The following is a 56970-nucleotide window of genomic DNA, read 5'->3' as shown; positions in this document are numbered from 1 at the left end:
GGCTCATTCGGCACGTTCAGGGTGTTGTCGGCGTTGACGGTGATCTTCTGGCCGCCTTCAGGGACGACGATTTTCTGGAACCCCATTGAGAACTCCCCTGTCTGGTCTGTTCAGTGGAGCGCGGAGTATAGCATTCACCCGATCGATCGGAGTAGGCTTGGAGCCATATTTGTCGACAATCCATGGTAGCAAGACCTTGGTCGAATGAGCGCACTCTACCTGCTGCACAAGCCCTACCGCATGCTTTCCCAGTTCACCGATCGCCAAGCCGACGATGACGATGGAGAGCGACGCGCGACGCTGGCCGACGTGATCGCGGTGCCCGGCATCTATGCCGCCGGACGCCTCGATTATGATTCCGAAGGCCTGCTGCTGCTCTCCGACGACGGTGAGCTGATCCATCGCATCAGCGACCCGCGCCACAAGCAGCCCAAGACCTATCGGGTGCAGGTGGAAGGCCGCCCCAGTGATGCCGCCCTGCAGGCGCTGCGCGACGGCGTACGACTGACGGATGGCCGCACCCGGCCGGCGAAGGTCCGGCGCCTGGCGACGAGCGGACTGCCCGAGCGAGACCCGCCGCTGGACCCGAAGCGCCACCCGCTCACCACCTGGCTGGAGCTGACCATCAGCGAAGGGCGCAATCGCCAGGTGCGGCGCATGACCGCCCATGTAGGCCACCCCACCCTGCGCCTGGTACGCGTGGCCATCGGCTCCTGGCGCCTCGACGGTCTGGCGCCGGGACAGTGGCGCCGCGAGACCCTGCATGCGCCGCGTCCCGCCGCGTCGCCATCGCACCGGCAACGTCCGACCCGTTACAAAGGAGGCCGCCGATGAACCGCTGGCACCCCCATGTCACCGTGGCCTGCGTGGTTGAACGCGCCGGCCGCTTCCTGATGGTCGAGGAGGATCGCGGCGGCCCCCATACGCTGTTCAACCAGCCGGCCGGCCATCTCGAGCCGGGCGAGCGTATCAAGGAGGCCGCCCTGCGCGAGGTCGGCGAGGAGACCGCCTGGCAGGTGGGCATCACCGACTACCTGGGCATCTACGTCTACCAGGCACCGGATGGCCACACCTTCCACAGCCACGGCTTCTTCGGCATGGCACTGGCCCACCTGGGCAACGACCTCGACCCGACGATCCTCGCCGTGCACTGGCTGACCCTGGAGGAGCTGGAGGAGCTCGAGCGCCAGGGGCGACTGCTCAGCCCCCTGGTGATGCGCCGCATCCGCGACGCCCTCGCCGGCAAGTTTTATCCCATGGATGTGATCCACGAGCGCTGAGCCTCCCCTCACCACCTCATGGCCAGCCGATAGAGCGCAGGGATCACGACCAGGGTGAGCAGGGTCGAGGCGACGAGCCCCGAGATGATCGCCCAGGCCATCGGCGGCCAGAGCGTCGACTGGGTGAGGGTCAAGGGCACCAGACCGGCGACGGTGGTCGCCGTGGTGAGCAGCACCGGCCGCGTGCGCCGGGCGACCGCAGCTGTCACCGCCTCCGCCAGGCCCATGCCCTGACGGCGATTGGCGTTCATCACATCGATCAGCACGATCGCATTGTTGACCACGATGCCGACCAGGGCCACGACGCCCAGCATGGCGGTGAAGCCGAACGGCTGCCCGGTCAGCCACAGCCCAGGGATCACGCCGATCACGGCCAGCGGCACGGTGACCAGCACGATGCCCAACTGGCGGAAGGAGTTGAACTGCGCCAGCAGGAATACGACCAGCAGCAACCCGCCGGCCGGCAGGGTGCGGAACAGCGCCGTGTTGGCGTCGCCGGCCGACTCGGCCGCGCCGCCGACGCTGTAGGTGACGCCCTCCGGCAGCTCGAGCTCGGCCAGGCGCGGCAGGATCACATCCAGCACGCCGGCATAGGTGTGGCCGTCCGCCACCTCGGCCAGCACCGTGGTCATGCGCCGCAGGCTGCGGTGCTGGATCACCGCGGGCCGCCAGACCGGGGACAGGGTGGCGATCTCGCCGAGCGGCACCGCCTGGCCGTTGCCGGTGGCCAGGCGGAGGCCCTCGAGACCGGCGGTGGGGAAGCGCTCGCCCTCCGGCGAACGGATCAGCAGCGGGGCAGGGTCACGCCCGGCGCGCCAGGTACTGACCTCGATACCGCGGCTGGCCCCCGCCGCGGCCGTCGCGACGTCCCGGCGCGACAGTCCGAACTCGGCCGCGCGCGCATCGTCCACCGTCAGTCGTAGCGTCGCCAGCCCCTCGCCGAGGCGGTGCCGGGCGTCGCGGGCTCCCTCGGCGGAACGCACCACCGTCAGGATGCGTTGGGCGGCGTCGGCGAGCCTCGCCCGGTCCTCGCCGAACACCCGGATCTCGACAGGTGCCTCCACGGGCGGCCCCTGCCCCAGCCGCCGTGCCACCACCTGGGCCTCGGGCAGGCGCCGTGGCGCAATGGCCCGCACCCAGGTCATCAGCGCGGCTAGGTCATCGGCACTCTCCGCCTCGACCACCAGCCGCGCGAGATGCGGCTGCCGCGGCTGTTCGACCAGGTTGTAGTAGAAGCGCGGGCCACTGAAACCGACGAACCGGTGAACGCCCTGCACCGCGGGCCGCTCGCGCAGATCCGCGGCCAGCACCCCGGCCTGGTGGGCGGTGGTGTCCAGGTGGGTGCCCTCGGGGAAGTGCAGGTCCACGACCAACTGGTTGCGGTCGGTATCGGGAAAGAAGTCGTGATCGAGCAGCGGCAGCATGGCCAGCGCCCCGACCAGCAGTCCCCCGGCACCGACCAGTATCCAGGTCGGCCAGCGAACCGCGAATCGCCCGATGCACGCCCCCGCCTGCGACAGGCCAGGTCGTCCCGCCGAGGGTCGCGGCTTCAGGAGGGGGGCGGCGAAGACGGGCGTGACGAACACGGCATAGAGATAACTGACCGCCAGGGTCAGCATCACCATCACCGGAATCGCGCGCGTGAAGTCGGCGGTATTGCCACTGGACAGCAGCAACGGCACGAAGGCCGCGAGGGTCGTGCCGGTCGCCGCCAGCAGCGGCGCGGCGAGCTCTCTCACCGAGCGCGTCACGGCCTCCGCGGCCGACAGCCCCCGGTCGCGGTGCCACTGGAGGTTCTCGACCATGACGATGGCGTTGTCCACCAGCATGCCCAGCGCGATCACCATGCCGGCCACGGCGATCTGGTGCAGCACCCCGCCCCCCATGGCATAGAGGGCCAGCGCGGAGAAGGTCACCAGCGGCACGATCAGTATCACGGCCAGGCCCAGCCTCAGGCCCATGGCCAGGAACAGCAGGACGCCGAGGATGGTGATGCCCAGCAACAGCGAGAGGCCGAGTTCGGCAAGGCGCCGTTCGACCCAATGCGGCTGGTAGAACATCTCGTGGATCTCGAGCGGCGCATAGGCGGGACGCCGCTCGTCGAGCAGATCCCGCAGCGCCTCGCCGAAGCGGACGGCGTTGACCCGCTCGTTGGACAGGATGATGCCCAGCGCCACGGCTGGCTCGCCGTCATGCCAGAGCCGCTCGGCGGCCGGCTCCAGCGGCGACAGGCGGATGTCGGCCAGCTCACCCAGCGGCAGGGCGTCGCCCCGGTCCGTGCGAATCGGCGTGGCAGCCAGTTCGTCGAGGGAGGCGAATTCCGTCACCGGGTCGAGCACCACGGAGCGCCCCCCGCTGGACAGGCTGCCCCCGGGCGACGTCAGGTTGCGCGCGGCCAGCTGCTCGCCGAGCCCGCGGGCGTCGAGGCCGGTCAACTCGGCCAGCGCATCGTCCCAGCCGATGACCACCTGCTGCCCCGGGTCGGCCAGCAGGTCGATGCGGGCGATCCCCTTGAGCCGGAACAGGTCCCGTCGCAGGCGTTCGGCCGCCTCGCGCAGCTCGAGCAGGTCCCGTGACCCGGTGAGCGCCAGCACGACGGCGTGGGCGTCGGAGTCACGATCGCTGACCTCGGCCTCGCCCACGCCATCGGGAAACTGGCGCGCGGCACGGTTCACGGCGAGCCGGATCCGCTCCCAGGCAGCATCGGTGTCATAGACATGCTCATGCATCTCGACCGACACGTGGGCCAGGCCCAGTCGCGCCGTACCGATGATCTCGCTGACCTCCTCGACCTGGGCCAGCTCCTCTTCCAGCGGGTTGAGCACCAACCGCTCGACCTGTTCCGGCTCGGCCCCCGGGTACGGCACCACGACCTGCCCGAAACGGTAGGGAAAGAAGGGATCTTCCTGACGGTCCATGGCCACCCAGGCCGCCAGCCCCAGCAGGGCCAGCAGCCCCGTGACGGTCAGTACCAGTCGACGGTACTGCAGGCTCGCGAGCAACCACTTCATGGCAGCACCCGTACCCAGTCACCCTCTTCCAGGCGGCCCTGACCGGCCGTCACCACCCGCTGGCGAGGAGCGAGCGATGCCGAGATCGTCACCCAGTCGTCCGTCACCCGCCCCGGCATCACCGGCACGCGACGCACCACATCGTCCTCCGTCAAGGCGAGCACATGGGGGGCGTGCCCGCCGGGGTCGAGCACCGCCGTCAGCGGCACCTGCAGCGACTCGGCCGTGGCCACGGCCAGGTGCACCCGGACCGGCTCGCCAGGAGCCAGCCGGGCGTCCGCCTCGAGGCGGACGATGACCGGTGCCAGGGCGGTACCGGCCCGCCCGACGCTGGCGACGCGCCCCTGGAAGCGGGCCACTCGCAGGGTGGGTATCACCTGTACCGGCATGCCCGTGGCCAGCCGCTCTCCGAGTGCCGCCGGGACACGGATCTCGACCTCCCGGCCATCGACGCCCGAGAGTTCCAGCACCGCCTGGCCCGCGGTCACGAAGTCGCCCGGCTCGACCAACAGGTCGGTGACCTCGGCCGCGAAGGGTGCATGCAGCGTCAACTCCTCGACCTGGGCCTGCGCCTCGGACCGCCGCGCCTCGGCCTGCTCCCGGGCCCGGGTGTTGGCTTCCAGCTCCGACTCCAGCCGATCCAGCTCCTCCTCGGCGACCAGGTTGCGGCCGCGCAGGGTGCGTGCCCGCTCCACGTCCCGGCGCAGCCGAGCGAGATGGGCATCGAGCTCCTTCACTTGCCCCTCGGCGGCAGCGAGGGCGGGCACCAGGGACGGGTTGTGCAGTACCGCCAGGGGCTCGCCCTCGGCGACGCGCTGGCCACGCGCGACATGCCGCTCACGCAGCACGCCCGCATGCAGGAAGGCCAGCGTCGCCCGCTCCCGGGCTCGTACGGTGCCGGGAAAGCGGAGCCACTCCTCGGGGGCACTGGCGCGCACCTCCATGACGCGCACGGCCGCCCGCCCCTCCTCCACGGACTCGGTCTCGGCCGGCGCCGCATCGCAGCCCACCAGCAGCGTGGCCAGCCCGATGACCAGGCCCAGTGCCAGGGTCGCATGCCCTCCCCGCCCCATGATGCCCCCTCCTCTGCTTGTCTCGCCGCCCTACTATGAACTGGCCGACCGGTCAGCTATCGAGCCAAAAAAAACCGCCTTCACTTGCGTGGCAACAGCCCCTCGAGAAAGATCCTCAGGAAGTCCTCCAGGAAGGCGTCGTCGCTGCCCATGCCCGGCCAGTGCTGGTGGTGACACTTGGCCTCGAACCACTGGGTACAGGTCATGACGAAGGTCGCGATCACATGGGTCGGATTGACGTCGTCGCGCAGCAGCCCCCGCTGCTGCGCCTGGCGGACCCACTCGGCACCGGCCCCGACCAGCTGCGCATCCAGCTCACCGCAGGAGGCGTCGCCTTCCAGATGCGTCCAGGCGAACAACCGCACGACCTCGGGATTGGCCTGCAGGAAACGAAAATAGGCCTCCACCGAGGCGCCCAGCAGGGCCGCATCCGGCTCGCCCGCCTCCTCCAGCATCGCCATCTGGGTGCTGAAGTAGCGCTCGAAGGCGCGCTCCTTGACCGCTTCCCAGAGCCGCTCCTTGCTGCCGAAGTGGTGGTGGATCAGGCTCTTGGTCACCCCCGCCGACTTCGCCAGCTGGCTCATGGTCACGCTCGAGAAGCCATGCTCCACGAACAGTTCGGCCCCTGCCTCCATGATGCGCAGGCGGGTCTGTTCCGGGTCTCGGGTCATCGTCTGATTCGTCATCCCGACAACATAGTATTAACTGGCCGGCCGGTCAATTATCGCTGCGTGCCCGCCCGCCTCCTCGGCGCGGCGGAGCATCACCGAGCCACGCTCGAAGCATCAATCCAAGATAAGGTATAATCCCCGCCCATTTGCGATCCATCCATTCCGAGAGCGTCCATGACAGCCACCCCAGGCAAGGTGATCGTCGGCATGTCCGGCGGCGTCGACTCCTCCGTTTCCGCCCTGCTGCTGCTCGAGCAGGGCTACGACGTGGAAGGCCTGTTCATGAAGAACTGGGACGAGGACGACGGCACCGAGTACTGCACCGCCAAGGCCGACCTGGCCGACGCCGAGGCCGTGTGTGCGAAGCTCGGCATCACGCTGCACACCGCCAACTTCGCCGCCGAGTACTGGGACAACGTCTTCGAGCACTTCCTGGCCGAATACCGGGCCGGGCGCACGCCGAACCCGGACATCCTCTGCAACCGCGAGATCAAGTTCAAGGTATTCCTCGAGTACGCCGAAATGCTCGGCGCAGAGCGGATCGCCACCGGCCACTATGTTCGCCAGGGACAGGTCCGCGGCCGACTCGATGGCGACCTCCGACCACGCCTGCTCAAGGGGCTCGATCCCAACAAGGACCAGAGCTACTTCCTGCACGCCGTGCCCGAAGTCGCCATCGCCCGCACCCTCTTCCCGGTCGGCGAGCTGGAGAAGCCCGAAGTCCGCGCCATCGCCGATCGCCATGGCCTGGCGACGGCCACCAAGAAGGATTCGACGGGCATCTGCTTCATCGGCGAGCGGCGCTTCCGCGACTTCCTCAAGCAGTACCTGCCGGCCCAGCCGGGGGTCATCGAGACCCCCGATGGCGACGTGATCGGCGAGCACATGGGGCTGATGTACTACACCCTCGGCCAGCGCCAGGGGCTCGGCATCGGCGGTCTCGCCGACTATCCCGAAGCGCCCTGGTACGTGGCCGCCAAGGACCTCGACCGCAACGTGCTGGTCGCCGTGCAGGGCAAGCACCACCCGCTGCTCTACACCGACAGCCTGGCCACCGAGGCCATGGACTGGGTCGCCGGCGAGCCGCCGGCCGGCGCGGGACGCCATACCGCCAAGACCCGCTACCGCCAGACCGACGTGCCCTGCACCATGACCGTGCGCGATGACGGCGGCGTCGAGGTCCGTTTCGACGATCCCCAGCGCGCCGTCACCCCCGGCCAGTCGCTGGTGCTCTACGATGGTGAGATCTGCCTCGGCGGCGGTGTGATCCGCCACACCTGGAACGCCACGGAGTCCTCCGCATGACCGCTTCGACCCCGATCCACCGTGCCCCCGACACCCCTACGGCCAGGCAAGCGCTGGCGCTGGCCGGCGTCTTCCAGGCCGCCAGCCTGGTCGACGAACTGGCCCGCACCGGCCAGGTCGAGTCGCGCGCCTGGGAGACCCTGATCCGCGCCACCCTCGACACCAACCCCGAGAGCTTCGAGGCGATCTACGGTGGCCACCCCAACAACCTGCGCCGCGGCCTCGAGGTACTCGAGGCGGTGATCGGGCGCAAGCAGGCCAACCCGGTGGTGCTGCGCTACGGCTTCTCGCTGTTGCTGCTGATGAACAAGCTACGCGGCAACGATGCCATGATGAGCGAGCTGGGCAGCCGCCTGACCCGCATCCAGGGCCAGGCCGAGCACTTCGAGGCGACTCACGAGAACGTCATCGCCAGCCTCGGCGAGGCCTATCAGGAAACGATCTCCACCTTCAAGACCCGCATCGTCGTCCAGGGCGATCCCTCGCTGCTGCAGAGCCGCATGATGCCCGAGCGGGTCCGTGCCATCCTGCTCGCCGGCATTCGCTTCGCCCTGCTCTGGCACCAGCAAGGGGGGCGCCGCTGGAAGCTGGTCTTCCAGCGCGGCGCCCTCAGGAAAGCCCTGGACCAACTGGGTTGAACGTATCTTCCCGAGCCCAACCTTCTCTTCACACCGACCCGGAACCCCGACCATGCACAGCGCCTCCCTGCCCCTCTCCGCCCTTACCGCTCTCTCCCCCGTCGACGGCCGTTACGGCAGCAAGGCCGAGGCCCTGCGCGAGCACTTCAGCGAGTTCGGGTTGATCCGCGCCCGGGTCATCGTCGAGATCCGCTGGCTGCAGCGCCTCGCCGAACTGGCCGGCGTCACCGAGGTCCCACCGCTCTCCGCCGAGGCCACCGCCTTCCTCGAGACGATGATCCGCGACTTCTCGGTGGCGGATGCCGAGCGCATCAAGGAGATCGAACGCACCACCAACCACGACGTCAAGGCGGTAGAGTACTTCATCAAGGAGAAGATCGCCGGCCAGCCGGAGCTGCATGCGGTCACCGAGTTCGTGCATTTCGCCTGCACCAGCGAGGACATCAACAACCTCTCCCACGGCGTGATGCTCACCGACGGCCTCCGGGCGCTGCTGCCGGTGATGCACCGGGTCGCCGACGAGATCGCCCGGCTGGCCCGTGAACACGCCGCCGTGCCGATGCTCTCGCGCACCCACGGCCAGACCGCGAGCCCCACCACCCTGGGCAAGGAGATGGCCAACGTCGCCTATCGCCTGCGCCGCCAGCTCAAGCAGATCGAGAGCGTCGAGATACTGGGCAAGATCAACGGCGCCGTGGGCAACTACAACGCCCACCTCGCCACCTACCCGGAGGTCGACTGGGAGGCCAACGCCCGTGCCTTCGTCGAGGGCCTGGGGCTGACCTTCAACCCCTACACCACCCAGATCGAGCCCCACGACTACATCGCCGAGCTGTTCGACGCCGTGTGCCGCTTCAACACCATCCTGATCGACTTCGACCGCGACGTCTGGGGCTACATCTCGCTGGGCTACTTCAAGCAGCGCACCGTGGCCGGCGAGATCGGCTCCTCGACCATGCCGCACAAGGTCAACCCCATCGACTTCGAGAACTCCGAGGGCAACCTGGGGCTGTCCAACGCCCTCCTCGGCCACCTGGCCCAGAAGCTGCCGATCTCCCGCTGGCAGCGCGACCTCACCGACTCCACGGTGCTGCGCAACCTCGGCGTGGGCCTGGCCTACGGCCTGATCGCCTACCAGGCCTCGCTGAAGGGCATCGGCAAGCTCGAGGCCAACCCGGCGCACCTGGCCGAGGACCTCGACGCCAGCTGGGAGGTCCTCGCCGAGCCGATCCAGACCGTGATGCGGCGCTACGGCATCGAGAAGCCCTACGAGAAGCTCAAGGAACTGACCCGCGGCAAGCGCATCGACCAGGCCGGCTTTGCGGCCTTTATCGACACGCTGGACCTTCCTGACACAGTGAAGGTAGAGCTGAAGGCGCTGACCCCGGCCAGCTATATCGGCAACGCCGAACAGCAAGCCAGAAGGCTCTGAACATGTCCAACGATACCCCGCGGCAACTGCTCGGCGGCCTGACCGCCACCGAGTTCCTGCGCGACTTCTGGCAGCGCAAGCCGCTGCTGATCCGCGGCGCCTTCGCCGACTTCGAATGCCCGCTGGACCCGGACGAACTGGCGGGGCTCGCCTGCGAGGAGGGCGTCGAGGCGCGGCTGGTGGAGGAGCACGGCGCCGACGGCCCCTGGCAGGTCCGCCATGGCCCCTTCGACGAGCGCACCTTCGCCAAACTGCCCGAGCGCGCCTGGACGCTGCTCGTCCAGGCGGTGGATCACTACGTGCCGGAGGTCGGCGAGCTGCTCGAGCACTTCGACTTCCTGCCCCGCTGGCGCCTCGACGACATCATGATCAGCTACGCTTCGCCGGGTGGCAGCGTCGGCCCCCATGTCGACCAGTACGACGTCTTCCTGCTCCAGGGCAGCGGCACGCGGCGCTGGCAGCTCGGCGGCCGAGTCGCCGACGATGCCCCGATCATCGCCGGCATCGACCTGCGTATCCTCGAGCGCTTCGCGGTCGAGGGCGACGACGACTGGGTGCTGGAACCCGGCGACATGCTCTACCTGCCGCCCGCCTGGGCCCACCACGGCGTCAGCCAGTCCGACGACTGCATGACCCTGTCGGTGGGCTTTCGCGCCCCCTCCGCCGACGAGGCGATCACATCGTTTGCCGACTACCTGGGCGAGCAGCTCCCCGCCTCGCGGCGCTACGCCGATGCCGGCATGGCGCCCCCGGCGGATCCGGCGGAGCTCGACGATGCCGCCGTGGCGCGCATGCGCGCGCTGATCCTCGACACCCTCGACGATCCGGCCCAGATGGCCCAATGGTTCGGCCGGGTGATGACCCAGCCCAAGTACGTCGACCAGTTGGTGCCCGCCGAAGCCCCTACCGACGTCGAGGCACTTGTCGCGGCACTACAGGACGGCGAGGAGTTGCTGCGCAGCCCCGGCTCACGCTTCGCCTGGCGCGCCCTGGACGACGACCGGGCGACGCTCTTCGCCGACGGCGACGGCATCGACTGCGAGCCGACACTGGCCCGGGCCCTGGCCTCCGACATCCCGCTGGATGCCGGGCTGCTCGAGCTCCCGGGTGCCGCCGAGCTGCTCGCCGCGCTCCTCGATGCCGGTAGCCTCGGCTGGGCCGACGACTTCGCAGAGGAGTGACGCCGGATGCCGAGGATCGAGATCCGCGAGGGTGACTGGGCTACCCTCGGGGCAGCGGCCGGCGAGATCCGGCGTGCCGTCTTCATCGAGGAACAGCAGGTGCCCCTCGAGGAGGAGTGGGACGGCCGCGACCCCGACTGCCTGCACTTCCTGGCCATCGCCGACGGCCGCCCGGTGGGCACCGCACGGCTGCTGCCCGACGCCCATATCGGCCGGGTCGCCGTGCTCGCCGAGGCCCGCGGGCTCGGCATCGGTGCGGCCCTGATGCGGGCCGCCATCGAGGCGGCCCGGCGCCACGGACACCCGTGCGTGGCGCTGGCCGCCCAGACCCATGCCCTGGCCTTCTACGAGAACCTGGGCTTCCAGGCCTTCGGTGACGAGTTCCTCGACGCCGGAATTCCGCACCGCAACATGCAGCTTCCCCTCCGGGGCTGAGCCACCGCCCCCTCGCTCCTCTACGGAAATTCACTACAGGAAAGCGCCCCCGCGGTGCGTCCCTGTAGTCGAACTACAACGCCCCCTACCCCCAAGTGTCAATTGCTGAGGCCCGTCACAAGGCGCCATAGTGGAGGCCATGGCGAGGGTAAAACGACCGTTCATCGGCCGGCTCGTAGTACCGGCGACACGACGATCCGACCCTCGCCCGGGGTTCGACCAAGGCCGTAGAGACATCCCTTGGCAACTGGCCGAACCTGATAAGACTTCGCAGGTGCAGCATAAGGCATTGCCGAATGATGCAGCCGGCGATACCGGCGGCCACGACATCAGCCGTGCCACGGCGTCGCCACCCAGAGATTCATTCCTGACCAAAAGGATGGCCCCATGTCATACAGAGACGATATCAAGGCACTGGCTCAACTGCGCGAAGCCCAGCAGGGCAAGTGGGCGGGCATCAACCCCGAGCATGCCGCCCGCATGCGGGCCCAGAACCGTTTCCAGACCGGTCTCGACATCGCCCGCTACACCGCGAAGATCATGCGCGAGGACATGGCCGCCTACGACGCCGACAGCTCCCAGTACACCCAGTCGCTGGGCTGCTGGCACGGCTTCATCGGTCAGCAGAAGCTGATCTCCATCAAGAAGCACTTCGGTACCACCAAGCGCTCCTACCTCTACCTCTCCGGCTGGATGGTCGCCGCCCTGCGCTCGGAATTCGGCCCGCTGCCCGACCAGTCCATGCACGAGAAGACCTCGGTGCCGGCCCTGATCGAAGAGCTCTACACCTTCCTGCGCCAGGCCGATGCCTGGGAACTCAACCACCTGTTCCGCGACCTGGAAGCGGCTCAGGAGGCCGGTGACAGCGCCAAGGCGGCCGAGCTGGAGGCCAGGATCGACAATCACGAGACCCACGTGGTGCCGATCATCGCCGACATCGACGCCGGCTTCGGCAACGCCGAGGCCACCTACCTGCTGGCCAAGAAGATGATCGAGGCGGGGGCCTGTTGCATCCAGCTCGAGAACCAGGTCTCCGACGAGAAACAGTGCGGCCACCAGGACGGCAAGGTCACCGTGCCCCACGAAGACTTCATCGCCAAGATCAACGCCGTGCGCTACGCCTTCCTCGAGCTCGGCGTGGAGGACGGCGTGATCGTCGCCCGCACTGACTCCCTGGGGGCCGGCCTGACCCAGAAGATCGCCGTGACCAAGGAGCCGGGCGACCTGGGCGACCAGTACAACAGCTACCTCGACGGCGACGAGATCACCAGCGCCTCCGATATCGACAACGGCGACGTGGTGATCAAGCAGAACGGCAAGCTGGTCAAGGTCAAGCGCCTCGCCTCCGGCCTCTATCAGTTCAAGCCGGGTACCGGCGAGGACCGCGTGGTGCTCGACTGCATCACCAGCCTGCAGAACGGCGCCGACCTGCTGTGGATCGAGACCGAGAAGCCCCATGTCGGCCAGATCGCCAGCATGGTCAACCGCATCCGCGACGTGGTGCCCAACGCCAAGCTGGTCTACAACAACTCGCCCTCCTTCAACTGGACGCTCAACTTCCGCCAGCAGGTGTTCGATGCCTGGGAGCAGGAAGGCAGGGACGTCTCCGCCTACGACCGTGCCGGCCTGATGAGCGCCGACTACGACGACACCGAGCTCGGCCGGCTGGCCGACGAGTGGACCCGCAACTTCCAGCGCGACGCTGCCCGCGAGGCCGGCATCTTCCACCACCTGATCACCCTGCCGACCTACCACACCGCGGCCCTGTCCACCGACAACCTGGCCAAGGGCTACTTTGGCGACGAGGGCATGCTGGCCTACGTGGCGGGCGTTCAGCGTCGCGAGATCCGCGAGGGCATCGCCACCGTCAAGCACCAGGACATGGCCGGTTCCAACATCGGTGACGACCACAAGGAGTTCTTCCACGGCGAGGCGGCCCTCAAGGCCGGTGGCAAGGACAACACCATGAATCAGTTCGGCTGAGCCGACACGAACGCGGTAGATCGACTGGAACCCTTGGGGAGGCTTGGCCTCCCCTTTTTTTGTGGCGGCCGGCGTCGGTGTGGTTTTCACACTATTTGCCCAACTCACACGCTACACTGGTGGCACTCGCCCCCCGGGTGGCTGGTCAAAGTCACCAGGGCTGGGTAAACTAATTAACAAACAGCGTTCTGTAACGCCAAGATTCCGCGACAGGATGTCACCGGGCCGTCATCACGAGAGCCCCGAATGAATACCCCAGGAGGTCCCACATGAAACGTCTTCTTCCCGTTCTCGCTCTCGGCGTCCTGACCCTCGCCGGCTGTGCCAACACCTCCCCCTATGGCGGTGATGTCTATCGCGGCAGTCAGGCCCAGACCGGCCAGCAGGTCACCTTCGGCACCATCACCGCCCTGCGCCAGGTGCAGATCCAGGCCGACAGCCCCACCGGCAACCTGCTCGGCACCGCCGGCGGTGCCGTGATCGGTGGCCTGCTGGGCAACCAGATCGGTGGTGGTTCCGGTCGCCGGCTGGCCACCGCGGCCGGTGCCATCGGTGGCGGCGTGGCCGGCTCGCGCGTCGAGGACGCCACCAACCGGGTTCGCGCCTGGGAGATGGAGATCCGCCGCGACGACGGCCAGCACATCGTCGTGGTCCAGAAGGCCGATCGTGACTTCCAGACCGGCCAGCGCGTACGCCTGATCGGCAGCGGCGCCAACCTGAGCGTGGCCCCCTACTGATCGCCTCCCGGCGCTCGAGGCGAGACGCCTCACACAAGCAGAGGGCCCGCGGAGTCATCCGCGGGCCCTCTGCCTGGCACGATGATCGGGGCACCGGGCCCCGCCCTGCTTACATATCGACCTTGTTCATGGCCCAGCCGGCCAGCTTCCTGCCGACCAGCACCAGCAGCACGATGACGATCGCGGTCAGCAGCATGTCCACCGGACGCACCAGAGTGGTGGCACCCAATACCGCCAGGGCCAGGCTCCATACCAGACGATTGTCGCCATGGGTCTTCATTACCGCCGGAAGCAGCCTGTCGAGGCCGGGGCTGACGCTGGACTCCCAACGGCTGAAGCAGAGGAACAGGATGGCGGCGAAGGCGATCAGCCAGATCATGGCGATGGTCATGGGGTCTCTCCGGAAGATGGTGTATGCAGTGGGGAAATGGTGTCACGCAAGGGTATCCCTGCCCACTGGGGCGCGCAACCGTTCGAGCGTCCTCCAGCCGCCGACCCGACAGGCGTGAATGTGTCTCAGGATCGACGCAGGCATCCTGAAATTCGCCCATCCCCCTGACAGCCCCCCGACCGGCGCGTTACCATGTTGACTACATGCACTCACCGAAAGGTTCATCAATGCAGATTGCGCAGAATTCCGTTGTCGCGTTCCACTACACCCTGACCAACGACGCAGGTGAAGTGCTGGACAGCTCGGAAGGCCGCGAGCCGCTGACTTACCTCCACGGCGCCGGCAACATCATTCCGGGCCTCGAGAAGGAGCTTGAGGGTCGCGCCGCCGGCGACAAGCTCACCGCCACCGTACAGCCCGCCGAAGGTTACGGCGAGCAGCAGCCGCAACTGGTGCAGGAAGTGCCGCGTGACGCCTTCCAGGGGGTCGAAAGCGTCGAACCCGGCATGCAGTTCCAGGCCCAGACCCAGGGCGGCCCGCTGATGGTCACCGTGACCAAGGTGGAAGGCGATACCGTCACCGTCGACGGCAATCATCCGCTGGCCGGCCAGACCCTGAACTTCGACGTCGAGATCGCCGAGGTTCGCGAGGCCAGCCAGGAAGAGATCGAGCACGGCCACGTGCATGGCGCCGGCGGCGTCGAGCACTGAGATCCGTGTCGGGTTCGATCGCGAAGGGGCAGCCACCGGCTGCCCCTTCGTCGTTTCCGGGCCCCTTCGCCCGTTTTCAGTGAGAAACCGCGAGGGTCCGCAGGGTATGATACCCGCCCCAGAGCCGGGTGGCGGTGGTAACCAGGCAGGCCACGGCGAACAGCACCGCGAGCAGCGGGAAATGCCCGGGCCAGAGGCAGAACGCCACGAAGGCGAGGATCGTCTCGGTCCCCTCGGTCAGGCCATGCAGGTAGTAGAAGGCCTTCTGCTGGAAACGGGGTCGCGTGAGGCCATGGCGGGTGGCCATGATGGCGAAGGCCAGAAACGAGGTACCGGTACCGATGAAGGCGAACAGCAGGAAGGCCGCCGCCAGGGCATTGGCCGCCGGGTCGGCCAGCGCGAAGCCGAGCACCACCGCGGCGTAGAAGACGAAATCCAGGCCGATATCGAGGAATCCACCAGCGTCGCTCGGCTGCTGGATCAGGCGGGCCAGGGCACCATCCACCCCATCACCGAGGCGATTGAGCAGAATCGCCGCCAGCGCCAGTGCATACCACTCCATGACCAGTAGTGGAAGCGCCAACATGCCGATCAGAAAGGCAGCCAGTGTCAGCTGATCGGGTCGAATCTGGTACTTGGCCAGCCAGCCGGATCAGCGGCGCCTGGGTCAGGGGCATCGTCCAGCGATCCAGCATTTCAACTCCTTCTCATGCTCTCGTCGACTGTCTTCTTTTCAGCCACCCGAGTCGACCCGCGCCGCCAGGCAAAGTAGCGCGCCAGCCAGCCCAGCAGCCGTTCCGGCTTGTGGGCGTTCTTCCAGACGCCGGCCGTGGCCTTGACCGCCTCACTGCGGGTCGGATAGGAGTGGATGGTCCCCAGCAGCTTGTTGAGCCCGATGCCGTGGGTCATGGCCAGGGTGAACTCGGCCAGCATCTCCCCTGCGCCCTGGCCGACGATGGTCGCCCCCAGGATCCTGTCCTTGCCAGGCACCGTCAGCACCTTGACGAAGCCATCGGTCTCGCCCTCGGCGATGGCCCGATCCAACTCACGCAGATCATAGCGCGTCACCTCGACGTCCACGTCACTTTCCCTGGCCTCGCGCTCGTTGAGCCCCACCCGCGCCACTTCGGGGTCGGTGAAGGTCACCGCCGGCAGCGCGCGATAGCTGACCCGAAAGCGCTTGAGCTCACCGAACAGGGCATTGACGGTGGCATGCCAGGCCTGATGGGCGCTGGCATGGGTCAACTGGAAGGGGCCCGTCACGTCGCCGCAGGCCCAGACATTGGGCAGCACGCTCTGCAGGGTCTCGTCCACGGCCAGGGTACCGTCCTCACGTGTCTCCACGCCGAGCGCCTCGAGCCCCATCCCCGCGACATTGGCCTGCCTGCCCACCGCCACCAGCAGGTGCGAGAAGCCCAGCCGCTCGACCACCGGCTCGCCATCGTCGCCCGGGCGCTCGACCTCCAGCACATGGCCGCCGTCCACCGTCACCACGCGCCGTGCCCGGGTGGCGAGATGCACCCCGACTCCCTCTCCGCCGAGCCGGGCCTCGACCTCGGCCGCCACGTCCCGGTCCTCGCGGGGCAGCAGCTGATCGTCCATCTCCACCAACTCCACCCGGCTGCCCAAACGGGCGAAGCTCTGCCCCAGCTCGCAACCGATGGGGCCGCCGCCCAGCACCACCAGCCGCTCGGGCAGGGCCTCGAGCCGCCAGAGATTATCCGAGGTCAGCACCTCGATCGCCTCGAGGCCCGGCAGGTCGGGCACCCGAGGCCGCGCCCCGCTGGCGATGATCACATGGCGTGTGGTCAGCACCCGCTCGCCCTGGCCTGTCGAGACCTTCACCCGCCAGGGATCCTCGAGGCGGGCGTCGCCGGCCATCACGTCCACGCCCAGCCCTTCGTAGCGCTCACGGCTATCGTGGGGCTCCACCTCGCGGATGGCGCCGTGAACGTGCCCCATCACCGCCGCAAAGTCGATCTCCGGCTCACCGGCCTGTACGCCGTAGCGCGATGCCCCGCGTACCTCGCTGGCGGCACGCGCGGCGCGGATCAGCGCCTTGGACGGCACGCAGCCGGTATTGAGGCAGTCCCCCCCCAGGCGGTCGCGCTCCACCAGCGCCACCCGCGCCTTGACGGCGGCGGCGATGTAGCTGGCCACCAGCCCGGCGGAGCCTCCGCCGATCACCACGATGTCATGGTCGAAGGCGGTGGGCCGGTCATAGCGACGCGCCAGCCGACGTCGCTTGGCCAGCCCCACCAAGCCGCGTGCCAGCCAGGGGAAGAGCCCGATCAGGACGAAGGAGCCGATCAGCCCCGGGGACAGGATGCCCGAGAGCGACTCGAGATTGCCGAGTTCGCGGCCCGCATTCACGTACACCGCCGTGCCGGGCAACATGCCAAGCTGGCTGACCCAGTAGAAGGTCAACAGACGCATGCGGGTCAGGCCCAGCACCAGGTTGATCACGAAGAAGGGGAACAGCGGGATCAACCGCAGGGTGAAGAGATAGAAGGCCCCCTCGCGCTCGATGCCGGCATTGATGCGTGCGAGTTGGGGGGCGAAGCGCCGCTCCAGCGGTGCCCGTGCCAGAGTACGGGCGATCAGGGCCGCCAGGGTCGCGCCCAGGGTGCTGGCGAAGGAGATGATCAGCAGCCCCCAGCCGAAGCCGAACAGTGCGCCTCCCAGCACCGTGAGCAGAGTCGCCCCCGGCAGCGAGACGGCGGCCATGACCACGTAGATCAGGAAGAAGCCGCCGGCGACCGTCAGCGGCTCCGCGGCCAGCCAGGCCCGGAAGCGGGACTGCTCGGCCTGCAGGTTCTGCAGGGTCAAGGCCTCGTCGGCTCCGCTGAGAAAATAGGCCGCGACGATCATCACGATCAGGGCCGCGAGCAACAGGCGACGTCGGGTCAAGGGAAGGCTCCTGGTGAGAATGGTCTCGTGGGACGGGTTCGCCCTTGTGTCGCCGCCACTCGCGCCAGCTTACAGCAAGGGTAGAATTCAACAGGGGTTGTACGGAACCCCTGGCGTACGACAACCTCCAATCTACCACCCCTGTCCACCGGAGCCACCCCATGCCTGTTCTCACTGTTCCCGCTACCCGCTGGCTCGCCCTGCTGACCCTCCCGCTCGGCCTGGCCGGAGCGGCCCTCGCCGAGGAGCAGACCGCCAGCGCCGTCTTCGCCGGCGGCTGCTTCTGGTGCATGGAGGAAGCCTTCGACCCGGTCGAGGGCGTGCTCTCGACCACCTCCGGCTTCAGCGGCGGCCATGTGGAGAATCCCAGCTACAACCAGGTGGTCGCCGGTGGGACCGGCCATGCCGAGGTCGTCGAGGTGGAGTACGACCCCGAGGTGGTCGACTACGAGGCATTGCTGCACGTCTTCTGGCGCAATATCGACCCCTTCGCCGTGGACCGCCAGTTCTGTGATGCGGGAGCCTCCTACCGCAGCGCGATCTTCCCCATGAACGACGAGGAACGCACCCTGGCCGAGGCCAGCCGGGAGGCCCTGGCCGACCGCTTCGACCGCGAGATCGCCACCGAGATCAACGACTTCGAGACCTTCTACCCGGCCGAGGAGTATCACCAGGGCTACTATCGCAAGAACCCGGTGCGTTATCGCTTCTACAAGTCGGCCTGTCGCCGCGAGGCGCGCCTCGACGAGATCTGGGGCGAAGAGGCGGGAGGCTTAGGCGGCGACCCGTCGCTCGCTCACTGAGCGCTCATGCCGCCATAACCAGCCGGCGATGCCCAGCGTCACCACCAGCACCAGCCAGGAACCCAGGACCACGCCCTCCCAGGCGGCGAGCCGCCAGAAGGGCTCCAGCCACAGGCCACCGAGGCTCGCACCGCCGTAGTAGAACACCAGGTAGAGGGCCGAAGCACTGCCGCGGGCCCGTTCGGCGTGGCGCCCCACCCAGCTCGAGGCCATGGAGTGGGCCAGGAAGAAGCCGAAGGCGTTGAGGGTCAGGCCGAGGACGATCGGCCAGAGCGAGTCGACCAGGGTCACCAGGGTGCCGATCATCAGGATCAGGATGCCCGCCATCATGCAGGCCGGCTGCGACAGCGAGCGGGCCAGCCGGCCGGAGAGCGTCGACCCCAGGGTGCCGCCCAGGTAGGTGAGGAAGATGAGCCCCAGCAGGCTCGCTCCCAGCCCGAAGGGCGCTTCGGCCAGGCGAAAGGTGATGTAGCTGTACTGGTTGATGAAGATCAGGAAGTTGAGCCCGCCGAGCAGGTAGGCCGACAGCAGCAGCGGATGGCGCAGGTGTCCCGCCAGGTCGGCCAGGGCGCCGCGCAGTTCGAAGGGGCGCGGGGTGAAGGCCCGGGCGGGCGGCAGCAGCTTCCAGAACAGCGCCACGCCGGCCAGCGTCATGGCTCCCACCACCAGGAAGCTGGCCGAGGCGCCACCCACTTCGGACACGGCCCCGCCGACGACCCGGCCGCTGATGCCCCCCAGGGTGTTGCCGCCGATGTAGATGCCCACCGCCGAGAGCAGCGCCGGGCGCTCGAACTCGTCGCCCATCCAGGCGATGGCCACCGCCGGCAGCCCGCCCAGCACGAACCCCTGCAGGGTCCGCAGCAACAGCAGGCTCTCGAAGTTCGGTGCCAGGGCCAGGGCCAACGAAAGCCCCCCCGCCGCCAGCAGCGTCAGGCGCATGATGCCGGCGCGGCCGATGGCGTCCGACAGCGGGCCAAAGACCAGCAGCGAGGCGGCCAGCGCCAGCGTCGCGACCGACATCACCAGGCCTGCCATCAGGGTGGAGATCCCGTAGGCCGTGCGCAGCTCCGGCAGCAGCGGCTGGGGCGCATATAGATTGATGAAGACGAGGAAGGAGCCCAGGCACAGGGCCAGGGTGGCGCGCCACCAGGCGCGGGAATGCACTTGGATCATGATGCCCTCCTGCTTGGCAAGGCATGATCGCTCGCGCACAATGATAAGCCAAACAGAATATCAAGATAGGAACCATCGGATTCTCTTATGAGCCTGCCCTTCGACCTGCGCTCCCTGCGGGTCTTCCTCTGCGTGGCCGACCAGGGCGGCTTCAGCGCCGCGGCCCGGGAGCTGCACGTGGCCCAGTCGGCGGTGAGCCAGACCATCGCCAACCTGGAGAAGCGCCTGGAGCTGACGCTCTTCCAGCGCCACGAGCGGCGCATCGGCCTGACGCCGGAAGGAGAACACCTGCGCCAGCACGCCCGGCAACTGCTCGAGCGGGCCGACGCCACCCACCTGGCCATGCGCGAGTTGCATGGCCTGGTCAAGGGCGAGCTGCGCATCGGCATTCCCTCGATGCTCGGCTCCTACTACTTCCCGCCCCTGCTGATGGGCTTCAAGGCCCGCCACCCCGGCATTCGCCTGACCGTGGTCGAGGCCGGTGCCCGACGCCTGCAACGCATGATCGCCGACGGCGAACTGGATCTCGGGGTGGTGATCGACGACCAGGCGAGCCATCACCTGGAACGGCGGCAACTGGTACGGGAGGAGATGGTGGTCTGCGTGCCACGGGAGCATCCCTACGCCGGGCGCGCGGGGGTCACCGCCGAGGCATTCTTCCGCGAGCCGCTGGTGCTGTTCCAGGACGGCTACTTCCATCGCGAGTTCGTCGACGCCCTGTCGCGTCAGACGGGCCTCACGGCAGACGTCGCCTTCCAGTCGAATCTGATCCCGCTGACCAAGGCGATCGTCCGCCAGGGCTTCGGCATCACCACCTTCCTGCGCCGGGTGGTGGACGAGCCGGAGCTGGCCGCCGTCTCGTTCGACCCGCCGGCCTGGCTCGACCTGTCACTGGCCTGGGCCCGGGGAGCCTACCTGTCGCGCGCCGAGCAGGCCTTCGTCGACTTCGTGCTCTCCCACCGGGAAGCCCTTTGAGCATCCAGGACAAGCGGCCATCCTTTGAATGCGACTCCTGCCGTTGTCACCTTCCTGCCCGAGCAATCTAGCCGGTTCCCGTGCCGCCATCGATGGCCAGAGTGGAACCCGTCAAATAGGTTAGATCGGGCGACGCCATGGCCACGACAAAGGCAGCGATTTCCTCCACCGTGGCCATCCGCTTCAATCCCTTGACATTGGTGCGGCCCCATTGCCCGGCACCGATACGCCAGGCCACGTCAGGAACGTCTTCCATACCCGCCGTTCCACGCACCAACGCCGTATCGGTCGTGCCCGGCAGGATGGCGTTCACTCGGATGCCCTGATCGCCATAGTCAAGAGCGGCCGAGCGTACGAGCCCAACGAGACCCGCCTTGGTGGCCGTATAGACGCTCCTGCCCGCAGATGCCGAATTGGCAGCGGAGGACGAGGTAACCAGAATCGTCCCACCGCCATTCTCCAGCATCCGAGGGATCTCATATTTCATCGCCAGAAACACACCGCGCAGATTAGTGTTGCTGACATCATCCCATTCCGCCGAGTCGAATTCGTGCATCGGCTTTTCGAGCGTGATACCGGCATTGTTGAACGCCACGTCCAGCGCTCCATAGGTCTCCACGGTTCGTTGCACGAAGCTTTCGACCTGATCTTCGCGGCGGACATCGGCCTGTACATACAAGGCCTCCCCACCTGCGGCCTTGATTTCCCTTTCCAGTTCCCGGCCGAGCTGTTCACGGCGACCACAGAACGCCACCTTCGCGCCCTCTCGAGCAAACGCCTTGGCCGCTGCCCTGCCGATACCCGAGGTCGCCCCAGTGATGAGGACGACCTTGCCGTCGAAGCGCCTGAGCCCATCGATTACCGTCGGTGCTGGCGGTGTCGCCGATGCCGCCAAGGCAACGCCGCCTGTCGCTCCAGCCAGAGCGCCGACAGCCAGACCTCCAACGGCACCTAGTGCCAACCGTCTGCTTGGATTGCTCGGTTCGCCTTTGGAATCCATGGTGCTTCCTCCGTTCGTCCAGTCCGCTCATATTGACACCGTCAAGATTAGGTCTCTATATTGACATCGTCAACATAAAGAAAGATTGAGGAGAGGGAACGGTGCAACGCCGTCGGAATTATCACCATGGCAATTTGCGAGATGCACTGATTACGGCCGCCATGCAAATGCTGGAGAAAGAAGGCCCCGAAGCGATCTCGTTTCGAGCCCTGGCCCGCACAGCCGGCGTTTCACAAACGGCGCCCTACAACCACTTCGAAAGCAAGGAGGATCTCCTCGCTACCGTAGCCAGGCTCGGTTTTCGCGAACTCGTGCGGACTCAACGGGCCACGGCCGCTGCAGAGAATACGGGGGAGAAGCGCATCATTGCGCTTGGCCTGGACTATATTCGCTTTGCTCTGGCACAACCACAGCTCTATCGATTGATGTTCGGCGCAGGTGTGACAGAGTGGCAAGCCCACCCCGAGGTTGCCGAAGCCAAGGCCGAAAGCTTTCTCCCGGTCTCGGAAGCACTGGCGCAGCATCTCGGCTACGAGGGCAAGGCAGATCAGGAAGCAATCGAGACCACTGCAATCTCTGCCTGGGCCCTCGTTCATGGCTTGTCGATGTTATTGATCGACCGCACTCTCGATCCTGCGGGCAAAGGGCCAGGCGATGCGAAGACCCTGGCCTCTCGGGTAGTGACCTCTTTCGTAGAGGGATTGAAGAACAGATAGACAAGTGTCCACAGGTTCGGGCAGATCGAATCGATACCCTATCGAGGGACAGCCTACCCCTCCCCCATCGAGGCGACCCGCTGCGCCAGTTGGGTCGGCTCGAGCGCCCGCCGGGCCTGCCAGTAGTGGCGGCGCCAGTAGTCGTTTTCGAGCCTCGACAGCTTGACGCCCTGGGAGGTGGAGGCGTGCAGGAAGTAACCGTCGCCGACGTAGATGCCGACATGGTCATAGGCCCCTGGCGGGCGGAAGAAGACCAGGTCGCCGGCCTGCAACTCGTCGCGCGCGATGGGCGTGCCCTGGTGCACCTGCTCGCCCGTGGAGCGCGGCAGTTCCAGGCGGAAGGTGTCGTTGAAGACGTGCTGGACCAGCGCCGAACAGTCGATGCCGCGCCGGGAGGTGCCGCCCAGGCGGTAGGGGGTGCCCACCCAGCGTTCGTGCTGGGCCAGCAGTGCCTGGCGCACCAGTGCCGGTGGCGGAGCATGCAGGCTGCGCACCTGGCTGAGGGGGTTGTCCACCGGGGACATCATCGGATCCCAACCCCCGGGCAAGCCCGGCAACTGGCGGGCGAAGTAGTCGTCAGGAGCCTTCGAGGCGCTCTCCCGCGGGGCAGCGGCACAGCCGGCCAGCAGGGCCAGCGAGACGATAACCATCAGGGCACGACCCGATCGCGTGACGACCATCCTGCGACGACCTCATTCCCTGAGCCGCACCCGTCCCGGGCAGCACTTCGCAGGCTGCATCTCGGGCCACCGGGTTGTCGCTGTGGCAGTGACGCCTGACACCCTCGTCGGTATCACTGCCAGAGCGGCCTGTCTGCGGCTCGCTGAGTGGCTGGGGCTCCCGAAAACAGGAGCCGTATCATCAAACCCGTTGACTATAAACCACTCTTCCGGCCGATGGCGAGTCCCATGTGGCGACGACGGGCCTTCCGGCACGCGAGAGGCCCCGGCCCCGGTCAGTGGAGCGTCCGGGTATCCCCCGGCAGCGTATCGATGTGCAACGGCGCCCAGTGGCGAGGCCGGGCACCGGGGAAGTCGAGGCTCGCCCAGGGCCCGGCCAGCGGCGGCGCCCCGGACAGCCAGGCCACCAGCGCCTGGCGGAAACCGGCCAGGAAACTCTCGCGCTCCGGCGTCTCGCCCATGAAGAAGGAGAACCCGACATACAGGCCCCGGGCGTACTCCTCCCAGCCGGCGTAGTGAGCCGCGGCGAGGGCATGGGCACGCTCCAGGACACGGGTGAAGGCCGTCTCATCGAGCCACCCCAGCTGGCGACCGGCGATGGCCAGGTCGACGGTCTGGGCGATGTCCCAGGCCGCCATGTCGGTATCGTTGCAACCGTCCTCGTTGTCGCGTACCCGCTGCAGCCGCAGCAGGTGGCTGGCCTCCTCCTCGCTGCACTCGCCGGACTCCAGGGTAGCGATCTCCGAGCCCAGACGGGCCTCGTTGAGGGTGTAAGGGGCGTAGTTGACCAGATACTCCTGGCGATCGCCGACCTCGAGCAGGAAGTCGAGGAACTCGGTGAGTTCGGTGGCCGCATGCAGGCCGTAGTGGCCATCGATCCAGTCACGGATCGAGGCGCACTCGCGCTCGCTCTCCGGCTGCGGCAGGCTCCAGGCGGCGCTGTTGAGCGGCCCGACCAGCGCCATGGCGGTGAAGTGCGGCAGGCTGGGCCGGCGGCCCGGCTCCTGCCACTCTCCGGGGCACCAGTCAAGCCAGTGGAAGAGACTGCCGGGATCCTCGAGGTGCCAGCGAATCTCGGCGGACAAGGGCGGCTGCTCCTCCTCGGGCAGCAGCGACTCCCAGCTTGCCCAGGCCTCCAACAGCCGGCGTGCATCGGGATAGAAGCGGCATAGCGAACCGCGCAGCGCCTCGGCCAGCACCTCGAGCCCGGCCGCATCGAAGGCCTCGCTGTCCATGGCCATCTGCAGATAGAAGGCGTACTTCTCGGCCATGTGAATGGTCGCCGAGTGCCGGCTCGCCGTGCGCAGGCCATCGCGCAGGGCGAGATCGCCCGCCGCCGGGGCGCCGAAGGGGGTCTCGGCACCGGGCAGGGCCCCGTGGGCGGCATCGGCGGCGAGTTGATTGAGGTGGTGGGCCTGAGCCGGCAGCCAGTAGCGCGCGAGGGCTTCGACGCCCTCGTCGGCATGCAGGTCGAGGGTGTCACGCAGGTACTGGCCGGCATCGTCACGCCGCGCCGGAAGCACCGGTACCGCCGGCCCCTGGCGCATGGCGAGTTCGGGCTCACGCACCGAGGCCAGGGCCAGCACCCAGTGGCGCGGTTCACGGCGCCAGTCGCGCAGGGCGCGGCGAGAGCGTTCGAGAAGCGACGACTCGATCAGGCCCTGCAACGCCGGGTGCCAGGGACTCACCGGTGACTGCAGCAGCAGCTTCCAGTCGGCCTCCAGGGCCGGCAACAGGTTGCGCCCCTCGAACAGGCTACGCCCCCGCTGGTAGGCCCGGGCCAGGGCCGCCCAGTCGCTGTAGCGGTGCAGCACCAGGTCGGCGCCGTGCAGGGCGAAATCCGTCGCCTCCCGCTCGTCGAGCCAGCCCAGGCAGGCACCGGCCCAGGCCAGGTCGACCAGCCGCAGCCAGTCCCAGGCGGCCCACTCCAGGGGCTCGCCATGGTCGACGAAGCCCAGCAGTACGCGTCCGTAGGCGCGCTCGGTGCCGTCAAGCCGCTCCAGCCAGTCATGCCGAGCGGCGACGTCCAGCGCCAGCAGGCGGTTGGCGTCCAGGTCCCAGCCCTGGCGGTCGCCCTGCCCGGCCAGCCACAGCAGGGCGTGCAGCAGATCGTCACGCCCCTGAATCTGCCAGGCCTCCACCAGCCAGGCCTCCAGGCCGGCCCAGTCTGCACGTCCCGCCGGAAGCTCGACCACCGGCGAGAAGCCGGCCCGCAGGCGCCAGACCTGCTCCTCGGGCGCCTCGGGCCACAGCGCCAGCTGCCGATCGTGGATCGCCAGCCACTCGCCGAGTCGCTCCCAGGTGATACCGTCGCCCTCGTGCTCGAGCACCGCCAGCGCCTCGCAGGCATCGCTGAAGCCGTCGTCGCCGCGCACCCAGCCCTCGGCACCGCGCACACGGCGCAGCGCCTCGAGCCAGACGTCGAGGCTGGAATAGTGGGCGCTGATCTCGCCGGCGAGCCGCTGGGCCCAGTCCCGTGCCCGCGGCTGGGAGAGCCAGCCGGCGCCGCCGGCGAGGGCCACCAGCTCGAGGCCGGCCAGCATCCGGGCCGGGTCGATGGCGGCACCGCCGCCCCCTATCGTCTCGACCAGACGCCAGCCGAGCTCGCCACGATCGGACACGCCCAGCACCGCCAGACGAGCTACCGCGGCTTCGGCGTCCACCGACAGCGGGTCCGGATCGAAGGCCCAGTCACACAGCACCAGCTGCTGGGCCCACCAGGCATTCAGGGTATCGACCAAGGCTCACCTCGACATCCAGGAAAGACGGCCGGCACGCTCGGGCGTACCGGGAATTCGGCGCCCTAGTGTAGCGGAAAGCCAGGCCCGCGCCGATGGTCGGGGATCAGGAAATCGTCGCTTGTCGCCCATGTCCTGTCGCGCCGGGGTGTGACCGAGGGAGGGCTTGGCGAAGCGTTTAAAATAATGCACACTCGTCCAACATGATGACCATCGCCCCACAGGAGGCGCACATGACCGAACTGATCGTCGACAAGGCCTATATCGCCGGGCAGTGGCGCGACGCCGAACGTCGCTTCACCGTCACCAACCCGGCCAGCGGCGAGACCCTCGCCGAGGTCCCGGATCTCGATGGCGATGCCGCCCGCGAGGCGGTCGCCGCCGCCGAGGCCGCCTGGCCGGCCTGGCGGCGCCGGACCGCCAAGGAGCGCGCCGCCCTGCTGCGCGCCTGGTTCGAGGCCATCATGGCCCACCAGGAGGCGCTGGCCCGGCTGATGACCCTGGAACAGGGCAAGCCGCTGGCGGAGTCTCGCGGCGAGGTGGCCTACGGCGCCTCCTTCGTCGAATACTACGCCGAGGAAGCCAAGCGCGTGGCCGGCGAGACCCTGCCGAGCCATGGCGCCGACAAGCGCATCCTGGTCTTTCGCGAGCCGATCGGCGTGGTCGCCGCCATCACCCCCTGGAACTTCCCCCTGGCGATGATCACGCGCAAGTGCGCGCCGGCGCTGGCCGCCGGCTGCCCGGTGGTGATCAAGCCCGCCGAGGCCACCCCGCTCACCGCCCTCGCCCTGGCCAGGCTCGCCGAGCAGGCGGGCTTCCCCGCCGGGGTGCTCAACGTGGTGACCGCCGCGAAGCCCGCGGAGATCGGCGAGGTGCTGACCACCGACCCGCGGGTGCGCAAGATCTCCTTCACCGGCTCCACCCCGGTGGGCAAGAAACTGCTCGCCCAGTGTGCCGGCACGGTCAAGAAGGCCTCCATGGAGCTCGGCGGCAATGCCCCCTTCATCGTCTTCGACGACGCCGACCTGGACGCCGCCGTGGAGGGCGCGGTGGCCTCCAAGTACCGCAACTCCGGCCAGACCTGCGTCTGCACCAACCGCCTGCTGGTCCAGGCCGGCGTCTACGACGCCTTCCTGGAGAAACTGACCCGTCGCGTCGCCGAGCTGAAGGTCGGCAACGGCCTGGACGACGGCGTGATGCAGGGGCCACTGATCAACCAGGCCGCCGTGGACAAGGTGCAGTCGCACATCGCCGACGCCCTGGCCAAGGGCGGCCGCCTGGTCTGCGGCGGCGAGCCTCACGCGCTGGGCGGCACCTTCTTCCAGCCCACCGTGATCGCCGACGTCACCGACGAGATGCGCGTGGCCACGGAAGAGACCTTCGGGCCGCTCGCACCGGTGTTCCGCTTCGACACCGTCGACGAGGCGATCGCCATGGCCAACGCCACCGAATTCGGCCTGGCGGCCTACTTTTATGCCCGCGACTACCGCCGTATCTGGCATGTCATGGAGGGCCTGGAGTATGGCATGGTGGCGGTCAACGAGGGGATCCTCTCCACCGAGCTGGCCCCCTTCGGCGGCGTCAAGGAGTCGGGACTGGGACGCGAAGGATCGCGCCACGGTCTGGATGAGTACACTGAACTAAAATACGTCTGTGTCGGCGGACTCTGATCGGTCGCCAATCTCTCTTACAAGGAGGCATCATGAACAACGCTCAGCTCAACGAACTCAAGCAGCGCTACGTGGCCAACGGGGCCGCGAGTCCGGCCACCCAGTTTGCCGACCGCGCCGAGAATGCGCTGCTCTGGGACGCTGACGGCAATCGCATCATCGACTTCGCCGGCGGCATCGGCGTGCTCAACATCGGCCACCGCCACCCCAAGGTGGTCGAGGCGGTGAAGGCGCAGCTGGACAAGGTCATGCACACCTGCCAGACGGTGATGCCCTATGAGGGCTACGTGAAGGTGGCCGAGAAGCTCAGCCAGATCACCCCGGTGCGCGGCCATGCCAAGGTGATGCTGGCCAACTCCGGTGCCGAGGCGCTGGAGAATGCGGTCAAGATCGCCCGCGCGGCCACCGGCAAGAACAACGTCATCTGCTTCGACGGCGGCTACCACGGCCGCACCTTCATGACCATGGCCATGAACGGCAAGGTCGCCCCCTACGCCACCGACTTCGGCAGCATGCCGGGCAACGTCTTCCGGGCGCCCTACCCGGTCCCCTACCACGGGGTCAGCGAGGACGAGGCGCTGCGCGGCCTGAAGATGGCCCTCAAGACCGACGCCAACCCCCGCGACACCGCGGCCATCGTGCTCGAGCCGGTACTCGGCGAGGGCGGCTTCTACCCGGCGCCGGCCAGCTTCCTCAAGGCGATCCGCGAGATCTGCGACGAGCACGGCATGCTGATGATCGTCGACGAGGTGCAGTCCGGCTTCGGGCGTACCGGCAAGATGTTCGCCATCGAGCACAGCGGCGTCGAGCCAGACATCATCACCATGGCCAAGAGCATGGCCGACGGCATGCCGATCTCGGCGGTGGTCGGTACCGACAAGCACATGGACGCCTCCGGCCCCAACTCCCTGGGCGGCACCTACACCGGCAGCCCGGTCTCCTGTGCGGCCACCCTGGCGGTGCTGGAGGTCTTCGAACAGGAGGGCATCCTGGAGAAGAGCCAGGCGCTGGGCGACAAGCTCGCCAAGCGCTTCGCCCAGTGGCAGCAGACGTTCGACTGCGTCGACAACGGCCGCAACATGGGGGCCATGGCGGCCATCGACCTGGTCGCCGACAAGGCCAAGCACGCCCCGGACGCCGATCTGGCCGGCGCGTTGTGCAAGAAGGCCCGCGAGAAGGGGCTGATCCTGCTCTCCTGCGGCCTGTACGGCAACACCATCCGCTTCCTGATGCCGGTCACCATCGAGGACGAGATCCTCGAGGAAGGCCTCGCCATCGTCGAGGAGTCCCTCCAGGAGCTGATCGGCAGCAAGCGCGCCGCCACCGCCTGACCGGACCACCCGGCACCGACGGCGCATGACCCCGAACCGCCCGGCTGGCAACAGCCGGGCGGTTCGTCGTCTGACGAGCGTTGACCCGACGACGAGGCTTGCCCCACTATCCCGATGCAGGCTCGAGGTCCGGATGCCTCGGCCGCCGACAGGAAGCCCCGATGTTCCGCACCCTTGCCATGCTGCGCTCGCTGCAGAGCGCCCATCACACCCTGGAGGACGCCCGGACCACCATTCAGCAGGCCTGCGACTATCGCTGGTTGAAGGCCGAGCTGCCGCACGGCGCGATCACGGCGACGGATATCGCGCTTCCCGACGGCACCCCCGGCCTGGCCATCACCCTGGCCTATCCGGCCACCCCCGAGCGACGCCGCGGCGGCCGGTGGCCCGACGATCCCGCCGAACGGGAGCGCTGCCGCGTCGAGGGGGCACACGCCTGCCGCGCCGCCGGTGCCCCTGCCTACCGCACCCTCGAGAGCCTCTCCCAGGGCCTGGCGCATGGCGCCGTCTCGGTACTCACCGAGGCGGCCCGTTTCCGGTATCTGCTCGACCGGCAGGCCCTGCGGCTGACCTGGCGGCGGGTCGAGGGCCTCGACCCCACCCTCGCCCGGCGGCTCGGCCGCCGCCTCGCCCACGGCAAGACAGACGGCGGGGGCGACGGCATCTTCCTGCTCGAGATCAAGGTGCCCGGTCGCGCCGAGCAAACCTCCCTCGACGGTGCCTGGCTCGACCGGAGGGTCGATCGCTATCGACGCATCCGGCCCAGGCCGGCAGGCCGGTAAGGGGCCACAACGACGTCGCCCGGCCGTTTCCGGCCGGGCGATGTCGCCTGCACTGCCGCGAGGCTCAGGCCTGCCGGATCTTCGCGATCACCCACAACAGCACCACGGCGCCGACGACGGCGGTGACCAGCGAACCGATGAAGCCGCCGGCCTGCAACCCCAGCAGGCTGAACAGGAAGCCACCGATCACGGCCCCCACCACGCCGACGCCGATATTGCCGAGGATGCCGAAACCGCCCCCGCGCATGATATGGCCGGCGATCCAGCCGGCCAGACCACCGATGATCAGCCAGGCAATCAGTCCCATGTCGCTCTCCTTAGGTTGCATGTGGTCGGGATGGTCCCGATGGTGCCCCAGCCGGGGCCCGGAAGAAAGGCTCCCCGACTCAGAAGGATGACCCCGGTTGCTCGAGGAAGGTCAGTTCCTCGGGAGTCGACTCGCGCCCGAGGATGGCGTTGCGGTGCGGGTAGCGGCCGAAGCGCTCGATGATCTCACGATGGTGTCGCTCGAAGCGCAGGTTCTCCTCGAGCCCCGGCTGGTCGAACAGGCCCAGCGCCTCGTCATGGATCGACAACGATTCGCTGTGCATGAACGGCATGTAGAGGAAGGCCCGCCAGGGCACCTCGAGATGGCGATCGATGCGGTTGGCCACCGCCTCCTGGGCGAGCACCAGGGCGATGGGATCGCGGGCGAAGGCGGACGGGGTATCGCGATGGATGTTGCGCGAGAACTGGTCGAGCACGATCACCTCGGCCAGTCGGCCCCGCGCCGAGAGCCGCCACTGCCACAGCTCGCCGCGGCCGGCGGCCTCGAGTAGCGGCCCGAAGCGCTCGCGGATGGTCGTGTCCAGGGCGGGATCCTTGCGGAACCACTGGGCCGGCTCGAGCCCGTGAAACCAGAAGTCGATCACCGCCTCCACCCCCGGCAGCCTTGTGTCCATGCCGTTCTCCCTGTCATCCACGCTTGCCACCTCGCTCGGGCGTACTGCGAGCGCCCTGCCGCTCCTGATAGCATCAGCCTAGCATGAACACCACCGCGAGCCCGCGGACCGTCGAGGAACATCCATGTCGCTACAGCTTTACCTGGAAATCGCCAGCTACGCCTTCAACCTGATCGGCCTGGTGGTGTGCCTCGCCGGCCTGACCCTGGTCCAGCGGACCCGCCATCGCTGGCCCGGCTACCTGCTCGCCGTGGGCGGCTTCTTGATCGCCGCCTTTCCGGTGCTCTACCAGATGCTCGCGGCGACGGCCTGAAAGACGGCGCTCCCGGACACTCGGAAAGTAATATCACTTAAACTCGAAACCACACTACGACCAAAGCCTAATAGATGAATCGATTATCCTCTCTAGAATCCCTTGCTGCCATGTAAATTTACCGACATGTCGCGGCACACCTCGGGTGCCGACCCCCCACGACAACCGCAAGGTTCTCCCCTATGCATGCCCTGACCCTGGCGTCCTTCCTGTTCTTCACCGGGCTGGTCGCACTGATCACCTGGCGTCTCACCCGCCGCGACGACCACGAGAGCACCAGCGGCTACTTCCTCGCCGGCCGCACCCTGACCTTCCCGCTGATCGCCGGCTCGTTGCTGATGACCAATCTGTCCACCGAGCAGATGGTGGGGCTCAACGGCGCCGCCTTCAGCGACGGCCTCTCCGTGATGGCCTGGGAGGTGGTGGCGGTCATCGCCCTGGTGGCGCTGGCGCTGTTCTTCCTGCCGCGCTTCCTGAGAAGCGGTATCGCCACCCTGCCGCAGCTGCTGGCGATCCGCTTCGACGCGGGTACCCAGTTGATCACCAACGTGATCTTCCTGATCGCCTATGCGGTGATCCTGCTGCCGATCATCCTCTACTCCGGCGCCATGGGGCTGCAGGGCATGCTCGACCTGCAGGGGTTGACCGGCATCCAGTCGCCCACCGTCCTGCTGTGGCTGACGGTGTGGCTCGTCGGCATCATCGGCGCCATCTACGCCCTGTTCGGTGGCCTGCGCACCGTTGCCGTGTCCGACACCCTCAACGGTGTGGGCCTGCTGGTCGGCGGCTTCGTGATCGTCTACTTCGGCCTGCAGGCGGTCAGCGCCGACGGCGGCCTCCTGGAAGGCTGGAACATCCTCAAGGAGAGCGATCCGGACAAGCTCAACTCGATCGGCGGCGCCGAACAGCAGGTGCCGTTCTTCACCCTGTTCACCGGCGTGTTCCTGATCAACCTGTTCTACTGGACCACCAACCAGCAGATCATCCAGCGCACCTTCGCCGCCAGGACCCTCGCCGAGGGCCAGAAGGGCGTGCTGCTCACCGGCTTCTTCAAGCTGCTCGGCCCGCTCTATCTGGTGCTGCCCGGGATCATCGCCTACCACCTCTACGCCGACCAGGGCGTGCGCGCCGACGAGGCCTATGGCCACCTGGTGTTCAACGTCCTGCCTCCCTACCTCACCGGCTTCTTCGCCGCGGTGATGGTCGGCGCCATCCTGTCGTCGTTCAACTCGGCGCTCAACAGCACCACCACCATCTTCAGCCTCGGCATCTACAAGGGTGTGCTCAAGAAGGACGCCAGCGACGAGCAGGTGGTGACGTCGGGCAAGGTGTTCGGCTGGATCATGGCCTTCGTCACCATGACCATCGCCCCGCTGCTGGCCGGCCAGGAGAGCCTGTTCGGCTACCTGCAGAAGATGAACGCCATCTACTTCATCCCGATCCTGGCGGTCGTGATCGTCGGTCTCTTGACCAAGCGCGTGCCGCCCATGGCGGCCAAGGTCGCGCTGGTCGGCGGCTGCCTGCTGATCGCCGCCGGCTACTTCGTGCCGCCATTCGACAAGCTGCCGCTGATCATCCACGAGTTCCACTTCGTGGCCGGCGTCTTCGTGCTGCTGGTGGCGCTGATGCTGCTCATCGGCAGGCTGCGCCCGCGGGACACCGACTGGGTCCACGAGTACAGCGGCGATGTCGACCTGACGCCCTGGAAGGGCGCGGTGCCCGCCGGCATCGTGCTGGTGGTGCTGGTGGTCATCATCTACGCCGCCTTCGCCGGCACCTGACACCGCTCTCGCGGATGCCTCGATGCCCCGCCCCGTGCGGGGCTGCGTTGTACCGGGAGGCAGTTGCCGACCTGGCCGAGGCGCGCGACACTGAGGTTCGTCTCGCAATGGATTGCCATCATGCCCGTTACCGTCTCCCTGCTGTCGCTGTGCCAGGCCCTGCTGGTCAGCGGCAATATCCTGTTGATCGCCGTCTCGCCGCTGATCGGCGCCAGCCTCGCGCCTGCCCCGGCCTGGTCGACCGTGCCGGTGGCCACCCAGTGGCTGGGGCTGATGTGCGCGACCATTCCCGCCTCGCTGATCATGGCCCGGCTGGGGCGCCGGCGTGGCTTCATTCTCGGCAACCTGACGGGGCTCGGTGGCGTGGCGGTGGCCGCCCAGGCGTTGATCGGTGAGTCATTCGGCCTGTTCATGCTCGGTACCTGGCTGATCGGCATCGGCATCGGCTTCGGCCAGCTCTACCGCTTCGCCGCCGTGGAGGCCGCCCCCCTGGCCCTGCGCGACCGCGCCATCGGCCTGGTGATGGGCGGCGGCGTGCTGGCCGCCTTCTTCGGCCCGTGGCTGGCCCGGGTCAGCCGCGAACTGGCCGCTACGCCCTTCCTCGGCAGCTTCCTGGGGCTCGGCGTGCTCTACCTGGTCGCCCTGGTCATCCTGCTGCTGACCCGCCTGCCGCCGCCCGAGGCCACCCACGGCGAAGGGCAGCCGCGCCCCCTCGGCGAGATCGTGCGCCAACCGGGGTTCATCCTCGCCGTGGTCTCGGCCCTGATCGGCTACGGCGTGATGAACCTGGCGATGACCGCCACCCCACTGGCCATGGCCGGGGCGGGGTTCCACTTCGACCATGTCGCCACCACCATCCAATGGCATGTGCTGGCGATGTTCCTGCCCTCCTTCGTGACCGGCCACCTCACGGCCCGCTTCGGGCCTCAGCGAATGATCGCCGCCGGCTGCCTGCTGCTCGCGGCGTGCGGCCTGGTGGCCCAGGTCGAGGCCGGCGTGGCCGGGTTCCACACCGCCCTGATCCTGCTCGGCCTGGGCTGGAACTTCACCTTCCTGCCCGCCACCGGCCTGCTCACCGAGACCTACCGCCCGGCCGAGAAGGCGCGCACCCAGGCCACCAACGAATTCCTGGTCTTCACCACCGTGGCCCTCACCGCCCTGCTGGCCGGCCCCCTGGTGACCCTGCTCGGCTGGTCGCTGCTCAATGCCCTGCTGGTACCGCTGGCGCTGTTGCCGATCGCCCTGCTGATCTGGCAACGCCTTGCCAGACGCGGCCAACGCCCTCACATTAGCGGCTGATCCTGCTGCGAAGGGAACCGTTGCCGATGCGCCAGCCCCTGGCTCGCGAACTCCATGACCTGCTCGAGCGCGGCCGTGACCGCCAGCTTCGCCTGGCGGTCACCGGCCTGTCGCGCTCGGGCAAGACCGCGTTTCTGACCTCGCTGGTCAACCAGCTCCGTCACGCCGGCCTGGAGGCGCACCTCGACCTGCTGCCGGTGGCCCGCGAGGGTCGCCTGCTCGGCGCTCGCCGGGTCAACCAGCAGGACCTGGGCGTGCCGCGCTTTCCCTACGACCAGGCCATGGAGGCGCTCGACGCCACCCCGCCGCACTGGCCGGAGCCGACCCGCGGCATCAGCGAATTGCGCCTGACGATCCGCTACCGTCCGACCAGGCGCGGCCTGCTCGGCGGGGAGACCCGGGAGCTGGCCCTGGACCTGTTCGACTACCCCGGCGAGTGGCTGCTCGACCTGCCGCTGCTCGAGCACGACTACCCGAGCTGGAGCCTGGCCCAGCAGCCGGCACGCGGCCACCAGCGCGCCGCCCTGTTCACCGACTGGCTCGCGGCGGCAGCCGAACTGGACCCCGCCGCCGCCGCCGACGAGGGGCAGCTCGCCGAGCTCGCCGAGGGTTACGCCGAGGGCCTGAGGGCCGCCCGGGTGGCCGGCTTCGCCGACCTGCAGCCGGGGCGTTTCCTGCTGCCCGGGGAGCTCGCCGGCGCGCCGGTGCTGCAGTTCTTTCCCCTGCCGGGCATCGAGGGCGCCGAGCGCGCCGCGCTGGACAGGCTGCCGCCCGAGAGCAACTACGCCACCCTGGCCAAGCGCTTCCGTCACTACCAGCAGCACATCGTACGCCCCTTCTACCGCGACCACTTCCGCCGCTTCGACCGCCAGATCGTGCTGGTGGACCTGCTCGGCGCCCTGAATGCCGGGCCGGAGCGCTTCCAGGACCTCTCCCGGGCGCTGGCCAACCTGATGCAGAGCTTCGACTACGGCAAGCGCAGCCTGCTGTCGCGGCTGTTCGCCCCGCGCATCGACCGCCTGGCCATCGCCGCCACCAAGGCCGATCACGTCACCCCGGAACAGCACGGCCGCCTGGTCGCCCTGCTCGAGGCCCTGCTGGCCGAGCCGCTCAAGGACCTGCGCTTCGCCGACGTGCCGGTCCGCGCCCTGTCGCTGGCGGCGATCCGCGCCACCGAGAGCCGCGAGGTGAGCCATCAGGGGCGACGCTCGCCGGCCCTGCGCGGCACCGACCTCTCCGGCGAGGAGCAGCTGCTGTTTCCCGGCGAGGTGCCGGACCGGCTGCCCGACGCCGCTTTCTGGGCCCGCCAGGGCTTCGACTTCCCCGCCTTCCGTCCGGCTCCCCGGGAGGGCGGCGCCCTGCCCCATATCCGCATGGATGCCGCCCTGGACTGGCTGATCGGAGACAAGCTGCAATGAGCGACACCCGCGACCCGGATCCGCGCCCGAGACAGCGCTTCCGCCTCGAGGAGCCCCCCGCCGGTGAGGCGGAGCACCGCGACCCGCGTCCCGGCGAGCAGTTCGCCGCCGACCTGCCCAGCGAGCCGCTCGACACGCCCGAATCCGGCCCCACCGAACGCGCGCTGGAGGCGAGCCTGGCCCCGCCCCGCAAGCGACGCCGCGGGCTGCTCGCCCTGCTCGCCGGCACCCTGGGCCTGGGCGCCGTGGAGGCCGGCCAGACCCTCTACGCCGCCAGCCTCGGGGGCGACTGGCTGGCCGGCGCCTGGAGCCTGCTGCTGCTGCTGGCCCTGGGGCTCGGCGGCTCGGCGCTGGTCCGCGAACTGTGGCGCCTGCGTCGGCTGCGCCGCCACGACGGGCTGCGCCGCGAGCTCGCCGCCCTACCCGAGGCCGGGCCCGAAGCGGGCATGACGCTGGCCGAACGGCTGCGCCACAGCCTCGGCCTCGACGACGACCATCCCCACTGGCAGGCTTTCGTCGCCGCCCGTCAGCCCCACCACGACGGTCGCGACATCCAGCAGCTGCTCGCCCACCACCTGCTCGCCCCGCGGGACCGGGAGGCGCGCCGGCTGATCTCGCGGATGTCCGGCGAGACCGCGGTGATGGTGGCGGTCAGCCCCCTGACCCTGGTCGACATGGCGCTGGTCGCCTGGCGCAACCTGGCGATGATCGACCGGCTCTGCCGGCTCTACGGCCTGGAGCTGGGCTACGCCAGTCGGCTGCGGCTGCTGAGGAGCGTGCTCCACAACATGGCCTTCGCCGGGGCCACCGAGATGGCCGGCGAGGCGAGCATGCAGGTGCTGTCGTTGAACCTCGCCGGGCGGCTCTCGACCCACGCCGGCCAGGGGCTCGGCGTCGGCCTGCTCAGCGCGCGACTGGGCCTGCGCACCCAGCGGCTGACCCGGCCGCTGGCCTTCCGCGACGACGAGATGCCCCGCATGAGCGACCTGCGCGGCGAGCTCTGGCAGCAGTTGCGTCGCCTGGAGACGAAGGCCGGCGAGGAGAAACCGCGCCGGCCTTGACCGGGATCATGACAGCCCCGCAGGGAGGGACTAGGCTCGGAGTATCACCATAAATGCTCAAGGCAAGCGCCATGTTCACCTCCATCCTGGTCCCCGTCGATGGCTCCGAACACGCCAGGAAGGCCCTCTCCGTGGCCTGCCAGCTGGCTCGTCAGGAGGACGCCACCCTGCATCTGCTGCACATCCCCGAGGAACTCGCCCACGAGACCACCCTGGTGTGGGGCATCGGGGCCGTCGCCCTGGAAGCCTCCCGCGAGGAGCGCGAGCGCACCGGCCGGCAGATCGTCGACCGCGCCGCCGAGGCGGCCCGCGAGCAGGGAGCGACCAGCATCGAGACGCTGATCGGCCAAGGCGATCCGGCCCGCACCATCCTCAGCGAGGCCAAAAAGCGCGGCGTCGACGCCATCGTCATGGGCAGTCGCGGGCTCAGCGACCTGCAGGGCTTCGTGGTTGGCAGCGTCTCCCACAAGGTCAGCCACGCCGCCGAGTGCACCGTGATCACCGTACGCTGAGCCGCCCTTCCCCCCACCCTACGCACCACGGCGCCTCGGGCGCCGTGGTGCGTTCGGGTCACCTTGCAGCACCGGCGCGATCGCACCGGTCACGCCTCAGGCCAGGCGGCGTTCCGTCTCGTTGTCGAAGAGCACCGCGCGGCCCATGTCGACCCGCAGCGCCAGCCGCTCACCGGCGGCCACCCGACACTTGGGCCCGACCCGGGCCGTCACCTCGCCCGCGCCCAGCGGCAAGCGCAGCAGGATATCGGCGCCGGTGGGTTCGACCACGCCGATGCGGGCCGAGAGCGGGGTGTCGCGGTCCTGCTCGCCGAGTCGCTCGTCCTCCTCGCTGAAGTGCTCCGGGCGCAGCCCCAGCACCACCTGCTGTCCCACCCGCCGGGCCAGGTCCGGGGTCTCCCGGGATACCGGCCAGGGCAGCACCAGGTCCTCCTCGTCCGGGGTGACGATGCGCAGGCGGTAGCCGCCCGCGCCGCCCTCCAGGGTCGCGGCGATGAAGTTCATCGACGGCGAGCCCATGAAGCCGGCGACGAAGATGTCCACCGGGTCGTTGTAGACCTCGTCCGGCGTGCCCAGCTGCAGGATGCGGCCGTCGCGCATCACCGCGATGCAGTCGGCCAGGGTCATCGCCTCGATCTGGTCGTGGGTCACGTAGACGATGGTGGTGCCGAGCCGCTGGTGCAGCTTCTTGATCTCGGTGCGCATGTCGACGCGCAACTTGGCGTCGAGGTTGGAGAGCGGCTCGTCGAACAGGTAGACCTTGGGCTCACGGGCGAGCGCGCGGCCCATGGCCACCCGCTGGCGCTGGCCGCCGGAGAGCTGGGCCGGCTTGCGCTCCAGCAGGTGCGAGATCTGCAGCAGGTCGGCGACCCGCTCGACGGCGGCCTCGCGCTCGGCCCTGGGCACCTTGCGCATCTCCAGGCCGAAGCTGATGTTGCCGCGCACCGTCATGCTCGGGTAGAGCGCATAGGACTGGAACACCATGGCGATGTCGCGCTCCGCCGGGGTCTTCCAGGTGACCGCTTCGCCGGCGATCAGGATCTCCCCGGAGGTCACCGGCTCGAGCCCCGCGATGGCGTTCATCAGCGTCGACTTGCCGCATCCCGAGGGCCCGACCAGGATCAGGAACTCGCCGGAGTCGATCGCCAGGCTGACATCCTTGAGTACCTGCTCGTTGCCGAAGTCCTTGCAGACATTACGAATTTCCAATGCAGACATGATGTCCTCCTCACCCTTTGACGGAACCGGCGGTGAGCCCGCGCACGAAATATTTGCCGGCCAGCACGTAGACCACCAGGGTCGGCAGCGCGGCGATCATCGCCGCCGCCATGTCGACGTTGTACTCGCGCACGCCGGTGGAGGTATTGACCAGGTTGTTGAGCGCCACCGTTACCGGCTGGGTGTCGTGGGCCGAGAACGCGACGCCGAACAGGAAGTCGTTCCAGATCTGGGTGAACTGCCAGATCACCGAGACCACGATGATCGGCGCCGACACCGGCAGCAGAATGCGCCAGAAGATGCGGAAGAACCCCGCCCCGTCGAGCTTGGCCGCCGACACCAGCTCGGTGGGCACCGCCACGTAGAAGTTGCGGAAGAACAGGGTGGTGAAGGCGATGCCGAACACCACGTGCACCAGGATCAGTCCCGCCCGGGAGCTCGACAGCCCCAGCCAGCCCAGCGTCTGGGCCATGGGCAGCAGCACCACCTGGAAGGGGATGAAGCAGCCGAACAGCATCAGCGCGAAGACGAGCTCGGAGCCCTTGAAGCGCCACTTGGTCAGGGCATAGCCGTTGAGGGCGCCGACGACGGTGGAAATCAGCACCGCGGGGACGACGATGGCGATGGAGTTGAAGAAGTAGCCGCCTACTCCCTCGCAGCGCATGCCGGTGCAGGCCTCGCCCCAGGCCTTGGCCCAGGGTTCCAGGGTGGGTTCCCGGGGCAGCGCCAGCAGGGTGCCGGCACTGATCTCGCCGAGCGGCTTCACCGAGGTGATCAGCATCACGGCGAGCGGCAGCAGGTAGAAGAGCGCGGCCAGGATCAACACGGCATAGAGCGTCAGGCGCCAGAACCGGGCCGCGGGCGTGCGGCGACGAATCACGTTATCCATGCTGGCGGCTCCTCAGTTCCGAGTAGAGATAGGGGATCAGGATCGCCAGCACGCCGCCCAGCATCAGCATGGCGCTGGCCGAACCTAGGCCGATCTGTGCCCGGGTGAAGGCATGGGCGTACATGAAGGTGGCCGGCAGGTCCGAGGCATAGCCGGGCCCGCCGCCGGTGAGCGCCACCACCAGGTCGAAGCTCTTGATGGCGATATGCGAGAGGATCATCACCGCGCTGAACACCACCGGCCGCAGGCAGGGCAACACCACGCGCAGGTAGATGCGCGGCAGGCTGGCGCCGTCGAGCTGGGCGGCCTTGATGATGCTGTCGTCGATGCCGCGCAGCCCGGCCAGGAACAGCGCCATGACGAAGCCCGAGGCCTGCCACACGGCGGCGATCACCAGGGTGTAGACCGCCATGTCAGGGTTCACCAGCCAGTCGAAGGTGAAGCTCTCGAAGCCCCAGGAGCGCACCATGGCCTGGATGCCGAGCCCGGGGTTGAGCAGCCACTTCCATACCACCCCGGTGACGATGAACGACAGCGCCATGGGGTAGAGGTAGAGGGTGCGCAGCGCCCCCTCCTGGCGGATGCGCTGGTCGAGCAGGATGGCCAGCAGCGCCCCCACCACCAGGCAGATGCCGACGAACAGGGCGCCGAACACCACCAGGTTGGTCGAGGCCACCCACCAGCGGTCGTTGGCCATCAGCCGCGCATACTGGGCGAAGCCGACGAGGTCGTAGCTCGGCAGCATGCGCGAGTTGGTCAACGAGAGAATGAAGGTCCACAGCATGAAGCCGTAGACGAAGAACAGCGAGACGGCGACGGACGGCGCCAGCACCAGCCGCGGCAGCCATGCCTGCAGGTGGCCGGCGGAGGAGCGTTGGGCAGCGGCCCGTGCCGGACGCGCCACGGAAGTCGAATGGGTCATGACAGGAGTCCTCGAAGGGGAACGGAGGCGCCGCCGAGAGACGACGCCTTGGCCAGCAAGCGTTACAGCGCCGCCTGGGCCGTGTTCACCATGCGTCGAGCGGCCTCCTCGGCCTCCATGTCACGGGCATTGAAGTAGTTGGTCACGACATCGAAGATGGCGCCCTGGACGTCGGCGCGCACCGCCATGCCGTGGGCCATGCTGGGCACCAGGCCACCCGCTTCCGCGGTGTGCTGGAAGTCGGCCAGCGACTGCTGCGCGCACCGGTCGAAGGCGCCCATGTCGAGGTCGGGACGGGCCGGGATCGAGCCCTTGGCCAGGTTGAAGGCCTCCTGGAAGGTGGGTTCGAGCACCAGCCGCGCCAGGGTCTGCTGGGCCTCGTGCTCGGCCTCGTCGGTGACCCGGAACATCGCCAGGCTATCGATGTTGTAGGTAAAGGCCTCCCCGGTCCCCGGCGCCGCGGCACATAGATAGTCCTCGCCCGCCGTCAGGCCGGCGGCGGTGAACTCGCCCTTGGCCCAGTCGCCCATCAGCTGCATGGCGGCATCGCCCTCGATCACCATGGAGGTGGCGATGTTCCAGTCGCGACCGGACATGTCGTCGTCCATCAGCTCGCGCAGCCGCTTGAAGGTCGTCAGGGCCTCGACCATCTCGTCACCGCCCAGGGCCTCGGGATCGAGTTCGACCAGTGCCTGACGGTAGAAGTCGACACCTCCGGTGGCCAGCAGCACGGACTCGAATACCGTGGCGTCCTGCCAGGCCTGGCCGCCGTGGGCCAGGGGCACGTAGCCGGCCTCGCGGATCGCCTCGCCCGCGGCAAACAGCTCGTCGAGACTGGTGGGCATCTCGACGCCGGCGGCCTCGAGCACCGCCGGGTTGGCCCACAGCCAGTTGACGCGGTGAACGTTGACCGGCACCGCCACGTACTGGCCGTCGTGGCGCATGACATCGGCGACGGTCTCGGGCAGCAGCGCATTCCATCCCCCCTGCTCGGCCACGTCGTCGAGGTTGCCGAGCAATCCGAGTTCGCCCCACTCCTGGATCTCCGGCCCCTTGATCTGCGCCGCGGAGGGCGGGTTGCCCGACATGGCGCGCGACTTGAGCACGGTCATCGCCGTCTCGCCGCCACCGCCGGCCACCGCGAAGTCCTGCCAGCTGTGCCCCTCGGCCTCCATCAACTCCTTGAGCACGTTGGCGGCCCGCGCCTCGCCGCCGGAGGTCCACCAGTGCAGGACCTCGACCTCGCCGGCCTGGGCCTGGGAAGCCCCCAGCGCCGTCGCCACGGCCAGGCCGAGCAGGGTCCTGCGCAGTAGCGGGGGGTGCGTGAATGCGTGCATGGGCGTGTCTCCGTCTTGTTATGGGTCTCGTCGGCCGCGGGTTGCGACGGCCTGGAAGCAAAGCTAGCCCATTCCCCGCCCCTGCTGGGGTTACCTAGTGCTGGATAGTGTTGCCGGTTTCTTACGAGGGTGAAACATTACCGCGGCGCAGGGCCTCGATGGCGTCGTAGCAGGCCCCCATGGTGTGGTAGTCGACCTTGCCGGCGGGGCTCTTCTCGTCGGAGTAGCGGCGATTGTCGGGGGTCAGGATGCGATACCAGGCACCGTGCTCATGGTCGATCATGTGCCGCCAGCTGAAGTCCCACAGCCGCTCGTACCAGCGCCAGAAACGCCGCTCGCCGGTGCGGCTGCCGAGCATCGCCGCGGCGGCCAGGCTCTCGGCCTGCACCCAGAAGTACTTGTCGCCATCGAAGATCGCGCCGTCGAGGTCGAGGCCGTAGACCAGACCACCGTGCTCGGGATGCCAGCCGGCCTCCACGCTGCCGAGAAACAGTTCCCGGGCCCTGGGCAGCAGCCAGGGCGCGGGGCGGCGCCGTTCCAGCATCAGCAACAGCTTGGCCCACTCGGTCTGATGGCCGACCTGGTAGCCCCAGGGACGAAACAGGTGTTTCGGATCGTCACGATGATAGTCCAGGTCGAGCCGCCAGTGGCGATCGTAGTGCTCCCAGATCCAGCCCCGCCCCCGTTCCGCCTGGCCCAGGCAGATCGCCGCGGCGACCTGGCCGGCACGCTCCAGGAACTGGGCATCGCCGGTGGCATCGAAGGCCGCGATCAGCGCCTCGCAGCTGTGCATGTTGGCGTTCTGACCGCGATAGTCGGACACCTGCCAGTACCGATCGGCCTCGTCGGCGTAACGCCGCCAGCGGGGCTCCCAGAAGCGTCGCGTCTGCAGCTCGTGAACCCGATAGAGCCCCTCTCGGGCCTCATCGATGCCGGCCTTGAGGGCCGTGGCATGGGCCAGCAGCACGAAGGCCAGGCCATAGCAGTGATTGGTGTCGTCCTCGACCCGGCCGTCGCGCAGCGTCCAGGCATAACCCTGGTAGTCGGGCTGGAAATGCCGCTCTTCCAGGTAGCGCAGGCCGTGACGGGCCCAGGCCAGGTAGTCCGGCGCCTGGAAGTAAGCCGCGAAGTGCGCGTAGGTGAAGACGTAGCGGGCACTGGAGACCAGGTGGCGATGGCGGCGATCGTAGATCGTGCCGTCGTCGCGCAGGTAGTGGAAGAAACCGCCCTCGGGATCGATGGCACGCGGGTGATAGAAGCCCATGGTCTTGCGGATATGGGCCTCGAGAAAGGCGATGTCGTAGACGTTCATGGTCGGCACTCTCGGCGTTCGGACGCAGGCGATGACCTCAGCCTAGTCCATCGCCCCTGGACCCCATGTCGCCTGCAACGCATTGCCGTCCGGCTCGCGGGGCAGCACCAGCGTCGCCACCAGGCCGCCCCGGGGATGGTTCGCCAGGGTGAGCTCGCCGCCATGGGCACGCACGATATGCCGGGCGATGCCCAGCCCCAGGCCGGAGCCGCCGGTATGGCGGCTGCGCGACGGCTCGAGGCGGACGAAGGGATCGAAGACGCGCGCCTGCTCGGCGTCGGGAATCCCGGGGCCGTGGTCACGGATCGCGATGCGCAGCGTCGTGCCCTGCTCGTCGAGGGACACCTCGGCTCGCCCCCCGTAGAAGATGGCGTTCTCGAGCAGATTGGCCAGGCAGCGCTTGATGGCCAATGGCTTGACGGTAAGCGGTGCGGCGTTCCCCTCGATGGCGACCTCGCCGCCCTGCAGGCTCAGCTCCTCGGCCAACCCCTCAAGCAGGTCGCGCAACGAGATCTCCTGCAACGGCTCATGGAGATCGAACCCCTTGACCGAGGCGAGCGCCCCCTTGACCAGCTGATCGAGTTCATCGAGCGAGGCGCAAAAACGCTCGCGCTGGAGCGGGTCGTCGAGCATCTCGGCGCGCAGTCGCAGGCGGGTGATCGGCGTCTTCAGGTCGTGGGAGATCGCCGAGAACAACCGCTCCCGCTCCTCCACCTGTTCGCAGATACGCCGCTGCATGCGATTGAAGGCGACCGCCGTGGCCGCCACTTCCCGCGGCCCGCTTTCGCGCAGGGGCGGCGCGTCGAGGTCATTGCCCAGCTGATGCGCCGCCCGCGACAGTCGCCCCAGCGGCAGGGTGGCGCTGCGGATGCCCGCCAGCGACAGCCCGATCACGGTCAGCAGCACCAGCAGTGCCGCCAGCAGGCGTTCCTCGGACAGCCAGCCCTGGGCGGTGACCAGGTCCTGGATGGGCAGCAGCGTCGCCACGTACAGCCAGGTCTCCGGCTCCAGCTCCATCTGCACCACCAGCACCGGTGGCGACAGCGGCTCCATCAGCAGGCTGTGCTGACCCCAGCGGCGCGGCAGGTCGTGCAGCAGCACCTCGTTGTTGAGCAGGCGCAGCTCCTCGGGGCGCGAGAACTCCACCAGGGCATCGCGGATGCCCAGCTCCGAGGCCAGCACCCGCTGGAAGTTGTCGACCACCAGCGACTTGCCGGGACCATTGCCGGTATCGAGGATCGGAATGCGGTGATCGTTGACGCTGACGAAGAACCGCGTGCCGCCCATGTCGCGCAACTGGTCGAGCACGATATGCCGGTAGTCGTAGGGCAGCGAGCGGAAGAACCGCACCGTGGAGGCAACGCTGTAGGCCACGTTGAGCGACAGTTCGTCGAGCTGTTCGAGCTGGCTGGAACGTGCCTGGGTCGTCCAGATGACGTAGCTGGCGAGCTGTGCACCCAGCACCCCGACGACCATGATCAGCACGAAGCGCCCGCGCAGGGTGCGCGGCAAGCCGAGGGCCAGTCGTCGGCGCAGGCGCCGCCAGGGCCCGTCCCGCTTCACTGCAGCACGTCCACCCGGGTGGCCAGCACGTAGCCGGCCCCGCGCACGGTGCGGATCAGTTGGGAGTGCTGGGCATCCTCGCCGAGCCGCTGGCGCAGCCGGCAGACGTGCACATCGATGGAGCGGTCCAGCGGCGGGGCCGGCCGGCCGCGGCTCAGCTCGTACAGGCCGTCACGCGACAGCACCTGTTCGGGGTGCTCGAGGAACGCCTGCAGCAGCTGGAAGTCGGCCCCCGACAGCGGGCTGCGTTCGCCCTCGCTGTCGATCAGCTCGCGGGTCACCCGGTCGAGCCGCCAGTGGCCGAAGGCCACCAGGCGGGCGTGCTCGGGGTCGCTCGTCGACGTGCGGGTCCGGCGCAGCACCGCCTTGATGCGCGCCAGCAGCTCGCGGGGGTTGAAGGGCTTGCCCAGGTAGTCGTCGGCGCCCAGCTCCAGGCCGAGGATCCGGTCGGTCTCGTCGGCGCTGGCGGTGAGCATGATGATCGGCACCTCGCTCGTCCGGCGTACCTCGCGACAGATGGTGAAGCCGTCGTCGCCGGGCAGCATGATGTCGACGATCAGCAGGTCGGGGGTCTCCCGGGCCAGCAGGCGGTGCAGCGCCTCGGCATCCTCGGCGACCAGGGCGCGATAGCCGTGACGGCCGAGATAGTCGGCCAGCAGCTCGCGGATCTCGGGGTCGTCGTCGACCACGATCAGGGTGGCAGGAGTCGTCGTCATCGTCGCCTGGAGGCAGGGGCGATGCCGGCACCGCCCCTGGCGTGTTGTCGTTATGGGGATTCGATGATGGTCAAGGGCGGGGACGACGGCAAGGTGCTTGCGACCAAGGTGGTAGTCGCCTCACAGGCCGAAGCGCTCACGCAGCCGCCTCGCCACGGCGGCCTCGTCGTGGTGGCCGATGGCGCGCGCCCGGGGCACCAGGACCGACAGGTCGGGGTGGGCATTGGCCATCACATGGGCCTCGCCGGCGAGCCGCAGCATCTCGGTGTCGTTGAGGTTGTCGCCGAAGGCCAGGCAGGCCTCGGGGGTGAGCCCGAGGGCCTCGAGCAGCGCGGTCAGCGCGGTGCCCTTGTTGACCCCGCCGGCCATGACCTCCAGCGAGTTGGCGGTCGAGTAGGTGACGTGCAGCCGCTCGCCGTGGCGCTCGCGGACCGCGGCCTCGAGCCCGGCCAGGCGCCGCGGCTCGCCGATATAGAGCACCTTGCCGACCCCCTCGCCGTCGAGCTCACCGGGCCCGGCGACCCGATAGCCGAAGCCGGTATGGGCGTGCAGCGCCAGCAGCCGCGGGTCCGGGGCGTCGATGAGCCACTCCTCGTCGCGGTAAAGGTTGAGCCGCACGCTGTGGTGGCGTTCCAGGGCGATGAGCTCCCGGGCCAGCTCGGCCTCGAGATGCCGGGCCGCGAGCATCCGGTCGTCGGGGCCGTGCAGGTAGGCGCCATTGGTGCTGATCACATGGATCGGCACCCCGAGCCGCGCGCGGAAGGCGAGCATGTCGCGGAAGTGCCGCCCGGAGGCGAAGGCCAGGTGGTGGCCCCGGCCGGCCAGCGTCCGTAGCGTCTCGATGGTGTGCGCATGGAGATCGTGATCGGCCCCCAGCAGGGTGCCGTCGAGATCGGAGACGATCAGGCGTGGGGTCATGGCGCTCTCCGTGTTCGTGAACGTCCAGCTTAACCGATTCAGCCTGCGGCGTCCCACCCTGGCTCGCGACGCCGGCGGGTGGGGGCGGCATGCCCCCACCCGCCACCCTCAGCCGTTCTGCAGCTCCCTGGCCACGGTGTCCGCGTGCCGCCCCAGCAGCACATGCACCACGCCGTGCTCCAGGCGTTGTACCCCGTGGGCGCCGAGCCGGGTCAGGGCCGCCTCGTCCAGCACCGTGGCATCGCGCAGCGCGAGACGCAGCCGGGTGGTGGCCACCGCCGCCGCCTCGCGGATGTTGGCCTCGCCCCCCAGGGCATGCAGCCAGTCGCCGCGGGCAGCGGCATCGATGGCCTCGGCAGGCTCCGCCGCCCTCCCCTGCGGCGCGGTCGGCGCGCCCTGCGGCGTCGTGCCCTGGGCGGCCATGGTGCCGCGTATCTCGTCGGCCACCGGATCGTGGGAAGAGGCGGCGATGGGCCCCTTATCGCCCTGGCTCAGCGCCTGACGGATCTCGTCGGCCACCGGATCGTGGAAAGAGGCGGCGATGGGCCCCCGATCGCCCTGGCTCAGCGCCTGACGGATCTCGTCGGCCACGCCATCGGCGATCGGGCCCAGGATCACCTGCACGCCGCCACCCTGCAGGCGCAGCAGGCCCCGGGAGCCCAGTGCCTTGAGGGCCGCCTCGTCGAGCCGCGCGGGATCGTTCAGCACCAGGCGCAGCCGGGTGGTGCAGGCGCCGACGCTGGCCAGGTTGGCGGCCCCGCCCAGGGCCGCGACGAAGGCCGGGCCGCGTTCGCCGCTCGGCTCGTTGCCGCTCCGCGGCGCCACGGTCTCGGGCTCGCGACCCGGGGTGGGCAGGTCGAAACGCACGATGGTCCAGCGAAACACCGTGTAGTAGAGGGCGAAGTAGGCCAGGCCCACCGGCAGCATCAACCAGCCGTTGGTGGAGAGACCATAGGAGAGCGCGAAGTCGAAGGCGCCGGCGGAGAAGGTGAAGCCCAGCTTGACGTCGAGCCAGTGCATCAGCGCCATGGAGATCCCGGTCAACAGCGCATGCAGGCCGTAGAGCAGCGGGGCCAGGAACATGAAGGTGAACTCGATGGGCTCGGTGACCCCGGTGAGGAAGGCGGTCAGCGCCAGGGACAGCAGCAGCCCGCCCACCTGGGCACGGCGCCCCCTGGGAGCGGCGTGGTACATGGCCAGGGCCGCCGCCGGCAGGCCGAACATCATCACCGGGAAGAAGCCGGTCATGAAGCTGCCCGCCGTCGGGTCGCCGGCGAAGAAGCGGTTGAGGTCCCCGCTGGCCAGGGTCCCGGAGGCCGCCTCGAAGCTGCCGAACACGAACCATACCAGGCTGTTGAGCACATGGTGCAGGCCGGTGACGATCAGCAGGCGGTTGAGGGCGCCGTAGACGAACAGGCCCAGCTCGCCGGCATCGATCAGCCAGCGGCCGAGCGCGTCGATGCCGTGCTGCACCGGCGGCCAGGCCAGGCCGAACACCACCCCCAGGGCCACCGCGGCGAGCCCGGTGGCGATGGGCACGAAGCGGCGCCCGCCGAAGAAGGCCAGATAGTCCGGCAGCCGGATCGCCTTGTAGCGGTTGTAGAGCAGCCCCGCGACGCTGCCGATGATGATCCCCGCCAGCACCCCCATGTCGATCTCGGGGTTCAGGGCGGTGAGCACCGCATCCAGCACCAGGTAGCCGATCACCCCGGCCAGGCCGGCGGCACCGTTGCCGTCGTCGGCGAACCCCACCGCCAGGCCGATGGCGAAGATCAGCGCCAGGTTGGCGAAGATCGCCTCGCCGGCGCCGGCGATGAAGGCGATGTCGAGCAGATCGGGCTGGCCCAGGCGCAGCAGCAGGCCGGCGATGGGCAGCACCGCGATGGGCAGCATCAGGGAGCGACCGAGCCGCTGCAGCCCGGCCATCAGTCGGTTGCCGAGGGTCATGGTCATCAGGAGATCCTCTCGAGAGTCGTTGTCGTTGTTGTGGTGGCGTCGCTGGCCAGCAGCTCGGTCAGGCACCGACGCACGGCGGCCGCGTCGTCCAGCGTCAGCCACTCGGGCAGTCGCGCCGCCAGGTCCCCGGCGTCCAGCCGGCGCAGCGCGGCCTTGACCGCCGGCACCCGGGCCGGCTCCACGGAGAGCTCGTCGACCCCCAGCGCCACCAGCAGCGGCGCGGCCAGGGGATCCCCGGCGGCGGCGCCGCACACCCCCACCGGGCAGCGGCCGGCGGCCCCCTCCACGGTGGCCTGGATCAGCCGCAGCACCGCCGGGTGCAGCACGTCGGCCCGCGCCGCCAGCTCGGGATCCTCGCGGTCCATGGCCAGGGTGTACTGGGTCAGGTCGTTGGTGCCGATGGAGAGGAAATCGGCCTCGGCGGCCAGGCTCGCCGCACACAGCGCCGCGCTTGGCACCTCGATCATGGCGCCCAGCTGCGGTCGCTCGACGAGTCCCAGCGCGGCGGCGAGGGCCTCCAGGTGCTGGCGCACCTCACGCAGTTCTCCGGCTTCGGTGACCATGGGCAGCATGATGCGCAGGCTCGCCAGCGGCGTGACGGAGAGCAGCGCTCGCAGTTGGGTCTCGAGCAGCGCGGGCTGGCTCTTCCAGAGACGCACGCCGCGTACCCCCAGGGCCGGGTTGGGCACCGCGGGCAGGCGCAGGTAGGGCAGTTGCTTGTCGGCACCGATGTCCAGGGTACGGACGATCACCGGCTTGCCGCCCAGGGCCTCCAGGGCGGCCTGGTACTCGCCGCGCTGTGAGGCCTCGTCGGGCGCACTGTCACGTTCGAGGAACAGGAATTCGCTGCGCAGCAGGCCGATGCCGTCGGCCCCGGCTCCGGCTGCCAGGCGTGCCTCCTCGCTGCCCCCGACATTGGCGCACACTTCGATCTCACGTCCGTCGCGGGTCACCGCCGGGGCCTGGGCCGCTGCCCGCTCCGCCTCGGCCCGGCGGCGCCGCTCCTCCAGCAGGGCCTCAACCTCGGCCAGCCGCTCCGGGCTCGGCGAGACCTCCAGTCGGCCGCGCTCGCCGTCCAGCACCGCCCGCTCGCATGCCAGCCCCGCCAGGGCATCGCCCATGGCCACCAGGCAGGGAATGCCCCGGGCCCGGGCCAGAATCGCCACATGGGCGGTGGTGCCGCCACCGGCCAGGCAGAGGCCGGCGGGACGCCGCTCGGCCAGGGACACCAGCCGGGAGGGCGTCAGCTCCTCGGCCAGCAGGATAGCGCCCTCGGGCACCGTCTCGTCCTCGGCCGCACCGGGCTCGGCCAGTTCGGCCATCACCCGCTGCTGCAGGTCGCGCAGGTCGGCGACCCGCCCCGCCAGCAGGGCATTGCCGCTGGCGGCGAGGCGCTCGGCCTCGGCGTCCAGGGCCTCGCGCCAGGCCTGGCCGGCGCCGCGCCCAGCACGGATCCGCGCCCGGGCCGCCTCGATCAGGTCGGGATCCTCGAGCCAGGCCTGGTGGGCGGCGAAGATCTCCGCCTCCGCCGCCTGGCCCAGGGCCCGGGCCTCCCACTCGGCCCGCGCCAGGTCATCGCCGACGCTCGCCAGGGCGGCGCTGAGCCGTGGCCGTTCCACGGCCTCGCCGACGCCCTCCCGGGCGACCCGGGGCAGCGGCGGCCGATAGGCCACCAGTGGGCCCAGCGCCAGGCCGGGACTCGCCACCAGTCCCGCCAGCTCGCCCTCGGCCAGTGGCTGGTCCGGCACCGCCTCGGGCATCGGCGCCCCGTGGTCGTCCGCCTCCGGGGTGGTCAGCAGTGCCTCGGCGTCCGCCAGGGCCGCCTCGGCCCCCTCGCCCCGGGCCGCGAGGGTCAGGGCGCTGCCCCGGGTCAGGCCCAGGTTCATCAGCGCGCTCAGGCTCTCGGCGTCGGCCTCGCCGGCCTCGCAGCACACCGTCAACGTCACGCCATGGCCGCGGGCGATGGCCCGCAGGCGCGCCGCGGGGCGGGCGTGCAGCCCGGCCGCCAGGGCCAGGGTGAGCGGGCACTCGCGCAGCGGGCCCGTCTCGCCGGCCCCCGGCCCGGTCGCGTCACCGATCGCCTCCAGCGCCAGCAACGGCTCGCCAAGAGCGACCCGGGTGCCGGCGGCATGGCGCGGCGGGCACAGCCGCCAGCCGGCGGCCCCGGTGATCACCAGCGGGGTGATCAGGGCGCTCGCGCCCCGGGCCAGGCGGTCGGCATCGAAGCGACACAGCGGGTCGCCGGCACGCAGCCGGTCGCCCACCGCCACCAGCAGCTCGATGCCCTCCCCGCCCAGGTTGACGGTATCCAGGCCCAGGTGGAGCAGCAGCTCCGGGCCGGCATCGCTGCCAAGGGTCACGGCGTGGCCGGTGCGGGCGCACTGCACCACTTCGCCGTCACAGGGGGCATACAGGCACTCGCCCAGGGGGTCCAGGGCGATGCCCTCGCCCAGGGTGCCCTCGGCGAAGACCGGGTCGGGCACCTCGGCGAGGGGGATCACCACCCCATCGATGGGGGCCTGCAGGATCAGGCGTGTAGCAGTCGTCATGGGAAACTCCTGAGTTGTTGTTATCGCCGGATGGCGGCGTGACTCAGAGGGTGCGGGTCACCTTGTTGAGGTGACGGGGGTGGTCCGGGTCGCTGCCCCGGGCCGCCGCCAGGCCGGCCACCATCACGTAGAAGCTCTGGATCGCCGCGAGCGGCTGCAGCGCCTCGTGGCCGGCGTCCACCAGCGGCAAGTGGCGCCGGGTCACGCCGTCGTCGGCGGCCAGCAGCACCCGGGCGCCGACGCCCTCGAGCCACTCGGCCAACTCCAGCAGCCCGGCCTGCTCCGGCCCCGGCGGGGCGAACACCAGCACCGGGTAGCCCGGGCCGATCAGCGCCATGGGGCCGTGGCGCACTTCGGCGCCGCTGAAGGGCTCGGCCTGGATGGCACAGGTCTCCTTGAACTTGAGCGCCGCCTCCTGGGCCACCGCCAGGCCGGCGCCCCGGCCGATCACCATCATCCTGTCGGCGCCGGCCAGCGCCTCGATGGCCGGCGACCAGTCCCGCTCGGCGGCCCGGGCGAGCCGGGCCGGCAGGACATCCAGGGCGGCGAGCAGGTCGTGATCCTCGTGCCAGTGACCCAGTAACTGGGCCATCGCGGAGAGGGTCGCCAGGTAACTCTTGGTAGCGGCGACGCTGCGCTCCTCGCCGGCGTAGAGCGGCACCTCCAGGTCGCTGGCCGCGCCGAGCGGCGACTGCGGGGTGTTGACCAGCGCCAGGCTGCGGGCACCGGCCGCGGCCAGGGCGCGCTGGGTGGCCACCAGGTCCGGGCTCTGGCCCGACTGGGAGACCGCCACCGCCAGTTGGCCGGTGAGCCGCCAGGGGGCCTCGGCCAGGGTGGTCAGCGACGGCGGCAGAGAAGCCACCGGGATGCCGCGGTGCTTCATGCAGAGGTAGGCAAAGTAGCTGGCGGCGTGGTCGGAACTGCCGCGGGCCACGGTCACCGCCGCCGCCGGCGGCGCCAGGCGCAGCTGCTCACCCAGCTCGGCAAGCATGGCGGCATTGCGCTGCAGCTGGCCGCGGATGCGCTCCGGGGCATTGCAGGCTTCCTCGAGCATCAGGGACATGGGGGCTCTCCTTCGATGGCACGGCCCTCGACGAAGACCGCTTGCAGGTTGAGTCGGGGATCGAGGACCACCAGGTCGGCGGGGGCGCCCTCGGCCAGGCGTCCCCGCTCGGGGAGCCCGAGGAAGTCGGCCGGAAAGCGCGACAGGCGGTCGGAGGCCTCGGCCAGGCTCAGCCCCAGGCCGACCAGGTTGCGTAGCGCCTGGTCCATGGTCAGGGTGCTGCCGGCCAGGGTGCCGTCGGGCAGGCGCACGCCGCCCAGACACTTGGTCACGGTCTGCTCGCCCAGCCGGTAGTCGCCGTCCGGCATGCCGGCGGCGGCGGTGGAGTCGGTGACCGCATAGAGACGGGGAATGCAGCGCAGCGCGGCGCGAATGGCGCCGGGATGCACGTGCAGCAGGTCGGGGATCAGCTCGGCGTAGTCGGCGTGGGCCAGGGCCGCGCCCACCATGCCCGGCTTGCGGTGGTGCAGCCCGGTCATGGCATTGAACAGGTGGGTGAAGCCGCAGGCGCCGTGCTCCAGTGCCGCCACCCCCTCCTCGTAGCTGCCCAGGGTGTGACCGAGTTGCACTCGGATCCCCCGGGCGGTCAGGTGGCAAATCAGCGCGAGGTGGCCGGAGAGCTCCGGAGCCAGGGTCACCAGGCGGATCGGCGCCAGCGCGCAGAGGGCGTCCACCTCCTCGATCACCCCGGAGCGGGCGTGGGCCGGCTGGGCGCCGAGCTTGCCGGGGTTGATATAGGGGCCTTCCAGGTGCACGCCCAGCACCCGGGCGGCGTCCACCGCCGGGGCCCGGAGATAGGCGTCGATCTCGCCGAGCACCCGGCGGATCTCGACGTCCGGCGCGGTCATGGTGGTGGCCAGCAGGCTGGTGGTGCCGAAGCGCGCATGGGTGCGGGCCAGGGTCTCCAGGGCCGCGCCCCCCTCCATGGCGTCGGCGCCGCCGCCGCCGTGCACGTGCAGGTCGATGAAGCCGGGCAGGATCCGCGGATGGTCGTTGGTCGCCGGCTCCACCGGCTCGCCGACGAGACGGGTGATGCGCCCCGCCTGCCAGTGGAGTTCGCCCAGGCGCCAGCCTTCGGGGGTCAGGACATTGCCGTAGAGCATGGTCGTTCCTCCTCAGCGGGTCAGCTCGACCATGAAGTCGTAGTAGTCGGTGCGGCAGTAGGTGACGGTGAGCTCCGCCGGGGTGCCATCGCCCAGATAGCCCAGTCGCGTCACCTTGAGCAGCGCCTGGCCCTCGGGCACCTCGGCGAGGCCGGCGAGCTCGGCATCGGCGTTGATCGCGGTGACGTGCTGCAGGGCCCGGGCCACCGGCTTGCCCGCCGCCTCCAGCACCGCATAGAGGGAGGTCTCCACCGCCATCGGGTCGGGCAGGACGGTGGTCGGCAGGCAGCTCTCCTCCACCGCCATGACCACGTCGTCGGCCAGGCGCAGTCGCTTGAGCCGCGCCACCCCGGCATCGGCACCCAACCCCAGGCGCATGCCCTCCTCGGCGCTGGGCGACGAGAGGCGGCGGGAGAGCCAGTGGGAGCGCGGGGTGAAGCCACGCTGGGTCAGCATCTCGGTGAAGCTCACCAGCCGGGTCAGGGACTGGTTGAGCCGCGGGGTGATGAAGGTCCCGGAGCCGTGGCTGCGGCGGATCAACCCCAGCTCCGCCAGGCGATCCAGCGCCTTGCGGGCGGTGATCCGCGAGACCGCCAGGGACTCGGCCAGGTTGCGCTCCGAGGGCAACGCCTCGCCGGCCTCCCAGGCACCGGTCTCGATGGCGCGCTCCAGCTGGCTGGCCAGCTGCTGGTAGAGCGGCGTCGCCCCCTGGGGGTCGAGCCGCAACTGCTGAAAACGGACATCCATGGATCTCTCCTGGCCTTACCAATATAAGACCACTATAGACCCACATGAATACCAGTTAAATACCACATGGCTACGACCATGGTCGCAGGCCACCGGGTCGCTGCCCGGTCGCTCGGCCGGCCGCATGCCATGGCCACGGGATGACGCCCCGGTGTCGGCACCAGGGACCGGGGCCCGGATATCCTGGCCAGGACCACGCAACCGGCTGATTCGCCGTGGCGCCGACAACCAGCGTTTGGCGCCGCGGATGCGAATCCGTATAGTGGCTCCCTTACTCCCGCCACCCGATCGTGATCCATGCTGCAGAACAACTCGGTGCTTGCTCAGCTCAAGCAACAGATCCGTGACAACACGCCCCGTGTCGAGGGCGTGATCAAGGCCACCGACAGGGGCTTCGGCTTCCTCGAGACCGACGACGGCGAATCCTGGTTCGTGCCGCCGCCCGCCATGAAGCTGGTGCTGCACGGCGATCGCGTCGAGGCCGTCGTCCACGAGGAGGGCGACAAGAAGTCCGTGGAGCCGACCGCCCTGCTGGAGATCGGGTTGCAACGCTTCATCGCTCGGGTCCAGAAGCGCGAGGGACGCCTCGCCGTGGTGCCCGACCACCCCTCGATCAAGAACGTGCTCAAGGCGCGCATCAAGCGCAGCCTGGACGAGGAGAGCATCGGCGACGGTGATTGGGTGGTGGCTCGCCTGGTACGCCATCCGCTCAAGCCCGACGACCGCGCCTTCTTCACCCAGATCGACGAGCTGGTGGCCAAGGCCGACGACCCGGCCGTGCCGTGGCGCGTGACCCTGGCCCGCCACGCCCTGGAGCAGGAGTGCCCGGACGCCGGCGACGACTGGCCGCTGCGCGACGAGGGCCTCACGCGCGAGGACCTGACCGCCGAGCCCTTCTTCACCATCGACGGCGAGAAGACCCGCGACATGGACGATGCCCTGCGCATCGAGGCCGGCGAGAACGGCGGCTGGCGCCTGACGGTGGCCATCGCCGATCCCACCGCCTACGTCGAGGAGGGTCATGCCGCCGACCTCGAGGCGCGCACCCGCGCCTTCACCGTCTACCTGCCGGGACAGAACGTCACCATGCTTCCCGAGCAGCTGGCCGACGACCTCTGCTCGCTGTGGGAGGGCAAGCAACGCCCGGTGCTGGCCTGCACCCTGGAGATCGGCGCCGACGGCAGCCTCGGTGACTACCGCTTCTTCGCCGCCACCGCCCGTTCGCAGGCCAAGCTGGCCTATGACCGGGTCTCCGACTGGCTCGAGGGCCGGGGCGACTGGGCGCCGGCGGACGAGATCGGCGAGCAGCTCAAGGCCCTGGCGGCCATGACCGAGGCGCGCAGCGCCTGGCGCGCCGAGCACGCCCTGGTGTTCAAGGACCGCCCCGACTACGTCTTCGACCTCGACGAGGCCGGCAACGTACTGGACATCCGCACCGAGGAGCGGCGCATCGCCAACCGCATGATCGAGGAGTCGATGATCGCCGCCAACGCCTGCTGCGCGCACCTGCTGGCCGAGCACGTGGGTCACGGCATCTTCAACGTGCATCGCGCCTTCGAGCCCGAGAAGGCCGAGGCGGCCCACGAGTTCCTCGCCGCCCAGCAGATCCAGGTCGAGCCCGAGGCGCTCACCGAGCTGCCCCGCTACCGGGAGCTCAAGCGCGAGCTCGAGGGGCGCGAGGATGCCTGGCTCGACGCCCGCCTGCGCCGCTTCCAGGGCTTCACCAGCATGTCCGCCCTCCCCGGCCCCCACTTCGGCCTGGGCCTGGCCGCCTACGCGACCTGGACCTCGCCGATCCGCAAGTACGGCGACATGGTCAACCATCGACTGATCAAGCGGGTGCTCAAGGGCGAGCAGGCGCCGGCCGAGGCCAGCCTCGAGCTCACCGAGCAGCTCACCGAGCGCCGCCGGCTCAATCGCATGGCCGAGCGCGACGTCAAGGACTGGCTCTATGTGCGCTACCTGACCCCCGCCGCCGAGGCCCAGGAGACCTTCGACGCCGAGATCATCGCCATCAACCGCGGCGGCATGCGCGTGCGGCTGACCGCCAACGGCGCCACCGCCTTCGTCCCGGCCCCGCTGATGCACAGCGACCGCGACAAGGTGGTGATCGACGACAAGGAGGGCCGTATCCAGATCGAGGGCGAGGAGCGCTTCAAGCTCGGCGACCACCTCCGCGTGGCACTGACCGAGGCCCGCGAGGAGACCCGCTCGCTGGTCGGCCGCCCCGCGGTCTGAGGCGTCTCGACCGGGCGGCGGAAATGCGCCCCGGCCACCAGAGAGTTGAACTGACCCCCAATAGTTGGACGGTTCGTTCAGCCGGCGCCCAAGGCCTGAGTCCTGTACTGTACGGGGCTCAGGCCTTTTAGTTTCAGCCTGATGCGCTCGTGGTTGTAGTAATGGATGTAACGATCGAGGCCTTGCTGCAACTGCTCAACCGTATCGAACCGGTTCAGGTGGAAATACTCGGCCTTCAGGGTGCCGAAGAAGCTCTCCATGGCGGCATTGTCCAAGCAGTTGCCCTTGCGTGACATGCTCTGGGTCAGCGCCTGTCCTGCCAACAGGGCGCGATAGGTGGGATGCTGGTAATGCCACCCCTGATCGGAATGCAGCAGTGGCCGGTCCGAGTGCTTCAAGCGGGCAAAGGCCTGCTGCAGCATGTGCTTCACCAGTGAGAGTACGGGACGCCTGCTGGTCTGATAGGCGACGATCTCGCCGTTGTAGAGATCCATGATGGGGGACAGATACAGCTTCTGTCCGTCGACGTTGAACTCCGTGATGTCGGTCACCCACTTCTGATTCGGTCCTTCTGCCTGAAACTGCCGGTCGAGTACGTTGGGAGCCACATGTCCCACTGCTCCTCGGTAGGCGCGATACCGCTTTGGGCGAACCAGGGACTTCAAGCCCAGCTGTTGCATCAAGCGCTGGACGGCCTTGTGGTTGATCACTTCACCTGCCTGCCGTAGGGCAGCAGTGATGCGGCGATAACCATAGCGCCCTTTGTGGCTATCGTAGATCGCCCGGATACGCGCCTTCAGGGGCGCGCACTGATCGTCAGCGCCCAGGGCCTTGAGCTGGTAGTAGAACGTGCTGCGCGGTAGCTCTGCCGCACGCAGCAGCAGAGCCAGCGAATGCTCGTGCCTTAACCCTTGGACGGCTTGGGCTTTCTGCCCTGCGTTGCCGCCTGCTTCTCCCGGATCAAGGCATCGAGCTTTTTTAGATAGGCGTTCTCCGCCCGCAGATACGCCAACTCTTTGAGCAACTCCTCATGAGAGCGCTCTTCATCAGGTGGGGGTGGTGGTGAAGGCGGCTTTTTGACCATCGGGCGGCGTCCCTTTCGCTTTGGCGATAACGCAGTCAGGCCACCACTATGGTACTGCTGCTCCCATATGCCAATAGCGGCATCTCCGCGAATATCGAACAGGGTGGCAGCCTGCCGGCGTGACAAGCCATCTCGCCACATTCTCTCGAGTACCGCCAGCTTGAAGGCAGCACTGTAGTGACTGTACTTCTTGCCTAGCCCCGGCGCGCCATGCTGGCGGTAGCGTTCCCGCCATTTACGCACCAGGGAATGGTCAAGGCGATGCTGGCGAGCCACCTCGCGTAGGCTAGTGTCCTCATGCAAACACTGCTGCACCACTAGCAGCTTGAACCACTCGTCGTATCGATTGCTCATAGAAACACCCCGAGGGTTGGATTAGGTGTCCAACTTTCGGGGTGCAGTTCA

General features: G+C 68.9%; 49 protein-coding genes and 1 pseudogene (1 of these 50 only partly in view). 23 read left to right on the top strand and 27 right to left on the bottom strand.

The features are described from left to right. Positions 1 to 86, bottom strand: partial view of an NADP-dependent isocitrate dehydrogenase gene (gene icd / locus QLQ85_RS19540; RefSeq protein ID WP_282740526.1) — the 5' end (the start) only. 1171 nt of this gene lie to the left of the window's left edge; only the first 86 of its 1257 coding nucleotides appear in the window; the start codon lies at positions 84 to 86; its stop codon lies beyond the left edge, outside the window. Positions 87 to 204: 118 nt separating this feature from the next. Here icd and QLQ85_RS19535 point away from each other — a divergent pair, with 118 nt between their 5' ends. After that, positions 205 to 834: a pseudouridine synthase gene (locus QLQ85_RS19535; protein ID WP_282740525.1), complete on the top strand. Its 630-nt coding sequence runs from the start codon at positions 205 to 207 to the stop codon at positions 832 to 834. Next, positions 831 to 1280 carry an NUDIX domain-containing protein gene (locus QLQ85_RS19530; protein ID WP_282721427.1) on the top strand — a complete coding sequence of 150 codons (450 nt, stop codon included), beginning with the start codon at positions 831 to 833 and terminating at the stop codon, positions 1278 to 1280. The genes QLQ85_RS19535 and QLQ85_RS19530 overlap by 4 nt, the downstream gene beginning before the upstream one ends. Before the next feature lie 8 nt (positions 1281 to 1288). Here the strand turns inward: QLQ85_RS19530 and QLQ85_RS19525 are convergent, their stop codons facing one another. The 3 genes from QLQ85_RS19525 to QLQ85_RS19515 all read right to left on the bottom strand — a co-directional run bounded on the left by QLQ85_RS19525 (position 1289) and on the right by QLQ85_RS19515 (position 6035). Next, on the bottom strand, positions 1289 to 4291 hold the full coding sequence (locus tag QLQ85_RS19525; protein ID WP_282740524.1) for an efflux RND transporter permease subunit: 3003 nt from the start codon (positions 4289 to 4291) through the stop codon (positions 1289 to 1291). After that, positions 4288 to 5364 (bottom strand): efflux RND transporter periplasmic adaptor subunit, encoded by a 1077-nt coding sequence (locus QLQ85_RS19520; RefSeq protein ID WP_282740523.1) that lies wholly within the window; start codon positions 5362 to 5364, stop codon positions 4288 to 4290. The genes QLQ85_RS19525 and QLQ85_RS19520 overlap by 4 nt, the downstream gene beginning before the upstream one ends. A gap of 80 nt (positions 5365 to 5444) precedes the next feature. Further along, positions 5445 to 6035: a TetR/AcrR family transcriptional regulator gene (locus QLQ85_RS19515; protein ID WP_282740522.1), complete on the bottom strand. Its 591-nt coding sequence runs from the start codon at positions 6033 to 6035 to the stop codon at positions 5445 to 5447. Between the two features lie 174 nt (positions 6036 to 6209). Here QLQ85_RS19515 and mnmA point away from each other — a divergent pair, with 174 nt between their 5' ends. The 7 genes from mnmA (at position 6210) to QLQ85_RS19480 (ending at position 13746) form a co-directional block, all read left to right on the top strand. Further along, entirely contained in the window at positions 6210 to 7340 is a 1131-nt protein-coding gene (gene mnmA, locus QLQ85_RS19510) for a tRNA 2-thiouridine(34) synthase MnmA (protein WP_282721423.1), read from the top strand. Beyond that, positions 7337 to 7978, top strand: coding sequence for a high frequency lysogenization protein HflD (hflD, locus tag QLQ85_RS19505; RefSeq protein ID WP_282721422.1), 642 nt, complete (start codon positions 7337 to 7339; stop codon positions 7976 to 7978). The genes mnmA and hflD overlap by 4 nt, the downstream gene beginning before the upstream one ends. Positions 7979 to 8045: 67 nt before the next feature. Next, positions 8046 to 9410 (top strand): adenylosuccinate lyase, encoded by a 1365-nt coding sequence (gene purB, locus QLQ85_RS19500; protein WP_282740659.1) that lies wholly within the window; start codon positions 8046 to 8048, stop codon positions 9408 to 9410. A 2-nt stretch (positions 9411 to 9412) separates the two neighbouring features. Further along, on the top strand, positions 9413 to 10591 hold the full coding sequence (locus QLQ85_RS19495; protein ID WP_282740521.1) for a cupin domain-containing protein: 1179 nt from the start codon (positions 9413 to 9415) through the stop codon (positions 10589 to 10591). Between the two features lie 6 nt (positions 10592 to 10597). Next, a complete protein-coding gene (locus tag QLQ85_RS19490) occupies positions 10598 to 11026 on the top strand; it encodes a GNAT family N-acetyltransferase (protein ID WP_282740520.1) in 429 nt (142 codons plus the stop codon). Between the two features lie 387 nt (positions 11027 to 11413). Further along, a complete protein-coding gene (locus tag QLQ85_RS19485) occupies positions 11414 to 13009 on the top strand; it encodes an isocitrate lyase (protein WP_282740519.1) in 1596 nt (531 codons plus the stop codon). 269 nt (positions 13010 to 13278) lie between these two features. After that, a complete protein-coding gene (locus tag QLQ85_RS19480) occupies positions 13279 to 13746 on the top strand; it encodes an outer membrane lipoprotein (RefSeq protein ID WP_282721418.1) in 468 nt (155 codons plus the stop codon). Between the two features lie 109 nt (positions 13747 to 13855). Here QLQ85_RS19480 and QLQ85_RS19475 read toward each other — a convergent pair whose 3' ends face one another. Then, on the bottom strand, positions 13856 to 14137 hold the full coding sequence (locus QLQ85_RS19475; protein WP_282740518.1) for a hypothetical protein: 282 nt from the start codon (positions 14135 to 14137) through the stop codon (positions 13856 to 13858). A gap of 227 nt (positions 14138 to 14364) precedes the next feature. On the opposite strand from QLQ85_RS19475, the gene QLQ85_RS19470 reads away from it, so the two are divergent. Continuing rightward, a complete protein-coding gene (locus tag QLQ85_RS19470) occupies positions 14365 to 14847 on the top strand; it encodes an FKBP-type peptidyl-prolyl cis-trans isomerase (RefSeq protein ID WP_282740517.1) in 483 nt (160 codons plus the stop codon). Between the two features lie 76 nt (positions 14848 to 14923). Here QLQ85_RS19470 and QLQ85_RS19465 read toward each other — a convergent pair. After that, a pseudogene (locus QLQ85_RS19465) lies at positions 14924 to 15542 on the bottom strand (CDP-alcohol phosphatidyltransferase family protein). Position 15543: 1 nt separating this feature from the next. Further along, entirely contained in the window at positions 15544 to 17757 is a 2214-nt protein-coding gene (locus QLQ85_RS19460; protein ID WP_282740516.1) for an FAD-dependent oxidoreductase, read from the bottom strand. Positions 17758 to 17918: 161 nt separating this feature from the next. Between QLQ85_RS19460 and msrA the strand changes: the two genes are divergently transcribed. Continuing rightward, the gene (gene msrA, locus QLQ85_RS19455) at positions 17919 to 18560 is read left to right on the top strand and encodes a peptide-methionine (S)-S-oxide reductase MsrA (protein ID WP_282740515.1); all 642 of its coding nucleotides are present in this window, start codon (positions 17919 to 17921) and stop codon (positions 18558 to 18560) included. On the opposite strand, the gene QLQ85_RS19450 is transcribed toward msrA, so the two are convergent. Next, entirely contained in the window at positions 18531 to 19733 is a 1203-nt protein-coding gene (locus QLQ85_RS19450; RefSeq protein ID WP_282740514.1) for an MFS transporter, read from the bottom strand. The genes msrA and QLQ85_RS19450 overlap by 30 nt on opposite strands. Before the next feature lie 87 nt (positions 19734 to 19820). On the opposite strand from QLQ85_RS19450, the gene QLQ85_RS19445 reads away from it, so the two are divergent. Then, a complete protein-coding gene (locus QLQ85_RS19445) occupies positions 19821 to 20708 on the top strand; it encodes a LysR family transcriptional regulator (RefSeq protein WP_282740513.1) in 888 nt (295 codons plus the stop codon). Positions 20709 to 20775: 67 nt separating this feature from the next. Here QLQ85_RS19445 and QLQ85_RS19440 read toward each other — a convergent pair whose 3' ends face one another. Then, positions 20776 to 21708, bottom strand: coding sequence for an SDR family oxidoreductase (locus tag QLQ85_RS19440; RefSeq protein WP_282740512.1), 933 nt, complete (start codon positions 21706 to 21708; stop codon positions 20776 to 20778). A gap of 101 nt (positions 21709 to 21809) precedes the next feature. Here QLQ85_RS19440 and QLQ85_RS19435 point away from each other — a divergent pair, with 101 nt between their 5' ends. Next, positions 21810 to 22424 (top strand): TetR/AcrR family transcriptional regulator, encoded by a 615-nt coding sequence (locus QLQ85_RS19435; RefSeq protein WP_282740511.1) that lies wholly within the window; start codon positions 21810 to 21812, stop codon positions 22422 to 22424. Positions 22425 to 22477: 53 nt separating this feature from the next. Here the strand turns inward: QLQ85_RS19435 and QLQ85_RS19430 are convergent, their stop codons facing one another. Beyond that, the gene (locus tag QLQ85_RS19430) at positions 22478 to 23104 is read right to left on the bottom strand and encodes a C40 family peptidase (protein ID WP_282740510.1); all 627 of its coding nucleotides are present in this window, start codon (positions 23102 to 23104) and stop codon (positions 22478 to 22480) included. A 275-nt stretch (positions 23105 to 23379) separates the two neighbouring features. Next, positions 23380 to 25845, bottom strand: a complete 2466-nt coding sequence (locus QLQ85_RS19425) for a YbeU/YbeR family protein (protein WP_282740509.1) — start codon at positions 25843 to 25845, stop codon at positions 23380 to 23382. 230 nt (positions 25846 to 26075) lie between these two features. On the opposite strand from QLQ85_RS19425, the gene QLQ85_RS19420 reads away from it, so the two are divergent. From QLQ85_RS19420 to QLQ85_RS19410, 3 genes are all read left to right on the top strand, one after another. Then, positions 26076 to 27512 carry an NAD-dependent succinate-semialdehyde dehydrogenase gene (locus QLQ85_RS19420; protein WP_282740508.1) on the top strand — a complete coding sequence of 479 codons (1437 nt, stop codon included), beginning with the start codon at positions 26076 to 26078 and terminating at the stop codon, positions 27510 to 27512. A 32-nt stretch (positions 27513 to 27544) separates the two neighbouring features. Continuing rightward, positions 27545 to 28843: a 4-aminobutyrate--2-oxoglutarate transaminase gene (gene gabT / locus QLQ85_RS19415; RefSeq protein WP_282740507.1), complete on the top strand. Its 1299-nt coding sequence runs from the start codon at positions 27545 to 27547 to the stop codon at positions 28841 to 28843. Positions 28844 to 29004: 161 nt separating this feature from the next. Beyond that, positions 29005 to 29625 carry a hypothetical protein gene (locus tag QLQ85_RS19410; RefSeq protein ID WP_282740506.1) on the top strand — a complete coding sequence of 207 codons (621 nt, stop codon included), beginning with the start codon at positions 29005 to 29007 and terminating at the stop codon, positions 29623 to 29625. A 64-nt stretch (positions 29626 to 29689) separates the two neighbouring features. Here the strand turns inward: QLQ85_RS19410 and QLQ85_RS19405 are convergent, their stop codons facing one another. Further along, complete coding sequence (locus QLQ85_RS19405) at positions 29690 to 29932, bottom strand: GlsB/YeaQ/YmgE family stress response membrane protein (protein WP_102627566.1); 243 nt, start codon at positions 29930 to 29932, stop codon at positions 29690 to 29692. A gap of 79 nt (positions 29933 to 30011) precedes the next feature. Then, complete coding sequence (locus QLQ85_RS19400; protein ID WP_282721405.1) at positions 30012 to 30566, bottom strand: DUF924 family protein; 555 nt, start codon at positions 30564 to 30566, stop codon at positions 30012 to 30014. Between the two features lie 124 nt (positions 30567 to 30690). On the opposite strand from QLQ85_RS19400, the gene QLQ85_RS19395 reads away from it, so the two are divergent. From QLQ85_RS19395 to QLQ85_RS19370, 6 genes are all read left to right on the top strand, one after another. Next, positions 30691 to 30879 (top strand): hypothetical protein, encoded by a 189-nt coding sequence (locus tag QLQ85_RS19395; protein ID WP_282740505.1) that lies wholly within the window; start codon positions 30691 to 30693, stop codon positions 30877 to 30879. A 182-nt stretch (positions 30880 to 31061) separates the two neighbouring features. After that, positions 31062 to 32660 (top strand): solute:sodium symporter family transporter, encoded by a 1599-nt coding sequence (locus tag QLQ85_RS19390; protein ID WP_282740504.1) that lies wholly within the window; start codon positions 31062 to 31064, stop codon positions 32658 to 32660. 120 nt (positions 32661 to 32780) lie between these two features. Then, a complete protein-coding gene (locus QLQ85_RS19385; protein WP_282740503.1) occupies positions 32781 to 33959 on the top strand; it encodes an MFS transporter in 1179 nt (392 codons plus the stop codon). A gap of 26 nt (positions 33960 to 33985) precedes the next feature. Next, entirely contained in the window at positions 33986 to 35377 is a 1392-nt protein-coding gene (locus QLQ85_RS19380) for a YcjX family GTP-binding protein (RefSeq protein WP_282740502.1), read from the top strand. Further along, a complete protein-coding gene (locus tag QLQ85_RS19375; RefSeq protein WP_282740501.1) occupies positions 35374 to 36438 on the top strand; it encodes a TIGR01620 family protein in 1065 nt (354 codons plus the stop codon). The genes QLQ85_RS19380 and QLQ85_RS19375 overlap by 4 nt, the downstream gene beginning before the upstream one ends. A 53-nt stretch (positions 36439 to 36491) precedes the next feature. After that, positions 36492 to 36950 carry a universal stress protein gene (locus QLQ85_RS19370; RefSeq protein WP_282740500.1) on the top strand — a complete coding sequence of 153 codons (459 nt, stop codon included), beginning with the start codon at positions 36492 to 36494 and terminating at the stop codon, positions 36948 to 36950. Positions 36951 to 37046: 96 nt separating this feature from the next. Here the strand turns inward: QLQ85_RS19370 and QLQ85_RS19365 are convergent, their stop codons facing one another. From QLQ85_RS19365 to QLQ85_RS19305, 13 genes are all read right to left on the bottom strand, one after another. Beyond that, positions 37047 to 38168, bottom strand: a complete 1122-nt coding sequence (locus QLQ85_RS19365; RefSeq protein ID WP_282740499.1) for an ABC transporter ATP-binding protein — start codon at positions 38166 to 38168, stop codon at positions 37047 to 37049. A 10-nt stretch (positions 38169 to 38178) separates the two neighbouring features. Then, positions 38179 to 39057 (bottom strand): carbohydrate ABC transporter permease, encoded by an 879-nt coding sequence (locus tag QLQ85_RS19360; RefSeq protein ID WP_282740498.1) that lies wholly within the window; start codon positions 39055 to 39057, stop codon positions 38179 to 38181. Further along, the gene (locus QLQ85_RS19355) at positions 39050 to 39979 is read right to left on the bottom strand and encodes a carbohydrate ABC transporter permease (RefSeq protein WP_282740497.1); all 930 of its coding nucleotides are present in this window, start codon (positions 39977 to 39979) and stop codon (positions 39050 to 39052) included. The genes QLQ85_RS19360 and QLQ85_RS19355 overlap by 8 nt, the downstream gene beginning before the upstream one ends. Before the next feature lie 62 nt (positions 39980 to 40041). After that, entirely contained in the window at positions 40042 to 41316 is a 1275-nt protein-coding gene (locus QLQ85_RS19350; protein ID WP_282721395.1) for an ABC transporter substrate-binding protein, read from the bottom strand. A 121-nt stretch (positions 41317 to 41437) separates the two neighbouring features. Further along, positions 41438 to 42628, bottom strand: coding sequence for an AGE family epimerase/isomerase (locus QLQ85_RS19345; protein WP_282740496.1), 1191 nt, complete (start codon positions 42626 to 42628; stop codon positions 41438 to 41440). A 42-nt stretch (positions 42629 to 42670) separates the two neighbouring features. Further along, positions 42671 to 44104: an ATP-binding protein gene (locus QLQ85_RS19340; protein ID WP_282740658.1), complete on the bottom strand. Its 1434-nt coding sequence runs from the start codon at positions 44102 to 44104 to the stop codon at positions 42671 to 42673. Positions 44105 to 44187: 83 nt separating this feature from the next. Next, positions 44188 to 44907 carry a response regulator gene (locus QLQ85_RS19335; RefSeq protein WP_282740495.1) on the bottom strand — a complete coding sequence of 240 codons (720 nt, stop codon included), beginning with the start codon at positions 44905 to 44907 and terminating at the stop codon, positions 44188 to 44190. 120 nt (positions 44908 to 45027) lie between these two features. Then, the gene (locus QLQ85_RS19330; RefSeq protein ID WP_282740494.1) at positions 45028 to 45825 is read right to left on the bottom strand and encodes a Cof-type HAD-IIB family hydrolase; all 798 of its coding nucleotides are present in this window, start codon (positions 45823 to 45825) and stop codon (positions 45028 to 45030) included. Positions 45826 to 45933: 108 nt separating this feature from the next. Beyond that, positions 45934 to 47778: an N-acetylglucosamine-specific PTS transporter subunit IIBC gene (gene nagE, locus QLQ85_RS19325; RefSeq protein ID WP_282740493.1), complete on the bottom strand. Its 1845-nt coding sequence runs from the start codon at positions 47776 to 47778 to the stop codon at positions 45934 to 45936. Further along, positions 47778 to 50330, bottom strand: a complete 2553-nt coding sequence (ptsP, locus tag QLQ85_RS19320) for a phosphoenolpyruvate--protein phosphotransferase (protein ID WP_282740492.1) — start codon at positions 50328 to 50330, stop codon at positions 47778 to 47780. Before ptsP ends, nagE begins: the two co-directional genes overlap by 1 nt. Before the next feature lie 43 nt (positions 50331 to 50373). Then, positions 50374 to 51393 carry an SIS domain-containing protein gene (locus QLQ85_RS19315; protein ID WP_282740491.1) on the bottom strand — a complete coding sequence of 340 codons (1020 nt, stop codon included), beginning with the start codon at positions 51391 to 51393 and terminating at the stop codon, positions 50374 to 50376. Continuing rightward, entirely contained in the window at positions 51384 to 52496 is a 1113-nt protein-coding gene (nagA, locus tag QLQ85_RS19310; protein WP_282740490.1) for an N-acetylglucosamine-6-phosphate deacetylase, read from the bottom strand. Before nagA ends, QLQ85_RS19315 begins: the two co-directional genes overlap by 10 nt. Before the next feature lie 12 nt (positions 52497 to 52508). Further along, positions 52509 to 53243, bottom strand: a complete 735-nt coding sequence (locus QLQ85_RS19305) for a GntR family transcriptional regulator (protein WP_282740489.1) — start codon at positions 53241 to 53243, stop codon at positions 52509 to 52511. Positions 53244 to 53540: 297 nt separating this feature from the next. On the opposite strand from QLQ85_RS19305, the gene QLQ85_RS19300 reads away from it, so the two are divergent. Beyond that, on the top strand, positions 53541 to 55481 hold the full coding sequence (locus QLQ85_RS19300; RefSeq protein WP_282740488.1) for an exoribonuclease II: 1941 nt from the start codon (positions 53541 to 53543) through the stop codon (positions 55479 to 55481). 77 nt (positions 55482 to 55558) lie between these two features. Here QLQ85_RS19300 and QLQ85_RS19295 read toward each other — a convergent pair. Beyond that, positions 55559 to 56919 (bottom strand): IS3 family transposase gene (locus tag QLQ85_RS19295; protein WP_407650358.1). Its coding sequence is split into 2 segments (ribosomal slippage): positions 55559 to 56454 and positions 56454 to 56919, totalling 1362 coding nucleotides; the frame shifts between segments, so codons are not numbered across the junction. Positions 56920 to 56970 lie beyond the last annotated feature (51 nt).

This window comes from Halomonas kalidii, from assembly GCF_030010475.1.
GTDB classification, from domain to species: Bacteria; Pseudomonadota; Gammaproteobacteria; order Pseudomonadales; family Halomonadaceae; genus Halomonas; species Halomonas heilongjiangensis.
This window is presented reverse-complemented; position numbering and strand designations above follow the sequence as displayed.

Coding starts and splice junctions, on each gene's coding strand:
- nagE (WP_282740493.1), bottom strand. CDS start 47,778: ATGACCATGACCCTCGGCAACCGACTGATGGCCGGGCTGCAGCGGCTC.
- QLQ85_RS19345 (WP_282740496.1), bottom strand. CDS start 42,628: ATGAACGTCTACGACATCGCCTTTCTCGAGGCCCATATCCGCAAGACC.
- gabT (WP_282740507.1), top strand. CDS start 27,545: ATGAACAACGCTCAGCTCAACGAACTCAAGCAGCGCTACGTGGCCAAC.
- QLQ85_RS19445 (WP_282740513.1), top strand. CDS start 19,821: ATGAGCCTGCCCTTCGACCTGCGCTCCCTGCGGGTCTTCCTCTGCGTG.
- QLQ85_RS19490 (WP_282740520.1), top strand. CDS start 10,598: ATGCCGAGGATCGAGATCCGCGAGGGTGACTGGGCTACCCTCGGGGCA.
- QLQ85_RS19515 (WP_282740522.1), bottom strand. CDS start 6,035: ATGACCCGAGACCCGGAACAGACCCGCCTGCGCATCATGGAGGCAGGG.
- QLQ85_RS19350 (WP_282721395.1), bottom strand. CDS start 41,316: ATGCACGCATTCACGCACCCCCCGCTACTGCGCAGGACCCTGCTCGGC.
- QLQ85_RS19525 (WP_282740524.1), bottom strand. CDS start 4,291: ATGAAGTGGTTGCTCGCGAGCCTGCAGTACCGTCGACTGGTACTGACC.
- QLQ85_RS19430 (WP_282740510.1), bottom strand. CDS start 23,104: ATGGTCGTCACGCGATCGGGTCGTGCCCTGATGGTTATCGTCTCGCTG.
- QLQ85_RS19375 (WP_282740501.1), top strand. CDS start 35,374: ATGAGCGACACCCGCGACCCGGATCCGCGCCCGAGACAGCGCTTCCGC.
- QLQ85_RS19480 (WP_282721418.1), top strand. CDS start 13,279: ATGAAACGTCTTCTTCCCGTTCTCGCTCTCGGCGTCCTGACCCTCGCC.
- QLQ85_RS19440 (WP_282740512.1), bottom strand. CDS start 21,708: ATGGATTCCAAAGGCGAACCGAGCAATCCAAGCAGACGGTTGGCACTA.
- QLQ85_RS19385 (WP_282740503.1), top strand. CDS start 32,781: ATGCCCGTTACCGTCTCCCTGCTGTCGCTGTGCCAGGCCCTGCTGGTC.
- QLQ85_RS19400 (WP_282721405.1), bottom strand. CDS start 30,566: ATGGACACAAGGCTGCCGGGGGTGGAGGCGGTGATCGACTTCTGGTTT.
- QLQ85_RS19520 (WP_282740523.1), bottom strand. CDS start 5,364: ATGGGGCGGGGAGGGCATGCGACCCTGGCACTGGGCCTGGTCATCGGG.
- nagA (WP_282740490.1), bottom strand. CDS start 52,496: ATGCTCTACGGCAATGTCCTGACCCCCGAAGGCTGGCGCCTGGGCGAA.
- QLQ85_RS19305 (WP_282740489.1), bottom strand. CDS start 53,243: ATGGATGTCCGTTTTCAGCAGTTGCGGCTCGACCCCCAGGGGGCGACG.
- QLQ85_RS19330 (WP_282740494.1), bottom strand. CDS start 45,825: ATGACCCCACGCCTGATCGTCTCCGATCTCGACGGCACCCTGCTGGGG.
- QLQ85_RS19450 (WP_282740514.1), bottom strand. CDS start 19,733: ATGATCCAAGTGCATTCCCGCGCCTGGTGGCGCGCCACCCTGGCCCTG.
- mnmA (WP_282721423.1), top strand. CDS start 6,210: ATGACAGCCACCCCAGGCAAGGTGATCGTCGGCATGTCCGGCGGCGTC.
- QLQ85_RS19300 (WP_282740488.1), top strand. CDS start 53,541: ATGCTGCAGAACAACTCGGTGCTTGCTCAGCTCAAGCAACAGATCCGT.
- msrA (WP_282740515.1), top strand. CDS start 17,919: ATGCCTGTTCTCACTGTTCCCGCTACCCGCTGGCTCGCCCTGCTGACC.
- QLQ85_RS19390 (WP_282740504.1), top strand. CDS start 31,062: ATGCATGCCCTGACCCTGGCGTCCTTCCTGTTCTTCACCGGGCTGGTC.
- QLQ85_RS19495 (WP_282740521.1), top strand. CDS start 9,413: ATGTCCAACGATACCCCGCGGCAACTGCTCGGCGGCCTGACCGCCACC.
- QLQ85_RS19360 (WP_282740498.1), bottom strand. CDS start 39,057: ATGGATAACGTGATTCGTCGCCGCACGCCCGCGGCCCGGTTCTGGCGC.
- QLQ85_RS19355 (WP_282740497.1), bottom strand. CDS start 39,979: ATGACCCATTCGACTTCCGTGGCGCGTCCGGCACGGGCCGCTGCCCAA.
- QLQ85_RS19335 (WP_282740495.1), bottom strand. CDS start 44,907: ATGACGACGACTCCTGCCACCCTGATCGTGGTCGACGACGACCCCGAG.
- QLQ85_RS19485 (WP_282740519.1), top strand. CDS start 11,414: ATGTCATACAGAGACGATATCAAGGCACTGGCTCAACTGCGCGAAGCC.
- QLQ85_RS19410 (WP_282740506.1), top strand. CDS start 29,005: ATGTTCCGCACCCTTGCCATGCTGCGCTCGCTGCAGAGCGCCCATCAC.
- hflD (WP_282721422.1), top strand. CDS start 7,337: ATGACCGCTTCGACCCCGATCCACCGTGCCCCCGACACCCCTACGGCC.
- QLQ85_RS19395 (WP_282740505.1), top strand. CDS start 30,691: ATGTCGCTACAGCTTTACCTGGAAATCGCCAGCTACGCCTTCAACCTG.
- QLQ85_RS19535 (WP_282740525.1), top strand. CDS start 205: ATGAGCGCACTCTACCTGCTGCACAAGCCCTACCGCATGCTTTCCCAG.
- QLQ85_RS19470 (WP_282740517.1), top strand. CDS start 14,365: ATGCAGATTGCGCAGAATTCCGTTGTCGCGTTCCACTACACCCTGACC.
- QLQ85_RS19340 (WP_282740658.1), bottom strand. CDS start 44,104: ATGGTCGTCGGGGTGCTGGGTGCACAGCTCGCCAGCTACGTCATCTGG.
- QLQ85_RS19405 (WP_102627566.1), bottom strand. CDS start 29,932: ATGGGACTGATTGCCTGGCTGATCATCGGTGGTCTGGCCGGCTGGATC.
- QLQ85_RS19370 (WP_282740500.1), top strand. CDS start 36,492: ATGCTCAAGGCAAGCGCCATGTTCACCTCCATCCTGGTCCCCGTCGAT.
- QLQ85_RS19475 (WP_282740518.1), bottom strand. CDS start 14,137: ATGACCATCGCCATGATCTGGCTGATCGCCTTCGCCGCCATCCTGTTC.
- QLQ85_RS19315 (WP_282740491.1), bottom strand. CDS start 51,393: ATGTCCCTGATGCTCGAGGAAGCCTGCAATGCCCCGGAGCGCATCCGC.
- ptsP (WP_282740492.1), bottom strand. CDS start 50,330: ATGACGACTGCTACACGCCTGATCCTGCAGGCCCCCATCGATGGGGTG.
- QLQ85_RS19365 (WP_282740499.1), bottom strand. CDS start 38,168: ATGTCTGCATTGGAAATTCGTAATGTCTGCAAGGACTTCGGCAACGAG.
- QLQ85_RS19420 (WP_282740508.1), top strand. CDS start 26,076: ATGACCGAACTGATCGTCGACAAGGCCTATATCGCCGGGCAGTGGCGC.
- QLQ85_RS19380 (WP_282740502.1), top strand. CDS start 33,986: ATGCGCCAGCCCCTGGCTCGCGAACTCCATGACCTGCTCGAGCGCGGC.
- QLQ85_RS19530 (WP_282721427.1), top strand. CDS start 831: ATGAACCGCTGGCACCCCCATGTCACCGTGGCCTGCGTGGTTGAACGC.